The organism is Sphaerisporangium sp. NPDC088356, from assembly GCF_040685555.1.
GTDB lineage: Bacteria > Actinomycetota > Actinomycetes > Streptosporangiales > Streptosporangiaceae > Sphaerisporangium.
Genome location: NZ_JBFBIK010000048.1, coordinates 1 through 52196, shown reverse-complemented (window position 1 = coordinate 52196; position 52196 = coordinate 1). Strand labels below are relative to the sequence as shown.

Below are 52196 nucleotides of genomic sequence, written 5' to 3'. Positions count from 1 at the left end.
CGCCAAGTGACAGGGGGCCCGCGTCCGGGGACGGGCGCGGGCCCCTTCCACGGGGGTACGCAGGGCGGCGGGCACGACCCGCCGGTTCCATCTCAGATGCCACGGCGTGACGAACCGGGGCGTCTACCGCCTCACGAGGAGCCTTCCCATGACTTCCCTGAATTTCCGCCCCGGCAGCAAACAGGATCCGAGCTACGCCCACGAGGACGGCACCCACTCCCTGATCATCACCGACATCATCCAGCGCGGTACGGCCAGCCAGATCTACCGGGCGTTCACCGACCCCGCGTCCCTGTCGGCGTGGACCGGATCGCCCGCGGTCGAGACCCCGGGCGGAGTGCGCTGGAGCGTCGGCGAGTTCGGGCTGGAGGCCACCTCCGTCGAGCTCGTCCTCGGAGAGCGCATCGCCGTGGAGCTGGAGTGCCAGGGATGGCCGACCAAGCGCAGCAGGGCGGAGATCAGGCTCTGGCCGACCCCCCGCGCGACCATGGCCATCGTCACCCATCGCGGCCTCGCCGAGGCGGACCTGGAGCACGCCAGGGAGCTGTGGGCGCCGAAGGTGCTCGACCGGATGCGGTGGTACATCCACGCCGTCGGACCGCAGAGCAGCCCGGTGGGCGTCACGGACCGGGGCAGCGTCTGATGGCAGGCGTGCAGACGGCGGTCTCGCCGCCCCGGGTGGCCGCCGCCCCGCACAGCGTCACGCTGTGGGGAGCCTACGCGGTCACCTTCCTGCTGCGCTGCTCGCAGATGGGGACCATCGCCATCATCGTCCCCTACCTGCTCGACCGCGGCGTGCCCGTGGCCATGCTCGGGACGATCATGATCTGCTCGGCCTTCGGCAGCGCGCTGTCCAACCTGGTCACCGGCCGGCTGGTCGACCGGTTCGGCGCCTGGCGGTCGCTGGTGGGGGGCTGCTTCATCGCGTTCCTCGGCGCGGTGATCTTCCTCGTGGTCTCGTGGCTCCCGGCGATGGCGGCCTCGTACCTCATCACCACCGGCGGCATGGCGGCGGCGGGCAACGCGCTGCGCACCACCATCGGCCTCGGCACGCCCGCCGCCGAGCACGAGAGGACCTTCGGCAGGTTCAACAGCATCGGCACGGCCGGGGCGCTGGTCGGACCGCTGATGGTCGGGTTGATCGTGATCGACGGAACCGCCGCCGCCCCCTGGTTCGCCGTGGCCGCCCTCGGCAGCGCGTCGGTCCTCGGCCTGCTGAGCCGCAAGCCCGCGATCCCCTCGGAACTGCGCAAGACCGTCGAGGGGAAAGAAGAAGAGGACGCGCCGGCGAAGGTCTCGCTGCTGGACGTGCTGCGCGCCGTCGGCCCGGTGATCGCCCTGGTCTCGGCCACCGCGACCATGTACGGCGTGTACGCCGTGCTCTGGGGGCCGTTCCTGCGCGAGCTCGGCGCCGCCGACCCGATCATCCCGTGGTCGTTCACCGCCACGATGCTGCCGGTCGTACTGCTGTCGCCGCACGCGAACAAGGTGCTCCCCAGAACCCCCCGATGGCTGGTCGTCGGCGTCGTCACCGCGATGCTCGGCGCCCTGGCGTTCGTCTACTCCATGACCACCAGCATCTGGATGGCGATCGTCATCTCCGTGGTCGAGGGCGTGCTGATGGCGATCTCGGTGCCCCTCACCTACGCGTTGATCACCAAACTGGCACCCCCCGCCGCGCTCGGCCGCGCGTTCGGCGTGGCGAGCGCCTCCGACTCCATCTCCTCGGGCATCGGCACCTCGATCGCCGGAGTGCTGATCGCGGCCGGCGGCGTCTCGTTCGTCTTCGAGCTCGCCGGTGCCTACTGCGTCGCGGGAACCGCGCTCGCCCTCGTTTGGTGGTGGCGCAAGAGCATCAAGCGGTAAACCCCCTCCGCCAATCCGGAACGGAACGCGAGAACACCGTTCCGGATTCAGTGCTGCCCAAATGAACCAAAAATCGAGAAACCTGGTTCATTAGATATCTACAAAGCACCTCTATCTTGTTGTGGCCTCTTTCCGAAGACAGTCGAAATTGCGCCCTCAAGCTGCCGTTGACTCGGTCCATGACGCACCTGAGCACCGGTAACGGCACATTGACGGTTCACTGACTGAATGTTCAATGTGGTTTAGGCCGTTGGATCTAGATATAGGTAACGGGATATCGATGCCGCGTGTGAAATCCTTGTCTCAAGCCCTTCCTGACATCTCTCTTCCCCGACACTCCTGGCCGTGGCGCCTCCTGATTCAAAAGCCAGAGACGGCCGACCCGGTCGCCAGGGGCTTCACAGGACCGGACGCGCCCGCCACCGCCGCACTCAGGGCGGCGGCCGGTTCGTTCATCGAAGGGTTCAACCTCGCCATCGACGCCGCCGGCGTGGCCCACCTGCACTCGGCGCTCGCCGCCGTCACCCCCGACCTCCGCGGTTTCGCCTACGAGGGCGCCGGCATGGCGACCGCCATCCTCGACCTGCTCGGCCCGCCGGGGTCGCAACGGGGCAGGACGGCCGCCCTGCTCGCCGGCCCCGGGGACGCCTACACCCACCTCATCCACGTCGGCGTCGGCTGGGGTTACTGCCGCCTCCACCTGCGCCCGGGGCACAACCTGCCGGGCACCCACCCCCTGTACCGCTGGCTGGCCTACGACGGCTGGGGCTTCCACCGGGGATTCTTCACCACCGGCAGGACCGTCAGGCGGCGTCACGCCGAGCCCAACCTCGGCCCGCGCCTGGCCGTACGCGACCAGGGACTGGGGAGGTCCCTGTGGTTCTGCGACGGCGCGGTCCCCGAGGCGATCGCCGGCACCATCGGCGCCTTCCCCGAGGCCCGGCGGTCCGACCTGTGGAGCGGTGTCGGCCTGGCGGCCGGCTACGCGGGCGGCGTACCCGACGAGAAGCTGCTCGAACTGGCGAAGCTCGCCGCGCCCTACGAGGCCCATCTGGCCCAGGGAGTGGCCTTCGCGTGCGGCGCCAGGGTCCGCGCCGCGCACGTACCGGAGCACACCGAACGGGCCGCGCGCGTCCTCGCCGGCGTGGACGCCACCACGGCGGCCGGGTGGACCGACACGGCCCAGGAGGGTCTCGGCGGCACCCTCGGCGACTACCAGTCCTGGCGTGCCGGGATCCGCGAACTGTGGCAGGAGGCAACCCGATGATCCGGCTGTTCCGCGCCGGGCTGATGCCCGTGCTCGCCCTGGTGGCCTGCCTGGTCGCCTGGCAGCTCACCCGCCTGCCCGACACCTCCGACACCGTGCGCCGGGCCCCGGAGCGGTTCGCCTTCCAGCGCACCGCGATCAACGAGCCCGGCCCGGGCAGAGGCCTGCGGGAGGTCGCCCCGGCCTACGAGAAGATCAGGTCCTGGGTCTCCTCGGTGGGGGCCGCCGTGGCGCTCTTCGACGCCGAGGGGCAGGGCCGCGCCGACGATCTGTGCCTGGTGGACCCGAGGACCGACGCGGTCACCGTACGTCCCGCGCCGGGCGGTGCCGGAGGGTACGCCCCGTTCGCGCTGAGCCACACGGCCATCGCCTACACCGCCGCGATGGCGCCCATGGGATGCATGCCCGCCGACCTGGACGAGGACGGCCGCCAGGACCTGCTGGTCTACTACTGGGGCCGTTCCCCGGTGAGCTACATCAGGACCGGCGGCCTGGACGCGGCAGGGTTCACCCCGCGCGAGCTGGTGAGCCCGTACCAGGTCTGGAACACCGACGCGGTCGCCCTCGCCGACGTGGACGGCGACGGGCACGGAGACCTGGTCGTCGGCAACTACTTCGCCGACGGCGCCCAGGTCCTCGACACCACCAGCCAGGCCTCGCTGCACATGCAGGACTCGATGTCCAACGCGGTCAACGGGGGCAGCACCCGGGTACTGCTCCACTCCGGCGGCGGTGCCTTCACCGAGGCCCGCGACGCGATCCCCGGAGATCTCGGCCACGGCTGGACCCTCGCCCTCGGCGCCCAGGACCTGAACGGGGACGGCCTGCCCGAGATCTACATCGGCAACGACTTCGGCCCCGACCGGCTGCTGGTCAACTCCTCGACCCCGGGGAAGGTCAGGCTGGAGGAGGCCACCGGCCCGAGGGGACCGCTCACCCCCAAGTCCAAGGTGCTCGGCAACGACTCCTTCAAGGGCATGGGAGTGGCGTTCACCGACTTCAACGGCGACACGGTGCCCGACATGGCGGTCAGCAACATCACCGAGCCGTACGCCCTGGAGGAGAGCAACTTCGCCTGGGTGAGCACGGGTGAGCCGTTCTCCCCCGGCTACGCGCCCTACCAGGACGACAGCGAACGGCTCGGCACCTCCCGGGGCGGCTGGGCCTGGGACGTCAAGGCCGCCGACTTCGACGCCGACGGCACCGACGAGATCGTGCAGGCGATGGGCTTCGTACGCGGCGAGGTGAACCGCTGGCCCGAGCTGCAGGAGCTGGCCATGTCCAACGACACGCTGCTGCACCTGCCCGGACTGTGGTTCCAGGCGGCACCGGGCGACGACATCTCCGGCCACGACTACGACGTGATGTTCGCCAAGGGCGCCGACGGCCGCTACGCCGACGTGGCCCAGGCGGTCGGGCTCGGCGACGACGCGGTCACCCGGGGACTCGCCGTCGGCGACGTCAACGGCGACGGACGGCTCGACCTGGCCCTGGCCAACCAGTGGGACCAGAGCCAGTTCTACCTCAACACCTCGAAGGCGCCGGCCAACAGCCTGTCGCTGCGGCTCAGCGTCCCGGCCGGCGCGAACGCGTGCGGCTCGGGCACCGGGGCCACCACCGCGACCCGGCCGGCCCTCGGTGCGGCCGTCACCGTGAAAACGGGCGGCGGGGCCGACCGCCACGCCCAGCTGTACTACACCAACGGGCACGGCGGCGTGAGCGCCCCCGACCTGTACTTCGGCCTCGGCCAGGCGGCCTCAGGCCCGCTGCCCGTCACCGTCAAGTGGATCGACCCGTGTGGCGCCGCCCACACCGCCACCGCCGACCTCGCCCCCGGCCAGCACGCTCTGCTGCTGACCAACGCGGGCGCCATCAAGGAGGGATGAGCGTGACCACACCCCCCGACAAGCGAATCAAGGCCCTGCGCCGGTTCGCCCTCTCGATCACCGCGCTGAACATCGTGGGTCACCTCGTCCTCGGGTTCGAGCAGGCGTACCTGACCCCGATCGTCGCCATCATCACCGCCTACACGTTCGAGTTGGGCTTCGAGGCGATCGAGGCGAGGCTCCAGAAGCGCGCCCCCCGCTTCGTGGGCACCCCGCCGTTCAGGCATCTGGTCGACTTCCTGCTCCCGGCCCACATCACCGCTCTGGCCTGCGCCATGCTGCTGTACGGCAACGACCGGCTGATGCCCACCATCTTCGCCGTCGTCGTGGCGGTGACCAGCAAGTACGTCTTCCGGGTGAAGATCGGCAAGGGCTGGCGGCACGTGCTCAACCCGTCGAACTTCGGCATCGCCACCACGCTTGTGCTGTTCGAGTGGGTCAGCATCGCTCCGCCCTACCACTTCACCGAGTGGACCGGCGGGGTCGTCGACTGGGCCATCCCGCTGGCGATCCTGACGCTCGGCACGATGCTCAACGCCAAGCTCACCGGCAAGTGGCCGCTGATCCTCGGCTGGGTGGGCGGGTTCGCGCTCCAGGCGCTGATCCGCACCACGATCCTCGACACCTCCCTCATCGGCGCGCTGCTGCCGATGACCGGCGTGGCGTTCATCCTCTACACCAACTACATGATCACCGACCCGGGCACGACACCGGTCAAGCCCGCGAGGCAGGTGGCGTTCGGTATGGCCACCGCCGCCGTCTACGGGCTGCTCGTGTCCTTCCACATCGTGTTCGGGCTGTTCTTCGCCCTGGTCATCGTGTGCGCGATCCGGGGTTCCGCCCTGGCGCTGCTCGCGGTCACCGCGTCCGCCCGGGAACGCCGGCCCGTACCCCGGGCCGAGCCCGTCGCCGTGCCCGAGGGCGCGAGGTGAGCGGCGCCCCCCGTATCGCCGTCGTCGGGATGGCGTGCCGCTATCCCGACGCGGTGAGCCCCGGCGAGCTGTGGCAGAACGTCCTCGGGAAGCGGGTGGCCTTCCGCAGAGTGCCCCCCGAACGGCTGCCCGGCGAGTATCGCGGGGACGCTCCCGACCTCACCTACCTCACGCACGCGGCGGTGCTGCGCGACTGGGAGTTCGACCGGGGCCGCTTCGGGGTACCGGGGGCGCTCTACCGCGCGGCCGACCTCACCCACTGGCTGGCCCTGGAAACCGCCGCGGACGCGCTCGCCGACGCGGGCCATCCCGGCGGGCAGGGCCTTGATCGCGACCGGGCGGGGGTCATCCTCGGGAACTCCCTCACCGGGGAGTTCTCCAGGGCGGCCACGCTCCGCCTGCGCTGGCCCTTCCTGCGCAGGGCCGCCGCCTCGGCCCTGTCCGCGCAGGGCGTCGCGCGGCAGGACGCGGCGGACGTGCTCGCCCGGATGGAGGAGCTGGTCAAGCGGCCGTTCCCCGAACCCGGCGACGAGACGCTCGCCGGGGCGCTCAGCAACACGATCGCCGGACGGGTCTGCAACCACTTCGACCTGCACGGCACCGGATACACCGTGGACGCCGCCTGTTCCTCCAGCCTGCTGGCCGTCATGACCGCGAGCAGAATGCTGATGACCGGCGAGCTGTCGTTCGCGCTGGCCGGCGGGGTGGACCTCAGCCTGGACCCGTTCGAGATGGTCGGCTTCTCCCGGCTGGGGGCGCTCGCCCGCGACGAGATGCGCGTCTTCGACGCCCGGCCCACCGGCTTCCTGCCCGGCGAGGGATGCGGTGTGATCGCGCTGACCAGGGCCGAGGACGCGCACGCGCTCGGCCTGCGCGTCTACGCCTACCTCACCGGCTGGGGCACCTCCTCCGACGGCGCGGGCGGGCTCACCAGGCCGGAGAGCTCGGGGCAGGCCATGGCGCTGCGCCGGGCCTACGAGCTGGCCCAGGCCGATCCCGGTACCACCGGGCTGGTCGAGGGGCACGGCACGGGCACCGCGGTCGGCGACGAGACCGAGCTGCGGGCGCTGAGCACGGTCCTCGCCACCTCCGCCCGCGAGCGTCCGGCCGCGCTCGGCAGCGTCAAGGCGAACATCGGCCACACCAAGGCCGCGGCCGGCGTCGCGGGGCTGATCAAGGCGGTGCTCGCCGCCCACCACCGGACGCTCCCCCCGGCGACGGGCACCGCCGAGCCGCACCCTCTGCTGGCCGGCGCGCCCGTACGGCTCCCCGCGGAGGCGGAGCCCTGGGACGCGGAGCTGCCCCGCGCGGGGGTCTCCTCCATGGGGTTCGGCGGCATCAACACCCACATCGTGGTGGAGGGCCACCCGCGCCGCCGCACGCCGAGCCGGCTGACCGGGGCCGACCGCCGCTGGGCTCGGGGCACGCCCGCGCACGCGGTCCTGCTGCTGGAGGCGCAGGACCGCGCGGGCCTGGCGTCCGAGCTGGAGCGGCTGGTCACACTGTCCTCCCGGCTCAGCCACGCCGAGCTGCACGACCTCGCCGCCACCCTCGGCCACCAGGCCAGGGGTGACGCGCCCGTACGCGCCGCCTTCGCGGCCGGGACGCCCGCCGAGCTCGCGGCCGGAGCCACCGCGCTGCTCGGCGCGCTGGCCTCCTGGGACGGCACCCCGCTGCTCGACGAGAGGGCCGGGTACGCGCTGGCCTCCGGCCCTGCCGCCCGCTTGGGCCTGCTCCTCCCCGGCCAGGCCGCGCCGGTACGCACCGCCCTGCCGGACTGGGCCGGAGACCTGGCCGGGACCCACTTCCTCCCTGAGGAGGGGACGTACCCGCCGGGGACGGCGGGCGAGGGTGAGGGGACCGAGGCCGCGCAGCCCGCCATCGTCAGGCAGACGCTGGCCGGTCTGGCCTGGCTGGAGGCGCTCGGGTGCGCCCCGGTCGCCGCCGTGGGCCACAGCCTCGGCGAGATCCCGGCCCTGGCCTGGGCGGGCGCGATCACTCCCTCCGCCGCGCTCACGCTGGCCACCGAGCGGGGAAGGATCATGGCGCGGTACGGCCTGCCTGGCACGACCATGGCGGGCATCGGCGCGCCCCCCGAGCGGGTGACCGAGCTGCTCGGCGACGGAGCCGCGGTCATCGCCGCGCGCAACTCCCCCGACCAGACGGTGATCTCCGGGCCGGAAGCGGACATCGCCCAGGTCATGGCACGGGCGTCCGCCGCGGGGCTCCCGGTCTCGCGGCTGCGGGTCTCCCACGGGTTCCACAGCCCCGCGATGCTCCCGGCCGTCGCGCCCCTGCGCGAGGTGCTGGACGGGATCGCCCTGTCGGCCCCCTCGGCGAGCGTGATCTCCACTGTGACCGGCGAGGAGCTCGGCGACTCCTCCGACCTGGTGGAGCTGCTCACCGCCCAGCTCGAACGCCCCGTGCTGTTCACCGACGCCCTCCGCGAGCTGGGCACCCGGTGCGACCTGCTCGTCGAGGCCGGGCCCGGCTCACTGCTCGCCGACCTGGCCGGACGGGGCCCGCTCCCGGCCATCAGCCTGGACTGCGGGGGCGCTCCCCGCGCGCACGCCTTCGCCACAGCGGTCCTGGTGGCGTGCGCGGGCGGGGACCCCGCACTCTGGTACGCGGAACGGCCCCATCGGACGATGACCCTGGACACCGAGCTCCGCTTCCTGACCGGCCCGTGCGAGTGGGACGCGCCGGAGCCCACGCCTCTCCTGGACGCACCGGCCCACGCCCTGCCGCCCGTACACATGGACGAGACGGCCCCGCCGCCCGTACACGAGGAAACTCCCTGGCAGACCCGGTTCGACGACGTCCCCCCTGAGCCGGACGGCGAGGCGGAGCCCTTCGAGTTCCTGCGGCGGCTGCTCGCCGACGAGCTGGAACTCCCGATCGACGGCATCCACGCCGGCAGCTCGTTCCTGCGCGACCTGCACATGAACTCCCTGCGCGTGGTGAACCTGATCTCGCAGGCGACCCGCCGGCTCGGCCTCAGCGCGCCCGCCACCCCCCTGTCCCCCGCCGACGCGACGGTGGGCGAGGCCGCGGAGCTGCTGGCCGGGCTGCCCCCGGCGGACTCCTCGGCGGGCGACGGCCCCGACCTCGCCGACGGAGTGCGCTCCTGGGTGAGGCCGTTCGCCCACCACTGGGTCCCCTACGAGGACGGCCTCGCGGACGGCCCGGAGCCGTACACGGTGACCCTCGAAGGGGACGCGGACGACGCACGGCTCGCCACCGTGATCCGGCGGCTCGCCGAGGACTCGCCCGACCGGCTGGTACTCCTCCACGACGGGCATCCGGCGGCGGCGGCGATCGCCCGCAGCTTCGCGGTCGAGCGCGAACGGCCGCCCCGCGCCGTCACGGTCGTACGGCTGGCCGACCTCGCGCGGCCGCTGCCGCCGTCGCGGCTCGCCTCGGACGGGTACCGCGAGCTGCGGCAGGAGGCCGGCGGCTCGCTGTCCAGGCTCGTCACCGTCCCGTACGCGGCCTCCGGCGACGCCGCCGACGCCGCCGACCACGGCGTCGGGGCCGGGACGGTCTGCCTGGTCACCGGGGGCGCGGAGGGCATAACCGCGTACGCGGCGGCCGACCTCGCCCGCCGCACCGGATGCACCCTGGTCGTGCTGGGCCGTACCAGCGCGGACGAGCCCCGGGTCGTCGCCGCCATGGAAAGACTCGGCGTCCCCGCGCACTATCTGAGCTGCGACGTCACCGATCCCGACGACGTGACGCGCGCCATGGCGGGCGCCGCCGGGTTCGGCCCGGTACGCGGGCTGATCCACGGGGCCGGGGTCAACCGGCCGTCCCGGATGGCCGGGGTCACCGCCGGAACGCTGCGCGACCACCTCGCGCCCAAGGTCGACGGCCTTGCCCACCTGCTCGGCGCGGTCGGGGAGGACCTGCGGCTGCTGGTGGCGTTCGGCTCGATCATCGGGCGGCGGGGGCTCACCGGCCAGGCGGAGTACTGCGTGGCCAACGACTGGATGCGCGCGTCGGTCGAGGACTGGGCGGCGGCCCACCCCGCGTGCCGTACGCACCTGCTGGAGTGGTCGCTCTGGTCGGGGATCGGCATGGGGGTGCGGCTCGACACCGTCGACAGCCTGGCCAGGCAGGGGGTCGCGGCCATCGGCCCTGAGAGCGGCCTCGCCCTGTTCCGTGCGGTCCTGGACGACCCGGGCGCCCCGGTCACGCTGCTGCTCACCGGCAGGTTCCCCGCGGGGCCGACCCTCCGCGTCGAGGGTGCGGACCCGCCGCCGCTCCGGTTCGCCGAGTACGTCCGCACGCGCACCCCGGGCGTGGAGGCCGTGCTCGACGCCGAGCTGGGCGTCGGCTCCGATCCTTACCTGGGCGACCACCGGATCGGCGGGATTCCCGTGCTGCCGGCGGTGCTCGGCCTGGAGGCGATGGCCCAGGCGACCGCGGTGGCGGGACGGGGCGAGGGCCCCTGGTCGTTCACCGACCTGCGGCTGAACGCGCCGATCACCGTGGCCGAGACGGAGAGCACCATGCTCCGTGTCGCGGCGCTCGACGCCGGGGACGGCGTCCACCTGGCCGTGCGGGACGGCTCGGACGCCTTCGCGACCGACCGGTTCACCGCCCGCGCCGTCCCCGCGATCCCGGTCCCCCCGGCGGGCACGTGGGAGGAACTGGAATGGGGGCGGGAGCCAGAACGGGAAGGGACGCACCCGTTCTACGGGCCGGTCTTCTTCCACACCGGCCGGTTCGAGCGGGTGCGCGACTACTCGCTGCTGACCGCCTTCCGGGTGCGCGCCCGGCTGGGCGAGTCGTCCGCCAAGTGGTTCTCTTCCTTCCATCCGGGCGAGCTGGTCCTCGGCGATCCCGGCATTCACGACGCCGCGATCCACGCCCTGCTGGCGTGCGTACCCCACCGGCAGGCCCTCCCGGTCGGGGCCGAACGCGTCACCGTGTGGCGCCGCCCAACCGGACGTTGCCTGCTGGAGGCGTCGGAGCGCGAGCACCACGGGCTGGAGTACGTCTTCGACGTCGACGTGCGCGACGCGGAGGGGCCGGTGGCCCGCTGGGAAGGGCTGCGGCTGCGCGCCGTCGGACCGCGGGCGTGGCCGGGACCGCTGCCGGTCGCGCTGGTCGGGCCGCTGCTGTCGCGGCTCCTCTCGGAACAGGATGTCGCCTCGGCGGTGGAGTTCTGCGCCGCCCCCGGCGGACGGGGCTCGGCGACGGGCCTGCTGGAATCGCTCGGCGCGGGACCGGTCACCCACGACCCGCGCGGCGCCCTGATCACCGGCCATGGATCGGCCTCCGCCGCCTACGCGGCGGGACACGTCCTCGTGGCCTCGGCCGATCACCCCGTCGGCCTCGACTGGGAACAGACCGGCGCGCTCGACACCCCGGAACGGGCCTCGCTGCTCGGCGAGCGGGACGAGGACCTGGCCCAGATCCTGACGGAGAAGACGGGCGAGGACATCGTGGCCTCCTCAGCACGCCTCTGGACCGCCCATGAAGCCCTGGTTAAAGCGGGCTCCGCCGAACCGCTTCTCGTGGAACAGCTCGGAGACCACGGCCTGGTGACCTTCAGCGCCGGGGAGTTCCGCGTGGCCACGATCCCCATCCACTGCGAACCGGGAGACCTCACCGTAGCCGTCGCCGTACCGAGAAGAAGATGATCATGCGCACTTACCTGTACCGGCACATCGTCACCCTGGATGAGACCAACCTCGTGGGAAACGTGTACTTCGCCCACTACCTGCACTGGCAGGGGCACTGTCGCGAGTACTTCCTCGCCGAACACGCCCCGGCCACGCTCAAGGAACTGCGCTCGGGCGACCTCGCGCTGGTCACCGTCAACTGCCAGATGAACTACTACGAGGAGTGCTTCGCCCTGGAGGAGATCGAGGTCCTCATGTCACTCGGCTCCTCCCAGGGCAGCCGGGTCACGATGAACTTCGACTTCAGGCGCGACGGGGCCCTGGTGGCGCGGGGCGGACAGACCATCGCCTGCCTCCGCAGAACTCCCGACGGCATGGCCCCCACCCCCATCCCCGAAGAACTGGCCACCGCCCTACTCGCCTTCTCCTGACCCCTCCCAAATGGCGACTCATCACACCGCCGGCACTGGGGGCGAGCGCCCTCGCCCGACGGCCGAGTGATCATCCGATGTCCGGCATGGCCCGCAGAGCGCCGAGGGCTGGTACCCTAAAGGCGGTCGTGGGGATCCTACGACCATGCCGCCTTAGCTCAGTCGGCCAGAGCACTTCACTCGTAATGAAGGGGTCAAGGGTTCGATTCCCTTAGGCGGCTCCAGATCAGAGGCCCCCACCGATCATCGGTGGGGGCCTTTTGCTAACACCCTTGCTAACAGGGTTTGCCGTCCCACGCTGAGCCTCATGGGTGGTTTAGGTCCTACTTCTGGCATTAACCACTTCTGGCACGATGTGCGTCCTATCGTGAACTTATGGATCTTCGGGAAGAGATGGACGCCGCGTTGCGGCGGGCGTTGCTCCCGTTCGACGAGGCGGGGGATTCATGGCGGTGATCGGGTTCAGGACGAGCGACCTGCCGGTGGCCGATCGGTTCACGGCCTGGTGCGACATGGCGAACGACGCGCTGGTTCCCAACGGCATCCGCAGCGAGCACGCGGCGGACTTCCAGGCAGAGCTGCGCCTGCAGGATCTCGGGATGGTGCGGCTCAACACGCTGAGCTACCTGCCGTTGGAGACGTACCGGCCCGCCAAGCTGATCCGGCGGTCCGATCCCGAGGAGCTCCAGCTCCTCATCACCCGGCGGGGAAGCCACAGAATCGTCCAGGGTGGCCGGGACGCGACGGCTTCCCCGGGTGAAGTGCTGCTTTACGATACCTCGCGCCCTTGGCACGGTTGGACAAGCACCAGCACGGTCCGGGGCATCATGGTGCAGTTTCCCCGGGCTGTCCTGCCGCTTCCGGAGAGTGAAATCCGGAAGCTCATTGTCCGGCCCTTGTCGGGGCGCAAGGGCATCGGCGCCCTCCTGACCGGTTGCCTCAGCCGGATGGCCGCCCACGCCGACTCCTACGCGGCGGCGGACGGCCCGCGGCTGGCCTCGATCGTCATCGACCTCGTCACCGCGCTGTGCGCCCACCACCTCGAACGCGACCGCACGGTGCCGTCGGAGACACACCATCGAACTCTCCAGCTGAAAGTCCGCGCCTACATCGAGCGACAGCTCGGCGACCCCCACCTGTCGCCGCAGAGCATCTCTATCGCCTGCCAGATCTCCGTCCGCCACCTGCATCGGCTCTTCGAAGGCGAGGAGCTGACGGTGTCCGCCTGGATACGCCGGCGTCGCCTCGAGCGCTGCCGGCGCGATCTCGGCGACCCCGCTCTCCTCCATCGCCCCATCCACGCGCTCGCCGCACACTGGGGGCTCACGGACCCCGCCCAATTCAGCCGCATCTTCCGCGCCGCCTACGGCATCTCTCCCAGCGAGTACCGCCAACAGGCCCTCCACATCCGCCAGGCCTCACCGGGAAGGGGAGGGGCGGCCTTCTAGAGGCAATGCCGCTAAGTTAGCGATCTTGTGCAGGTCGGGCTGGGTGTCCTGCGCTGGATGGCCGTGGCCGGTAGGTTGCGGCGGTGGCTGAAGCGCAGGAGTCGCCGGTGGGCGGCCGTTTGACTGATCACATTTCGCTGGGTGTGCTGGCTGCGGCGTTCTCACGGGATCTGATCGAGGAGGTTGTTGATGCGACCGGGGCGCGGGAGAAGCGGTCGCGGTTGTTGCCTGCGCATGTGATGGTCCGGTACGTGATCGGCTTGGGGTTGTTGTTCGGTCAGGCGTATGAGGAGGTCATGCGGCAGATGACCGGGACGCTGCGGCACCTGGGCTCCTGGGAGCGGGACTGGCGGGTGCCGTCGACCTCGGCGATCACCCAGGCGCGGCAGCGGCTGGGATCGGCGCCGCTGGAGGAGTTGTTCCACCGGGCGGCGGTACCGGTCGCGGACTTGGGCACCCAGGGCGCGTGGCTGCGCCGGCGCAGGCTGATGGCCATCGACGGGACGAGTTTCGATGTGCCCGACACCGAGGCGAATGTGGCGGCGTTCGGCAGGATGGGCAGCGGCCCCAAACAGTCGGCGTTCCCGAAGTTGCGGGTGGTGTCGCTGTCGGAGTGCGGGACCCACGCCGTCGTCGCGGCCGCGATGGGCTCGTGCCGCACGGGTGAACGTGAGCTGGCCACTGAGCTGATCGGTCATCTGGACGGTGACATGCTGGTCACCGCGGACTCGGGCTTCTACTCCTGGCAGCTATGGGACCTGTACACCGGCAGTGGTGCCGCGCTGTGCTGGCGGGTCGGCGCGGCGGTGGCGTTACCGCTGGTGCGGCGGCTGCCGGATGGCTCCTACCTGGCGCTGATCTTCGCGCCGGACACTCCGGCCAAGCGCAAGGCCGCGCTGCTGGCGGCGGCACGGGCCGGGGAACAGGTCGATCAGGACCGGGCCCGCGTGGTGCGGGCGGTGGAGTACACCGTGCCCGGCCGTGGCGGCCCGGACGGCGAGTTGATCTGCGTGATCACCACGATCCTGGACCCGGCCGAGCTGAGCGCACCGGAGGTCGCGTTCGCCTACCACCAAAGGTGGGAACACGAATCCGGGCTGGATGAGATCAAGACCCACCTGCGCGGCGGCGGCGGGATCCTCCGCTCCCGAAGCCCCGACCTGGTCGAACAGGAGATGTGGGGCATCTTGCTCGCCCACTACGCCATTCGGGAGCTGATGTGCCGGGCCGCCGATGAGGCCGAACTCGACCCTGACCGGGTCAGCTTCATCCGAACCGTCCGGGTCGTCCGCCGCCAGATCGATGATCCGGCGGCCTTTTCCCCCTGACCACCTATACGTGATCTTTGCGAGGGTCTTCGCTGAGATGCTGGACAGACTCAACCCCGAACGCCGGATGCGGACCTGCCCCCGCGTCGTCAAACGCGCCCGCCACAACTCCTACCGGGTCAAACGCGCCGCCGACGTCAGCGTCACCCACGCCAGCCCGCCGACCATCCAACTCGAAGGACTCCCAGCAGCGGCTTAACTTAGCGGCATTGCTTCTAGAGGCGGTTCCTTGCGGCCGCATCGGACGCCAGGCGCGCATTGCCAATTAGTTGGCATGCAGTATCAATGTGAGACACGTTCACGTGTGCCACCCTCTCATGAGGGGCCTGTGAGTTCCGATCAAAAGCGGACGAACAAGAAAGGGAAGAGCCCATGAATAAAAGGGCGAAACTGTCCGGCGCGCTCGTGACCCTGGGCATGGCCGCTGGATTGCTTTCCGTTCCGGCCACGGCGTCGGCGGATACCCAGGCAGTGTTCTCCAGCCCGGTGGTCCTCAGATTCGAAGACGGCACCGCCCTCTACCGGGACACCGCGGGAACTACGACTTTCGCCCCCCCGAGGAGGGCGACCACACTTACGTCCGGAAGCTGGACGGGGTATGTCCAGTTCAGCGACGGCGGCAAGACCTACTTCTGCGAGATGCAGACCCGTGACGTCAGCAGCAAGCTAACCGCGACATTGTTCGTATCGCGCCTAAAGGCGTCATGGTGCCTGTAACGGTAAGCCATTTCATCCTGACAGCGCTGGTCGGGATGGGTGTGAGAAGGCAGGGGTTGGGGCGAGGCGGGGCTCCCGGTAAGACAGCAGTCGACCAAGATTCGATACCCAACCAGGAGCCTCGGTAGCTGCCTTGCAGTGAGGCACGTGCCAGCGGCAAGCAGCCAGGCGCTCAAGTGCCTCTACACGGCGATCACGAGCCTGGACCCGACCGGGAGTTGAAACGCCGAGAAAGATCGAGGCTGGAAAGACAGCCAAAAATCGGCCCCTGACCAGCACGGACGCCAGTCAGGGGCTCCTTCGGGTATGCGGTGATGTAAGGCTAGAACCGGACGTTTACGGTTGAGCGAGCCAAATACGTGCGTAGCTTCGCCCTGATCGCAGAGGGTCACGCTTTTGGGGTCAGGGCGCAAACCGATCACCGCCTCGGCCTGGTCACCCTTGGACGGGTGTCTTAGGGGATGGTCACGTAAGGGCCGTAGAAGTTCTTGCCGTTGGTGATGTCCTGCAATACCGACTGGCAGTTCCCCTTGTTGCCGACCGAGAAGACGAAACTTTTTCTCTGACCTGCTGAGATGCTGAAGGCGCCGTTATCGGCTGCTTTGAAACCACCCTCGCACTGCAGGCGGAACCGCACGGTCAAAGTGGCACCCGCTCTCTTGTTGTAGGCCACGTCGTAACCCGCGGGAGAGCCGGAAATGCCGGTGGTGCATAGGTCGCCGTTCCCGAGATTGGTACACTTCGTCGGGCCAAAACCGGCTTTGCTGCTCGTGTCGGCCTGAGCCGCGGACGCGGAGAAGGAGGTCAGCGGCACAGCGGCACACACTACTGCGAGCGCAAGAGTGCCGATTCGACGACGTATGATCATTCGTTTACCCTTCCTTGGATTTATATCGCGTCGCGTGTTCCGGTTAGTGGTTCGCGAGCGCTGATTCCAGAATCAGGGAGTTCGGGGGGAATGTCATTGATTGTGCGTGCCACGTGCTTGGCAACCCGTGCCAACTACACGGGCTACGTTCTGGACCTACTCCGAAAGCGCGGGAGGCCGGGCAGGTCGGCGGGTTAACTGCCCAGGCTTCGGCGGAGACCTCAGGGGTTGCTTCCAGTACGGCAGTTGCGGTTTCCTATCCGTCTCGTTCGCGCCGCTCATAAGTTTTGTAGTGGCATCGACTTGATAGCGCCTGATATCGCCTTCGCCAGGCTGGCCAGTGTCTGATGTGGTGATCGCCATGATGCGGGTTGAGGACGGTCTTGCTCATAATCCGACGGATTTCGTTGCAGATCAGGGAAATCCGGGTGGATTTGTCCGGGCTTCCCGTGTGCCGTGCTTCGCGACTGGGAAACGCGCAGGTTAAGGTGCGTGATTCCCTCCCGCCTGAGCATACGGTTGGATGATCTTGCTAACGGGGATGCTAATGACAGGTCCGGACACCCCTGGACGACGATGGACTGAGAGACCCCGCAGAGCCCGCCCGAGCAGGCCCGGAAGACAGCTGTGGATGGTCCTGGACGATCGTGTCTTCACTCGTAATGAAGGGGTCAAGGGTTCGATTCCCTTAGGCGGCTCCACGTCAGAAGGCCCCCGCGAAGATCGCGGGAGCCTTCTGAGTGTCCAACTGCGTGACTACGGCTTTGGATCATGCCCAAAGATGCGGCCCATCTATCCGTATGTGGGGTGCTGGGGCCAGCCGGGCGGGGAGTCTTCCCAGTCTTCCTGGCGGCCGTATGGGGTGAGGTCGAGGATGCTGTTGGCGAAGACGAGCCGGTCCACGCCGCGGGAGGTGGTGTTGTACGTCCGGTAGACGTCGTCGCCGTCGCGCAGGAACACGCTCAGCATGAAGCCGCCACCGGCGCCGCAGTCGAGCGCGAACGACGTGCCGTGTGACGACACGAAGGGCACTGTCCAGCCCATACGCGCCTTGTACGCCTCGATCTGGGCGAGCGCCATGTTCGACACGGTCACCCACGTGACCCCGCGCTCGGCGAGCCCGGCCGGCCCGCCCACGGGGACGTTGTTCGTGAACCAGGTGCAGCCCGGGCAGTAGTGGTCGGGCCCGTTGTCCATGAATTGGTAGACGACCAGCTGTCCCCGGCCCTCGAACAGGTCGAGCAAGGTCTTCGTGCCGGTCGGCGTGTCGAACGCGTACCCGTTGGCGAACTTGACCATCGGGAGGCGGCGACGCCGCGCGGCGAGCGCGTCCTGAGCGCGGGTGGCTTCCTTCTCGGCCTTGAGCAGCTCGTCGCGGGCCTGCTGCCACTCCCCGGCTGAAACGATCTCCGGTTTCTCCATCCGCCGATTGTGCCCCGCGGCACCGACAGAATCCTTCCAGGTGGCCTCAGTAAGGGAGGAAGATCTGGCGCTGGGTCGCGCTGTCGTCGAAGGCTTCGAGTTGGGTCTGACCTTCGGTGGCGAGGGAGTCGAGCATGGTGTGCAGCAGTGCGGTGCACAGGACCGTGGGGCCGGCGTGGGAGTCGAAGGCGAAATCGGAGCTCACCGGCGCGAGCAGGACCTCGTCCGCGAGGTCGATGAGCCGGCCCACCGGTTGGTCGGTGATGAGAGCGATCTTCAGCCCGACGCGCCGCGCCCAGATGAGCCCCTGGGCGAGCTCGCGCGGGTAGCGCGGCAGCCCGATGGCCAGCACCCATTCGGCTCCCGATTGGGCTCCGCGGCTCAGCCGGTCCTCCAAGGTCGAACCCGCGACGTCCAGCACCCGTACGTCCGGGAGCACCTTTTCTGCGAGGTAGCCGAACAGGTGCGCCAGCGGCGCCGAGATCCGCAGTCCCATGACCAGAAGGGGACGCGACCTGGCCAGTTGGCCGGCCACCTGGCGAAGCTGGCTTGGATCCCGTAGACCGTCCCGCAGCCGCTCGAGGTCGCGGATCTCGGAGTTGACCAGTTTCTGGATCTCGTTGAGGTCCTCGGCGGGCAGCGCCGGCTGCGGGCCGCCGAACACCGATGAGCGCAGCGTGTCCCGGAACTCCGGGAACCCTCTGAACCCGAGCGCGGCGGCGAAGCGGGTGACCGATGGCTGGCTGACGCCGACGCGCTCGGCGATGTCGGCGCTGGTGAAGAAGGCGGCCTCCTGCGCGTGGTCGAGCAGGTAGCGCGCGATGCGGCGCTGCGAAGGAGAAAGCCGGTGGCCGTCGAAGAGTTCGCGCAGGTTCGCGGCGACCCGCGACGCGTCCGGCACGGCGAGCGACTGGCCGGTCTCCCTGGCACGCCCCATCGTCGGGCACCTTCCCTTCTCCATGGAGTGACAGACCCGGCGATGCCTCTCACCGCCCGGCAGGGCAGGGCCATCGGTCGGCCGCGTTACTTCATGAGTCGCGATGTTCCTGTGGGCTCAAAGCGAGCGCCGGGCGGCCCTGGTGGGGACCGCCCGGCTCGTTCAGTGCGCGACGACGACCGTCAGTTCTTCGGGCCGTTGCCGTTGAAGCGGGTCTTGCACTCTTGCAGCCTCACGTCGACCTGCTCGCCCCTGTCGACGGTGACGTGCACCGTCTCCAGGACCTCGCCGCTCGGGCGGGCACAGGTGAGCGTCCAGCTCTCCTTGAGGAACTTGCCTGGGCCGGTGGCCACGACGCCGTTCTCAGTGTAGGCGGGGGCGGGCCGCACCGAGGGGTTAACGTGCCAGGCGAACTTGCCGTTGGTCGGGGCGACCAGCGTGGACTCCAGGTGGGTGGGCACCGCCTTGGGCGGGTCCAGGACACCGCCCGTCTGCACGATCGGCGCGGTCCACAGGTTGAAGTCCTTCGTGATCGTCAGGACCGCGCCCTTCGGCGCCTTGCCCGTGATCACGGAGTGTCCGGCGGGGTCCGCCGCGTACTTCAATGCCACCATGAACGCCTCGCGGTTCGACTTGCCCGCGTAGCGGCCGGTGCCGAGGTAGTCCTCGATCACCTCGGGGTAGGTGTTGTTGGTCGACTGGGTCTTCATGATCTCGAACGTGAACCCGAGGCCGCGGGTGGCGTAGTACGACCAGTCCGGGGTCTCGCCGGTCGTCTCGTAGTCGAAGCCCGACTTCATGCCGGTGTAGCCGTTCTTGGCCGCCATCGCGTCGGTCAGGGCGGCGTAGACCGCCTCGTCCGGAGCGTCGCCCGCGCGCTTCTCCAGCGGCGGACGGAGAACGGTGTGACCGGAGGTGTGGTTGGTGATCAGGACGGTGACCTGGTTGGACGAGGTCAGGTCCATGATGTTCTGGATCTCGGGCTCGCTGCCGGGCCCAGGGCCGCGGTTGGTCGCGTTGGAACCCGCGTTGCTACCCCAGCCGAAGGGGTAGTTGCGGTTGATGTCGACCCCGGCGTTGCTCGCGCACGTCGGCGAGACGCCGCAGCTCGTACGCCGGTTGATGGTGAAGCCGTCCACGTTGACGACGGGGACGAAGATGACCCGTGCCTGGTCGAGCAGGCGCGTGATCTCCGGGTCCTTGCCGTCGTTCTTGATCAGGTCGTAGGCGAACTCCATCGTGTGCTCGCCGGAGGGCCACTCGTTGCCGTGGTGCACGCCCATCATGAACAGGACCGGCTTGCCGTCTGCGGTGTTGACGTGGCGGGTCACCTCGATGCCGTACACCTCGCGGCCCTGGCGGGTCCTGTGCGGCAGCGTGACGTGCTTGACGAGGTCGGGGTACCGCTTGCTCAGCGCGAGCATCTCGTCGTTGTAGTCGGTGATGGTCCGGTAGGTGGTCCGGCCGCTGGGCAGAGTCGTCGCCTGCTCCGCCGCCTGGACGGCCGCTTTTGTGCCGGCCGACTCGGCGAAGCTGGTCGCGGCCGCCGGAATGCCGAGACTTCCCAGCAGTCCGACACTCAGCGCGAGCGTTAGAACACGTTTCTTGCCACTCCAGGTCGCGGGGGGCTGCGAGCCTCTTGAAGACATGCTGGACCCTTTCTAGCTGCGGACGAATTGGAACCAGAAAGGCGCCCTTTTCCCCGAGCTGTTCTTGCGGGCATGCTTTTGAAAGCCCAACGACGGGCCATTGATTGGAAAGTTGTAGGTAGTCTTGGCTATGAAAGTTTGCCTGTCAACCCTCTTGGCCAGGAGCCCTTTTCCGCACAGACACGGGATGCCGGGGGTGTTTTTCCGCACACACGCGCAACGCCGAGGGTGAGGGGTGTCCTGCTTGGGCGGTGGCGGCGGTTGCCCGGGTTGGGAAGGCCCTCGCGGATGGATCCGCGAGGGCCTTCTTCAGGGGCGTTCGGCTAACGGGTCACCAGCCGACGGCGACCAGTAGCCACTGGGGGTTTCCGTGGGAGACGAACGAGGACTGCCCGGCGTAGTCGTCGTACGGGAAGCCGTAGGCCAGGTGGTTGATGGCGTGGTCGTGCCAGAACTTGGCGTAGTAGTTCGCCGGAGCCGCCAGGTAGTAGTTGGCCAGGGGGGCCGGCCTCCCTCGTTGGATCATGGAACGCGATGGGGGGGACATCAGTGGCATAGCAGCTCCTGACGTGGACGGGATCAGCGCACGACGCAAGACGCGCCGGCCCAGGGACGCAGGGCCGAGCTGGTGCGCGACGGATCGGCAACACGCAAGAGAGCGCTCTCTCGTTAGCAGCTTTATGGACGTTTGTCGAATCGTCAAGATGAACTGTTTGGAACATTCAGATCACGGCAAATGTCGCGCCGGCACCCACGTGAGTGGTGAGCCAGTGGTTCCCACCCAGACCGGTGACGTCCAACGGGCGATGGCGAGGTCTGGTGTCACGTCTAGTCAGGCGCGTACGGTGTTCGACGCTACGGCGAATTCGGGTGTGAGCGGGGTTGCGTGATGAGTGCGGATGCGCGAGTTGAACGGGCCAGATTGCTGTATGAGCGTGCGGTCTTCGGCGGCGATGCCAGCGTGCTACCGACAGCCGACCGGGAACTGGACGGGGTGGAGGCGGATCTCGCCCTGGCGCGCGGCCGCGTCGTGCATGCGCGTTTCCTTGAGGACGGAAAGGAGGACCCGCAGGAGTTGGCGCTGTTCGAGCGTGCGGCGGAGCTCTATCGGAAGCTCGGCGACCTGCGCGGCGAGGGGGAGTCGCTGCTCTGGGTCGGCATCTTCCACCAGTTCGTCCGTCACGACAACGTTGCCGCGGTTCCAGCGCTTGAACGCTCGCAAGCGCTTGCGGCGCAGGTCGGTGACAAGCTGACCTTGTCCTACGCGCTTCGGCACATGGGCATCGCGGAGCATATGGCCGGACGGTTGGATGCGGCGCGGGAGCGCTTGGAGGAGTCTGTGCGGCTTCGCCGGGAACTCGGTTTCCTCCCCGGTGTAGCCGCGAACCTGGTCGGGCTGGCCTACATCGCCGCTGCGCAGAGTCGCCGTGCGGAGGCGCTTGCGTTGGTCGCAGAGGCAGCCGCGATCGCCGAAGCCAGCGGCGCGAAGGGCATCATGCGCCAGATCGACGAGGCCCGCACGCACCTATAGAAAGCCCTCGAACGTCGGACCAGGCGGTGGTCGACCCTTCGAACCCCGGTCGCTCCACCTGGACCCACGGCCGCCGGTCCTGGACCGGCTGCCCCCCAAAAAATTATGTTGCCGACCCTGTTACGTCACCTTCGGGCAGAGGGTGCCGTTGGCCGGGGGGGTCAGGGACAGCAGGTAGCGGTCTACGGCTTCGTCTACGCAGGTGGAGCCGGTGCGGTAGGCGGTGTGGCCGTCGCCGTCGTAGCTGAGGAGGACGCCCGACGTCAGTTCCGAGGCCAGGGACTTGGCCCACTCGTACGGTGTGGCCGGGTCGCGCTGGGTGCCGACGACCACGATCGGGGGCGAGCCGACGGCCTTGAGGGGCTTGTTGGTGCCCGTCGGCTTGACCGGCCAGTACTCGCAGGGCAGTGAGCCCCACATGACGTACGCCCCGAAGTGCGGGGACTCCTTCTGCGCCGCCCGCGCGGCGTCCTCGTACGCGGAGATCTTGTGCGGGTACGGATGGTCGAGGCAGTTGATGGCCATGTTGGCCTCGGTCTGGTTGGAGTACGTGCCGTCCTGGTGGCGGTCGACCAGGATGTCGGCGAGCTTCAGCAGCGTCGTGCCGTCCCCGCGGAACGCCTGGCCCAGGGCGGCACGAAGGACCGGCCACGAGCGCTTGTCGTAGAGCGCGGTGACGATGCCCAGCGTCGTCCAGGACTCGTCGATCTTGCGGCTGTCGCCCGTGTTGTTACGCAGCGGGTGCTGGTCGGTGGCCTGCAGCAGGTTCGAGAGCTGCGTCAGCGCCATGTCGGTGTTCCTGGAGGAGAACGGGCACGAGGACTCCTTGAAGCAGTCCTCCAGGAACGAGCGGAACGCCACCTCGAAACCGCGCGCCTGGGCGGCGTTGATGTCCGGCACGGGCGGGAGGACGGGGTCGATGGCCCCGTCCAGGACCATGGCACGGATCTTCTTCGGGAACAGGTCCGCGTATACCGCGCCCAGGTACGTGCCGTACGACTTGCCCAGATACGTCATGCCCTTGTCGCCCAGCACCGCCCGCAGGACGTCCATGTCGCGAGCGGCGTCGGCCGTGCCGACGTGCGGCAGGAGCTTGGCCGACTTGGCCTCGCACCCCTCCGCGAACTCCTTGGCCCCCTTCGCCAGCGCGGCGACCTCGGCGGGGTTGTCGGGCGTCCCGTCCAGCCCGATGAACTTGTCCAGCTGGGCACCGGTGAGGCAGTGGACGGGCGAAGACTCGCCCACGCCTCGCGGGTCGAACCCCACGGTGTCGAACCGGGACAGGATGGCCGGGCTCAGCACCGTCTTGGCGGCCCGGGCGTACTCGATGCCGGACCCCCCGGGTCCTCCGGGGTTGAGCAGGATCGAGCCGACCCGGTCGCTCCCTGTGGCCGGGAGCCGCACCACGCTGATCTTGATTCGCTCGCCGCCGGGGTCGGCGTAGTCGAGCGGGACATCCATCCGGCCGCACTGGAAGTTGTCCTTGCAGGGAGTCCAAGCGATCTTCTGCGTGTAGAAGGGCGCGAGCGCCTCCGAAGGCGCCAGGGTGGCGGCCGCGCCGGCCGGGGGGTCGACCGGAGACGACCCGTCCGCGGGATGGTCCGCGTCCCCCTTGGCGGAGCACCCGGAGACGATCAGCATCGCCGCGACAAGAGCGGTAGCCGTACGGCTAGCGCCTGAAAAGCGCATCATGCGCCGACCACCTATCCCCCGTTGTGGAAACGCCGCCAGTTGATCAACCGCGCGGCGCTTAGGTTGTACCCCGCCCACCTGGGCTTTCACTCCTCGGCGGAATCCTGTCCGCCGTACTTCGCGTCGTGCTGCCGGCGCGGCGCGCACACGCTCGCCCGCGAGCAGGCGCATCTGCGTCCTCCGTCGTTCAACCGCACGACGACCGAGTCGGAAGGCACGTTGTGCCCGACGACGGTTCCCGCGCCCTCGGGCGTGTCCACCGCGAGCCCCACGCGCGGCGCCGATGCCCGGAACTCCTGATACAGCGGGTGCTCGTACTTCAGGCAGCACATCAGGCGCCCGCACGCTCCGGCGATGCGCAGCGGGTTGACCGGAAGATCCTGGTCCTTGGCCATGCGGACCGACACCGGCTCGAAGTCCTTGAGGAAGGTCGCGCAGCACAGGTCGCGGCCGCACGGGCCGATGCCGCCTTGCAGCCGCGCCTCGTCACGCGGCCCGATCTGCCGTAACTCGACCCGCGCCCGCAGGTTGCGTGCGAGGTCGCGGACGAGCGCGCGGAAGTCGACCCGGTGCGGAGCCGAGAAGTACACCGTGTAGACGTTGTCGGCGTCGAGGTAGTCGACGCCGACGATCTTCATGGGCAGCTCGTGCCTCTTGATCAGGCGCTTGGACACGCTGCGGGCCTCGGCGCGCCGGCGACGGTTCCCCTCGTCACGCCCCAGGTGCTCGTCGTTCGCGATGCCCTCGCAGACCGGCAGGCCGTCGATGTCCTCGCTGACCCACTGCGGCGCCCACACGCACTCGGCGACCTCGGGACCGGCGTCCGTCGGGACCAGCACCTTGTCGCCGACCTTGGGACTGTGGCCGCCCGGATCGAGGTAGTACAGCCTCCCGTAGCGAGCAAAGCTCACGGCCATGATCATGCCCATGGGACGCCTCGGCCTCCTCGCCGGTACAGCTCGCGCACAGGCGCGAGCGCACGCTCGCGCACAAGCACACACACGCGAACCGATGCGCGCTTGGGCCCCACATTACGCGCACATAGGTTCCGGGAGGCAATACCCCACCCGGCGTGGCTAGCACTTGGCGCTGTCGCCCATGCAGGCGGAGTCGACGATGTTGGAGACGCCCGGCAGGGGCTCGACGGCCTCCCGTACGGCCCGCCGGTCACCTCCCGGCCGGAGCTCTCCTGCCGGCCCATGCGGAGGAAATTACGAGCGGGGCCGCCACAGGGAGATGGTCATCGCCTCGACGGCGATCTGGGGGTTCACGTTGGCGGCCAGCCGCTCGCGGCAGAGCATGATCGCGTCGATCCGCCGCAACGTGTCCTCCGGCGAGTTCGATCGCGCCAGCGCGGCGAGGTCGGCGCCGCGATCTTCGGTGGACAGCTCCACCTGGGCCCCGAACTGCACGGCCAGCACGTCACGGTAGAAGGCGACCAGGTCGAGCAGCGCCACGTCGAGCGAGTCGCGCTTGATGCGCGTCGCCCGCGACTTCTGCTTGTCCTCCAGATCCTTCATCGCCCCCGCGCCACCGCGGACGAGGCCCCTGTTGAGACCCTTTCCCGTGGAGCCCTCGCCGTAGATCTTGCGCAGCTCGGTCGTCTCGGACTCGTTGAGGTGGCTGGTCGCCTCCTCGGCGTCCTCCGACGAGGTCTTGACCAGGCGCTCAGCGGCGTCGACGCACTCGCCGACGCCCGTCAGCGAACGCGGCAGCGACAGGACGGCCTCGCGGCGGTGGCGCACCTCCTCGTCCAGGGCGAGCCGTCGCGCCCGTCCGACGTGCCCCTGGGTGGCACGCGCGGCGAACCGCGCCATCTCCGGCGGCACGTTGTCGCGCGTGGCCAGCACGTGGGCGACCGCCGCCGTCGACGGCGTGCGCAGCGTGACGACCCGGCACCGGGACCGGATGGTGATCACCATGTCGTCCGGGGACGGCGAGCACAGGAGCCACACCGTGCGCGGCGGCGGCTCCTCGATGGCCTTGAGCAGGGCGTTCGCGGCGGCCTCCGTGGCACGGTCGGCGTCCTCGAACAGCATGACCCGCCACCGCCCGAGCGTGGGGGCTCCCGAGGCGCGCAGCACCAGCTCGCGGGTCTGCTTGACGCTGTACGACAGCCCCTGCGGACGTACCACCTCGACGTCGGGGTGGGAGCCGACGCTCACCTGGTGGCACATGTCGCAGTGGCCGCAGCCCCCGTCGGGGCAGAGGAGGGCGGCGGCGAAGGCCTGGGCGGCCTCGGAGCGCCCCGACCCGGGCGGGCCGGTGAACAGCCACGCGTGGGTCATGCCCGCGCCGCGCCCTCCCGCGAGGGCCTCGGCACCGGCCGCCGCAGCGCGCTGCAGCACGGCCGCCGCCTGCTCCTGGCCCACCAGGTCGTCGAAGACTGTCACGCAGGCCAGGTTAGTCGCGGATGGCGGGCATCGTGCCGGTGATGGCCTCGGTCTCCTGCGGGACGGGATCGGGAAGGATCTCGCGGACACGGTCCTGAATCAGCCGGGAGATCTCCTCCTGCGTCTGGAGGCCGTCCACGACGAGGTAGCGGTCGGGGTCGGCGGCGGCCAGCGCCCGGAACTCGCGGCGGACCCGCTCGTGGAACTGCAGGGGCTCGGACTCGATGCGGTCGGCGGGCGACCCGAGCCTGGAGAGCCCGACCGACGGCGGCACGTCGATCAGCACGGTGAGATCGGGCACCAGCCCGCCCGTGGCCCAGGAGTTGACCTTGGCGACGTCCTGCGGCTCCAGCTCGCGCCCGGCTCCCTGGTAGGCCAGCGACGAGTCGACGTAGCGATCGCAGGTGACCATCGCCCCCCGGTACAGCGCGGGCCGGATGACCTTCTCGACGTGCTCGGCGCGGTCGGCGGCGTACAGCAGCGTCTCGGCGCGGGCGGAGAGCCCCTGATGGGCGGCGTCCAGCAGGATCGCCCTGAGTCGCATGCCGACCTTGGTGGAACCGGGCTCCCGGGTCTGGACGACGTCGAAGCCCTGGTCACGCAGCCAGATGGCGACGAGCCGCGACTGGGTCGTCTTGCCCGACCCCTCGCCGCCCTCGAAGGCGATGAACAGGCCGCGCGACTGGTCGGCGGTCTCGGGGACGAACCGCTCGCCTCGCAGGGCGGCCATCAGGTCGGCCCCGATGGGCACCTCGCGCCGGTCGTCCATCTGCCGCAGGGCGAGCGCGCCGACGACGACCGCCACGATGGCCCCGATCAGCATGACGAGGTTGGGGCCGTCGAAGTTGTAGACCACCCCGGCGCCGATCGAGAACCTGTGCTTGCCGAAAAGTCCGGCGAGGGCGGGGGCGACGGCGACCACGAGGAGGAGGGTGACCCGGGCGAGGGACTGCAGGAAGGAGAACGTGCGGCCGCGCATGCTGTCTTCGACTTCCAGGCCGATCAGCGTGTACCCGATGATCCACGCGATGCCGGCGCACGCGCCGAGCACGACGACCAGCATGACCACGATCACCAGGTTGTGGATCAGCGCGGTCGCGGCGAGCACGATGCCGGCCGTGACGATCGCCAGCCCGAACAGGCGCCGCCGCGACAGCTCGCTCAGCAGTCGCGGGCCGAAGAAGATGCCGAGGGCCATGCCGATGAAGACCGCGGCGAAGACCATGCCGTACGCGGCGTCCCCGCCGCCGAGCGTGACGACGTACACCTTGGCGATGCCGATGACCGCGCCGCCCGCCGCGAACGCGCCGAGCATGCCGATGACCAGGCCGCGCACCATGCGGTTGGCTCCGACGAACCGCCAGCCCTCGACGATCTGCTTGAGCATCGACGGCGTGGAGACCCGGGTGACGTGCCCCTTGGGGATGCTCTTGAGTGTGAAGATCAGGAACGCGGAGACCAGGTAGGCGAGGGCGTTGATGACCAGCGCCGGATGCGCGGGCTCCCACGCCAGGCTTGGGACGGCCTTGCCGAGCACCTCGACGACCACGGAGATCACCGCGAACAGCGCCGCGGCGACCGGCGCCGTGCCGTACGTCACCAGAAGGTTGAGCTGGTTGGCCTCTTCCAGCCGCTCCTTGGGGACGAGGTTGGGCACGGTCGCGTCCTTGGCGGGCACCCAGAAGAGGTTCACGCACTCCACGAGGAACGTGGCGACGATGATCCACTGGTAGCTGTTGACCAGCGGGATCGACAGCACGAGCGCGAACCGCAGCAGGTCGCTGAAGAACATCGTGAGCCGCCGGTCGAACCGGTCGGCGAACGCGCCCGCGAGCGGTCCGAGCAGGACGGCGGGCAGCATCTTGACGACGAAGACGCCGCCGATGGCGAGGCTCTGCGCCTGGTAGCCGGAGTCGCGGGTGAGGTACGCCGCGAAGGCCGTGATCGCGATGATGTTCAGCCAGTCGCCCAGGCTGCAGACCGCCATGGCCGTCCAGAGCCGGCGAAATGGTGCGTTCGCCAGCACGTGCGGGGGTTTACGACGCGTAGCGGACCGGCCGGAGGTGGTCATGATGTCAGCGTATCCAGGTGCTCGCTGGGCTGGGGCGGATCGGAGGCAGGACTGAATCGCCCGCCTGCTCCTCTACCGAGCGTATTACCTACCCGGCGTCCCTCGCAGGCGACATGCAGGAAAGGTCGGAATGATCCCGCATTGAACGGGTACCCGAAGCGTCCAGCCCTCACCGGAAGGCAACAGCCCCTTCACCGGCGACAGCGAAAGAGTCACCGGGACGCGGCCCGCGTCCGAGAAAGGTGGAGTCCCCTACAGGTCACCCTCTTGCCAAGGATAAGGTAATGCTGTCCTAATTTAGGCAAGGCTAAGGCAAGCGCCAAGGAGACCACAGTGTTCGCGAGCTACCTCATCGGTCTGAGAGAGGGTCTCGAGGCAACCCTTGTGGTGTCCATCCTTGTCGCCTTCCTGGTCAAGAGCGACCGCCGCGACAGGCTGCCGCTCGTCTGGGGCGGGGTCGCCGCGGCCGTGGCCCTGTCGGTCGCGTTCGGCGCGCTGCTCACCTTCACCGCCGCCCAGCTCGACTCGCGCCAGCACGAGCTCTTCGACGCGATCGCGTCGCTCGCCGCCACCGTGTTCGTCACCTTCATGATCTTCTGGATGCGCACGGCCGCCCGGCGCCTGTCCGGCGACCTGCGGGCCAAGCTCAGCGACGCGCTCAACCTCGGCGCCGGGGCCGTCGTGGTCATGGCCTTCCTCGCGGTGGCGCGCGAGGGCCTGGAGACCGCGCTGCTCTTCTTCGCCGCCGCACAGGGCTCGACCACCAGCGCCACCCCGCTCATCGGCATCAGCCTCGGCCTCGCCACCTCGGTCGCGCTCGGCTGGGCCCTGTACAAGAGCGCGCTGCGCATCAACCTCGGCAAGTTCTTCACCTGGACCGGCCTGCTGCTGATCGTGGTCGCCGCGGGCATCTTCAAGTACGGCGTGCACGACCTCATCGAGGCCGGCGTGGTCCACGTGCTGGACGCTCCCGCCTTCGACCTGACGGGCGCCCTGCCCCCCGACGCCTGGTACACGACCCTGCTCAGCGGGATCTTCAACTTCACCCCGCAGCCCAGCATCCTCGAGACCATCGCCTGGCTGGCCTACCTCGTGCCGGTGCTGGTGCTGTTCATCGTGCCGCCTCGCAAGGGGCCGGGCGCCTCCCCCGCGCCGTCCGCGACCGCCGCGTCCACCTCCTCCTGATCCCTTCCTTCCTCATGACCTCGGTCCACCCGAACTGGAGAACCATGCGTACCCCCCTTGCCCTCACCGCCGGCGCGCTGGCCCTGGCAGGGCTCACCGCCTGCTCGTCGACGAGCGGCGGGGGCGACACGTCCGCTCAGTCCTCCGGCAAGCCCGGCAAGATCACCGTCGCGGCCTCGGACACCGACTGCAAGGTCTCCACGGCCGCCCTGCCCGCCGGGACCTCGACGTTCTCGATCACCAACGGGGGCAGCAAGGTCACCGAGTTCTACGTGTACGCCGCCGGCGACCGCGTGATGGGCGAGGTGGAGAACATCGTCCCCGGGCTCACCCGTGAGGTCATCGTCGAGCTGCCCGCGGGGACGTACGAGGCGACCTGTAAGCCGGGCATGATCGGCAAGGGCATCCGCAACCCGCTGAAGGTGAGCGGCGCGGCCGTACCGCTCTCCGACGACGCCAAGCTCGCCCAGGCGGCCACGGACTACGAGCGGTACGTCAAGAGCCAGACCGACACGCTGCTCGTCAAGGCCCAGGAGTTCGTGGACGCCGTCAAGGCGGGCGACATCGACAAGGCCAAGGCCCTGTACCCGGTCTCCCGGACGTACTGGGAGCGCATCGAGCCGGTCGCGGAGAGCTTCGGCGACCTTGACCCGGCGATCGACGCCCGCGAGGACGCGGTGGAGCCCGGCGCCGAGTGGACGGGCTTCCACAAGATCGAGAAGGATCTGTGGGTCGCCAAGGACATCAGCAAGGACGGCCCGCTCGCCGACAAGCTGATGACGGACATCAAGAAGATCGTCGAGAAGGCCACGACCGAGAAGATCCAGCCTCTCAAGCTCGCCACCGGCGCCAAGGCGCTCCTGGACGAGGTCGCCACCAAGAAGATCACCGGCGAGGAGGACCGCTACTCGCACACCGACCTGTGGGACTTCGCCGCCAACCTCGAGGGGTCCAAGGGCGCGATCGCCGCCCTGCGCCCGGTCCTCACCGAGCGCGCCCCCGACCTGATCAAGACGCTCGACGAGAAGTTCCCGGCCGCCGAGGACGCCCTGGGCAAGCACCGGTCAGGCGACGGCTGGAAGCTCCACACCGAGCTGTCCAAGGCCGACCTGAAGGAACTGTCCGACGCCATCAACGCTCTCGCGGAGCCCATCAGCAAGGTCGCCGCGGTGGTGGCCCAGTGAGCCGGCCAGGCCCCGCGGCGCGACCGCTGACGGGCAGGCCGGCAGGCGAGGAGGCGAAGTGACGCAGATCAACCGCCGCAGGCTGTTCGGCATCGGGGCGGCGGGCGTGGCCGCCGTCGGGGCCGGGGCCTTCGCGACCCACGCCGTCCTGGAGGGCCCCGCGCCCGCCGCCGCGGCCTCGGCCTCCGACCCGGTGCCGTTCTACGGCGAGCACCAGGCCGGCATCGTCACCCCCGCCCAGGACCGCCTGCACTTCGTCAGCTTCGACGTCATCACCAAGAAGCGCGCCGAACTGGTCGACATGCTCCAGGAGTGGACCGCGGCGGCCGCACGGATGACCCAGGGCAAGGACGCCGGGACGTTCGGAGCCGTCGGCGGCGCGGTCGAGGCCCCGCCGGACGACACCGGCGAGGCGCTGGGCCTGCCCGCGTCGGGGCTGACCATCACCATCGGCTTCGGGGCGTCGCTGTTCGACGACCGTTTCGGGCTCGCGGGCAAGAAGCCCGCCGCCCTGGCCGACCTGCCGAAATTCCCAGGCGAGGACATCCTCGCGGAGATCTCCGGCGGCGACATCTGCATCCAGGCCTGCGCCCACGACCCGCAGGTCGCGGTGCACGCTGTACGCAACCTCGCGAGGATCGGGTTCGGCAAGGTGTCGGTCCGCTGGTCCCAGCTCGGCTTCGGCCGCACGTCCTCGACCTCGCGCTCCCAGGCCACCCCGCGCAACCTGCTGGGCTTCAAGGACGGCACCAACAACCTCAAGCTCGAAGACGCCACCCTGCTCAGGCAGCAGCTGTGGGTCGCACCCGGGGACGGGGCCGCGTGGATGACCGGCGGCAGCTACATGGTCACGCGCAAGATCCGCATGAACATCGAGACCTGGGACAGGACCTCCCTGTCCGAGCAGCAGCAGATCTTCGGCCGCGACAAGGGCGAGGGCGCGCCGCTCGGCAAGAAACAGGAGTTCGACCAGCTCGACTTCGCCGCCAAGAACACCGACGGCACCCCGGTCATCGCGATGGACTCCCACGTACGGCTCGCGCACCCCTCGACGCACGGGAACGCCCACCTGCTCCGGCGGGGCTACAACTACGTGGACGGCTCCGACGGGCTGGGACGGCTCGACGCCGGGCTGTTCTTCATCGCCTACCAGCGGGACCCGCACAAGCAGTTCGTCCCCATCCAGATGGAGCTGGCCCGCAAGGACTCGCTGAACGAGTACATCAAACACATCTCCAGCGGCCTGTTCGCCTGCCCGCCCGGGCTCCGCGACGCCGGCGACTACTGGGGCCGAACCCTGTTCGCCTGACGCTCTGCCAGGGACTGCTCGGACTGAACGCGTAAGGACGCCTCACGGCGAGCGTGAGGCGTCCTCAGAGGGGCGTCAGGACTTGGCGCCGGCCTTCGCGCGCGGGCGCTTGGGAGCCGGGCCACGGGCGCGACGCTCCGCAAGAAGCTCGGCGGCACGCTCGATGGTGATCTCCTCCACGGAGTCTTCCTTGCGCAGCGACGCGTTGGTCTCGCCGTCGGTCGCGTACGGCCCGAAACGGCCCTCCTTGACTACGACCGGCTTCTTGGAGACCGGGTCCACGCCGAGCTCCCGCAGCGGCGGAGCGGCGGCCGCACGGCCGCGTCCCCGCTGCTTGGGCTGGGCGAACAGCTCCTTGGCCTGCTCGATCGTGACCGTGAAGAGCTCCTCTTCCGAGCCCAGCGAGCGCGAGTCGGTGCCCTTCTTGATGTAGGGCCCGAACTTGCCGTTCTGCGCCGTGACCTCCTCGCCGTCGATCTCACCGAGCACGCGGGGCAGGGACAGCAGCTTGAGCGCGTCCTCCAGCGTCACGGTGTCCAGCGACATCGACTTGAGCAGGGAGCTCGTACGCGGCTTGGCGGCGACCTTCTTGGTCTTCTTCTTGCCGTCGGCGGGCGGCTCCTCCTCGGGCAGCAGCTCGGTGACGTATGGCCCGAAACGCCCAGTCTTGGCCACGATCATGTGCCCGGAGGCCGGATCGACCCCCAGCTCGCGCTCGCCGCTCGGCTGGCTGAACAGCTCCTCGGCCTTCTCGGCCGTGAGCTCGTCGGGCGCGAGATCCTCGGGAACGTTGACCCGGGCCCCGTCGCGGTCGAGGTACGGGCCGTACCGCCCGACGCGGATGACGATGTCGGTGCCCTTGATCGGGAACGAGCTGATCTCCCGGGCGTCGATGTCGCCGAGGTCGCTGACCAGCTCCTTCAACCCGTCATCGCCCTGCTCGCCGTAGTAGAACCTGCGCAGCTCGGGCACCCGCTCGGCCCTGGCGTTGGCGATGTCGTCGAGGACCTTCTCCATCTCGGCGGTGAAGTCGTAGTCGACGAGGTTGCCGAAGTGCTGTTCGAGCAGGTTGACCACGGCGAACGCCAGGAAGGACGGCACCAGCGCCGTGCCCTTCTTGAAGACGTAACCCCGGTCGAGGATCGTGCCAATGATCGACGCGTACGTCGACGGGCGGCCGATCTCGCGGTCCTCCATCTCCTTGACCAGCGACGCCTCGGTGAAGCGGGAGGGCGGCCTGGTCGAGTGACCCTCTGCCGCCAGCTCCAGGGCCGTCAGCGCCTCGCCCTGGCTGAGGTTCGGGAGCCTGCTGACCGAGTCGTCACGCGCGGACGAGGGGTCGTCCGCGCCCTCCACGTACGCCTTCAGGAAGCCGTAGAACGTGATCGTGCGGCCGGAGGCGCTGAACTCGACGTTCTCACCGGTGCTGGAGGTGCCCGCGATGCGCACGCTGACCGACTCGCCGACGGCGTCCTTCATCTGGGAGGCGACTGTGCGCTGCCAGATCAGCTCGTACAGCCGGAACAGGTCCTGGGTGAGCCCGGTCTCCCCGGGCGTGCGGAACTCGTCCCCAGAGGGCCTGATGGCCTCGTGAGCCTCCTGGGCGTTCTTGACCTTGCTCGCGTACACCCTAGGCTTGTCCGGGACGTACTCGGGGCCGTACAGCCTCACGGCCTGGTTCCTGGCGGCGGTCAGAGCGGTCTCGGACAGCGTCGTGCTGTCGGTACGCATGTAGGTGATGAAGCCGTTCTCGTACAGCTTCTGCGCGACCTGCATCGTGTACTTGGCGGAGAAGCCGAGCTTCCGGCTCGCCTCCTGCTGCAGCGTGGTGGTACGAAAGGGCGCGTACGGCTTCCGGGTGTACGGCTTGCTCTCGACCGACGTGACCGAATAGGGCGAGCTCTCCAGGCGCTGCGCCAGGGCGCGTGCGGCCTGCTCGTCCAGGTGGAGGGTGTCCGGGCTCTTGATCGTGCCGGTGCTGGCGAAATCGCGGCCCTGGGCGACCCTGCGGCCGTCCACGCCGGTCAGCGTGGCGTTGAAGGTCCTCGGGTCCTCGTCGCGGCCGGTGTCGAAGAGCGCCTGCAGGTCCCAGTAGTCGGCCGAGGTGAACGCGATGCGCTCGCGCTCGCGCTCCACGACCAGCCTCGTGGCGACCGACTGCACGCGGCCGGCCGACAGGCGGGGCTTGACCTTCTTCCACAGGACCGGGCTGACCTCGTAGCCGTAGAGCCGGTCGAGGATGCGGCGCGTCTCCTGCGCGTCGACCAGGCGGAGGTTCAGGGCGCGCGGGTTGGACACCGCGTCGCGGATCGCCTGGGGCGTGATCTCGTGGAACACCATGCGGTGCACGGGAACCTTGGGCTTCAGCACCTCCTGGAGGTGCCAGGCGATCGCCTCGCCCTCGCGGTCCTCGTCAGTGGCGAGGTAGAGCTCGTCGGCGTCCTTGAGCAGCTGCTTGAGCTTGGACACCTGCGACTTTTTGTCCGGGTTGACAACGTAGAGAGGCTCGAACTCGTGGTCCACGTTGACCCCGAGGCGGGCCCATGCCTCGCCCTTGTACTTCTCGGGGATGTCGTCGGCCTTTTCGGGCAAATCCCGAATATGACCGATGCTGGACTCCACGATGTAGCCGCGCCCGAGGTACCCAGCGATCGTCTTCGCCTTCGCGGGCGACTCGACGATCACCAGGCGGGTTCCGCCGGCGTTGCCGTTGTTGGCTGGCACGCTGCTTCCTACCTCGCTGTTCGCTGTCGTTCTCCTGCCGATCATTCACGGAGCGCCTAGGGCGACGCTCCGATTGATCCGTCACAGGCATGAAGGTAACCCGTCGGACTACCCGGTCGCTTGCCGGTGTTCCACCTACCTGGACCCGATACCCACGAGGACGCAGAATAGAGCCCAGAGAGTGCCAGCGTCCCCTTGCACACCCTTCGGAGACTAACTGCTGTGCTCGAGTACTCCTATTTGGACCTGTATCTCCCGCGCGGGACCTCGCGGGAAACCGCCCGCAGAGTTCTTACTGAACATGCCGAATACGGACATTGGGAGCTGGACCTCCAGCGGCTGTATCCCGATGGCCGTCGGTACGTACGGCTGCGCCGCAAGATCCTACGAGTGGCCAGCACACTGTAATCCCCGTCGGCCCCACTGTAACCCCCCGGACATGGCTTTGCCCGCTCCGGGCCGCGCCCCCGGAACGGGCAAAGCATCTGTGCTCCGCCGCGCGAGTCCAGCTCAGCGGCCCAGTACTGCGGCCGTCCTCGCAACGGCGAAGCGTCTATGACTCCGCCGCTCTCACGGCGAAGGGCTCACTACCTCACCGCACTGAACGGCGAAGGACTTACTCCCTCACCGGACTCTGGCGGCGAAGGGCCTGCGGCTCCACCGCACCATCACGGCGAAGGGTTCATGGCTCCACCGCACCATCACGGCGAAGGGTTCATGGCTCCACCGATCTCACGGTGGAAGCTCTGCGATCGGCCGCCGGATCACGGCGAAATGATCTGGAGCCACAGCCTGGTCACCTCCGGCGGAGGCGGAGGCGACGGGTGCCTGCGAACAGGGTGGCCGAGGCGGTGAGCAGACCCCCCACGAGAAGGGCCACCAGCGAGCCGGCGTTCATGCCCGTGACGCCCAGTGGCTGCTCGGCGCTCATCAGGCCCGTGGTGACCGGCAGGTCGCGAGCCGGCGTGCTGTTGACGATGCCCGTGGCCGGGGTGCCGGACAGGACCTTCCCGACCGGCCCGAGCGGGCTGTCGGCCGTGGGCACCGGCGGCTTCTGGACGCCATCGGCGCGGCCGGGCGTCTCGGGGAGCTCGGGGAGGCCGAGCGACTTCGCCAGCCCGCCGGCCGGGGCCGCCTCGCTGGACTGGCGGGTCAGCTCGCCCGCCCCCTTCTCGCCGTGGAGGGCCGAGACGAGGGGCATCTCGGAGAGCAGGCCGTAGCCCGCCGGCCTGGTGCCGGAGACCCGGCCCGAGCTGCGCGCCCAGTGGCCGTACCCGCCTGGACCGCCGGGGTTGCCGGGTCCGCCCACGTGCGCGCCGCCCAGGCAGCCCGCCGCGGCGTCGCCGAGGACGGCCACCGCGTTGCCGCAGACGTTGATCGGGGCGGTGATCGGCGCGACGATCTGGTTGCCGCCGAGGATGCTGTGCCGCCCGTCGGTGAGGTTGCCGCCCGCGCCACGACCCCCGCCGCCCTTCACCGAAGCACCGCCGCGGCAGCCCGCGAAGGCCTGGCCGAGCACAGCCACGGAGTTGCCGCAGACGTTGATCGGAGCGGTGATCGGGGCGACGATCTGGTTGCCGCCCAGCACGGAGGAGTGCCCGGACGTACGGTTGCCGCCCGCGCCGCCGCCACGACCGGCGGGCGGGACGCTGACGCCGCCCTCGCAGCCCGCGCTGCCGTTGCCGACTGCGTTGCCGCAGACGTTGATGGGAGCGGTGATCGGCGCGACGATCTGGTTGCCGCCGAGGATGCTGTGCCGCCCGTCGGTGAGGTTGCCCCCGGCGCCTGGGCCGCGTCCCGGCCCGTTCCCGTTGTAGCCGTTGCCGCCGCCGCCCTTGACGTGCGCGCCACCCTGGCAGCCGGAGAAGGCCTCGCCGATGACGGCCACGGAGTTGCCACAGATGTTGATCGGAGCGGTGATGGGCGCGACGATCTGGTTACCGCCGAGGACGGAGGAGTGCCCGGACGTGCGGTTGCCGCCCGCGCCACGCCCGCCGCCGCCGTTCCTGACCGACGAGCCGCCCCGGCATCCCGCCGTCGCCTCGCCGAAGACCGCGACCGCGTTGCCGCAGGCGTTGATCGGCGCGTTGATCGGCGCGTTCACCTGGTTGCCGCCCAGCACGCTGCCGTGCCCGGAGGTGCTGCCCTGGATGCCGCCCGCGCCTCCGCCGCCCTGGACGGACGAGCCGCCGCGGGAGGAGGCCGACGACTCACCCGCCACGGCGACGGCGTTGCCGCTGATGTCGATGGGGATGTTGATCGGCAGGTTGAGCTGGTTGCCGCCGCCCACCGAGCCGCTGCCGGAGGTGTCGGCCAGAGCCGTACCACTGCTGAGAGCCATGACGCCTACCGCAAGAAGAGCTGCGGGAGCGGAGCCCTTCGCCCACGTTCGCATAACAGATCGCTCCTTGGTGATTTCTTGGGGGGAGTTCCTGACAGACCGCGAAGAGCACACAGGGATGCCACGTGAGAGGCCGCACAGCCGCACGGTGGAGCCCGAGGTCGTCGCGAGACTGGAAATGACGCGTCACCCGCGCGGAGACGGCACAGGTCACTCCCGGGGGGGAAGAGATCAGCGGCGCGCTCCGCTACCGGCCGGACAGCTCAGGTCAGGGCCGGTACAGAGGCGGGATCAGTCGGGAGAGAAAGAAGGGTCATCCGCTGCAGTGCGGACGACAGGGGCGGGCGCACTCGCCACAAGGGCGGGAGCGACCATGAGCCGCGGGTCGAAAACGGACCTCGCGACATCGCCGAGACCCGGCCCGTACGAGCCGGAGCCACCACTACGGGGCACGAAACCATTGTCCCCGGCCGAGTGGTCGGCGGTGGATGGTGCGGGAAGAGCGGGCTTCGACTGACTTGTGAGCCCGTCGACGGTCCGCCCGGCCATCGCCCCGGCATCTGCCAGGGCGCTGTCGCTGGCCGTGGGGAAACCGTCGGCCAAAGCCGACCCGGCAGCGACATGTAGAGGTGTGGAGACGGACTGACCCGCCGCTCGGGCCTCGGAGACCTTCGCGGCGTCGGCCTGGCCGGCCCTGATCGTTTTAGAGGCTTCGCCGGCCGGCGCGCGACCTGCGGGGATGTGGGCATCCGCAGCCGCAGGAGCGGCGCCTAGACAGGCGAAGAGAACGCTCAGAAACCAACCGGCGGCGATGAGGCCGCCAACGGCCAGCAGACGACCGAACCGGGGGCCGGCCACGAACCGTGCCATCCGGCTTGCCCGCGTCACGATCGCCTGAGCCTGACCGTCTGAAGCGGTCACGGGCACGCACAGAGTGACGGCGGGCGACTCAGCCCTCCGCCGCCCTTTCGGCATGCGTGCCACGTGACCTCCCCGAACTCCTCGACCAACCCATTCGCAGGGCAGATCATCGGACCAACCCCTCAACGGAAAGTTACCGTAGCAGCACCACGAGTAATGGCAACGGTTTTTCGAGGAACACGTCAGCAGCCGTCGATGAAACGGTCAAGAACCCGCACCCCGAACTGGAGTGAATCCACCGGAACCCGCTCATCGATGCCGTGGAACATCCCCGAGAAGTCCAGGTCGGCGGGAAGCTTCAGCGGGGCGAACCCGAACCCCCGGATGCCCAGGCGGCTGAAGGCCTTGAGGTCCGTGCCCCCCGACAGCGTGTACGGCACCGCCCGCGCGCCCGGGTCCTCCGCGTGCAGCGCGTCGGCCATCGCACGCACGAGGGGGCCTTCGAAGGCCGTCTCGACCGCGACATCGTGGTAGACGAACTCCCTGGTCACGTTGGGCCCCAGCAGCTCGTCCAGGGTTGTGAAGAACTCCTCCTCGTACCCCGGCAGGAATCGGCCGTCCACATGCGCGGTCGCCGTCTGCGGGATCACGTTCGCCTTGTACCCGGCGGCGAGCATGGTCGGGTTCGCCGTGTTCCGCAGCGTCGCGCCGATCATGCGGGCCAGCGGGCCCAGCTTCGCGACCGTGGCTTCGGCGTCGCCTGCCTCCAGCTCGATGTCGAAGGCCTCGCGGAAGAAGGCCTGCACCGTCGGCGTCAGCCGTACCGGCCACTCGTAGCGCCCGATGCGGGCGACGGCCTCGGCCAGCTCGGTGACGGCGTTCTCGCTGTTCAGCATCGACCCGTGCCCCGCGCGCCCTGCGGCGGTGAGCCTCATCCAGGCGATGCCCTTCTCGGCGGCCTCGATGAGGTAGAGCCGCCTGGCCTCGTCGACGGAGACGCTGAACCCGCCCACCTCGCCGATCGCCTCGGTGCACCCCTCGAACAGGTCTTTGTGGTCGGTGGACAGCCACTGCGCCCCGTAGTGGCCGCCGGCCTCCTCGTCCGCCGTGAACGCGAGCACGATGTCGCGCGGCGGCCTGCGCCCCTCGCTCAGGCGCTGCCGGACGACCGCGAGGATCATGGCGTCCATGTTCTTCATGTCCACCGCGCCGCGACCCCAGACGCAGCCGTCGGCGATCTCCCCGCTCAGCGGGTGATGGGTCCAGTCGCCGGCGTTGAAGGGAACGACATCAAGGTGCCCATGGAGCAGCAAAGCCTCACGGCTCGAGTCCGCCCCCTCGATGCGGGCGATCACGTTGGCCCGCTTGCTGTCGCTCTCCAGGACCCGCGGCTCCAGACCGACCTCGGCCAGCTTGCCCGCGACGTACTCGGCGGCGACCCGTTCCCCCGGCCCCGCGTTGTCCCCGGCGTTCGTCGTATCTATGCGGATCAGGTCGCGGCACAGCTCGACGACCTCGTCCTCGGCGTTGAACGCGGTCATATGTGCTCCTTCTGCTCGGTACGCGCTAACGCCCACCATCCTGCCCGTCCAGGCAGACCTACCGGCGTCCCGGCAGGGCCCTTCCCGGCGTCCCGGCACGGCCCTCCGTACCCGCCTCCGAATCCCGGTATGAAGCAGTGCCCGGAGTTTGCTAACCTGGTGCAGCCGACGCGGGGAGACGTTCTCACGTGCAGGCACCACTGTCCGGGTGGCGGAATAGGCAGACGCGCTAGCTTGAGGTGCTAGTGCCCTTTACGGGGCATGGGGGTTCAAGTCCCCCCTCGGACACGTACCTTTCGCACATGTGGAGGTCCGGTTGCAACTGGGCCTCCACTAGCTGTCTCTCAGGGTTAAGTCAGCCGCAGACGATCTCCGCGTAGACCTGGGCCTTGTCGTTCGGATCCGCCTGCGCCAGAACCTGAACGTGGTCTTCGATCGCGGTCACCATGGCATCGATCTCCTCTCGTGTCATACGACGCCCGCCACTCGCCTGGCGGAGTTGCGCCTGAGCGGCCACTTGCTGAGCTTGCGTCTCAGCCACCACTGAGCGATCAGCGCCGGGTCCGCACCTGCCTCCAGAGCTGCCCGGTGCTGGGTGAGCTTGTGATCACACTCGGCTATGCGTCGCCGAGCCGACTCGGCCGCGGGGTCTACATCTGGCTGGCCGTACTCGGTGAGCAACCGCACGGTCTCGCGGCGCCGGGATCCGGTGAACTCTCTGGCCAGCCACCTGTCCAAGTCGGGGAGGATCTCCGCCTCCCGTAGGTAGACGGTTTTGGGATGGTCGACCTTGTTGGCCAAGGCGTACTCCGCCGGGTACCGGCAGCGGTAGTAGGCCTGGTCGTTGTTCCAGTTGCCCTGCATGCGGCGGTGGCAGTATCCGCAGAAGAGCACACCGCGAAAGGCGTAGGGCCTGCGGGTGGGATGTGGCTTGTGCACAGCCGGCCCTCGCCCGCGGCCCGCGAGGATGTCCTGAGCCCGCTGGAAATCCTCTGTGGACACCAGGTCGGTCCTGGGTTACTCGGTCGGACCAGACCTTGAACCGCTGCTGCATCGTGGTGAGCTTGCCATGCGGATCATCCCCGCAGGCGCGGGGGCGAGTAACGCGCATGCACGAAAGGCCGGACGCGGACGAGGAGCATCCCCGCGTGCGCACGCGGGGATGCTCCCTCCTGGATGGCCCGGACGTTCACCTCTCCTACCTCGCCCCCGCGCACGCGGGGATGCTCCCATGTCGGCGCGGACGGTCATCTCCTCTTCACCCTCGCCCCCGCGCACGCGGGTACGCTCCGCCGTGCGACCCGCCACCGACCAGGTAGCGCTCCTCGCCCCCGCGCACGCGGAAATGCTCCCCCGGAGTAGTTCGTCATCGGCCCGCAGCTCGGCTCGCCCCCGCGCATGCGGGGATGCTCCGCAGGTAAACATGTCACTCTGTCTCATCGTGGTCTCGCCCCCGCGCACGCGGGGAGCTCCCCATGTCAAGCTCCGATCTCGCCCCCGCGCACGCGGGGATGCTCCTTCGCCGGCGGACTGCCTGTGGCCGCCGCCGTCCTCGCCCCCGCGCACGCGGGGATGCTCCGCCCTTCAGCTCGTACAGCTTGGTGTTGATGTCCTCGCCCCCGCGCACGCGGGGATGCTCCAGCTGCGTGACTCACTGACCGGGATCAACCCGGCTCGCCCCCGGCACGCGAGGATGCTCCGAGCAGGCCAGGCCCATCGCTGACCCCCTGCACCTCGCTCCCCGCTCACGCGGGGGTGCTCCTCCTCTCGGGCGTCCTCACGGCCTGCGTTCGACCTCGCCCCCCCGCGCACGTGGGGATGCCCCGGTGTAGCCGCCCCGTTTGTCGATGTGTGTCACCTCGCCCCCTCTCGCGGGTATGCTCCTGGTTTCGTCGCGATCCTCGTAGACGCAGTGGTCTCGCCCCCGCGCACGCGGGGATGCTCCCCGCTTCCGGAACGCCTGGAGATGCGCCTTAGTACCGCGCCTGGAGCGCCATCCGCATCGGTGTCGGTTGGTTACTATGTTCGCGTGTTACACCGCAGAACGTGAGCGATCTACGGTTCCTGGAGTCAGACGAGCAGGAGCTCCTCGTCGCTATGGTCGACGTCCTGCTGGGGTGCGGCAGACGGCGCAGGAGCGTACCACCGTCTCAGTCCGCCAGGGCGCAGAGTGGCTTACCGAGCACTACGGCCCAATTGCTCGGCGGTGGTTTTACCCGTATTCGCCTGCCACACCTTCACGTTTGACGAGACGGCCCCAACGAGGTGATCGGGAGAACTGGACGGCGATCACCTTGCCCGAGGGAAGGGCTCCATCGGGGGACCGGTTGGCCTGAGCCCATTGCCAAGCGATTCGCTGGAGCTGGCTTGCTCCCTCCCTGGACTTCGAGTGTCGATCACCCGCCTGCTCCGTGGCTGAGTCCACTTCCTGCGGAGGCTCTGAGCGGTCGGATTGCTCCCTCGTCGTCGACTCATCCTCAGTCGCAATCGAACTGCTGCAACCCTGCCTGATCTGCGACATGAAGAGCTCGTAGGCACCGATAAGGGCGAAACTCGGCCAGGCGGCTACGATCCGGCCGATGACGGTCGGCTCGGCGACTGCAACGTTGGCGCCGAGGCTGGCAAGGCTAGCGATCACGAGCAGCGTCCATGGCAGCAAGCCGCCGCTTGAGCCGCGTCTGCTGGCAAGCAGCAGCGACATGGAAGCGGCAATGATCATGCCGTCCACTGACAAGGGAATCAGCGCCGCACTCCAGGCGCTCTCGCCGTGACGGAGTACCAGCTGGTACATGTGCTTGTACGACACCACGGCTGCGATCGCGGCCAGCAGGACGACGCTGGCGGTCGTGGTGTGCCGAATCCATCGATCGACCATCGAGATTCCCATCTGCGCTCACCCTTGTCCCAGCAGGAACTTGGCAGTGAGAACGAAGGGATGTGCAATTGGTGCGGCTCCCCCCTCGGACACGTACCTTTCGCACATGTGGAGGTCCGGTTGCAACTGGGCCTCCACTAGCTGTCTCTCAGGGTTAAGTCAGCCGCAGACGATCTCCGCGTAGACCTGGGCCTTGTCGTTCGGGTCCGCCTGCGCCAGAACCTGAACATGGTCTTCGATCGCGGTCACCATGGCATCGATCTCCTCTCGTGTCATACGACGCCCGCCACTCGCCTGGCGGAGTTGCGCCTGAGCGGCCACTTGCTGAGCTTGCGTCTCAGCCACCACTGAGCGATCAGCGCCGGGTCCGCACCTGCCTCCAGAGCTGCCCGGTGCTGGGTGAGCTTGTGATCGCACTCGGCTATGCGTCGCCGAGCCGACTCGGCGGCGGGGTCTACATCTGGCTGGCCGTACTCGGTCAGCAACCGCACGGTCTCGCGGCGCCGGGATCCGGTGAACTCTCTGGCCAGCCACCTGTCCAAGTCGGGGAGGATCTCCGCCTCCCGCAGGTGAACGGTTTTGGGATGGTCGACCTTGTTCGCCAGGGCGTACTCCGCCGGGTACCGGCAGCGGTAGTAGGCCTGGTCGTTGTTCCAGTTGCCCTGCATGCGGCGGTGGCAGTATCCACAGAAGAGCACACCGCGAAAGGCGTAGGGCCTGCGGGTGGGATGTGGCTTGTGCACAGCCGGCCCTCGCCCGCGGCCCGCGAGAATGTCCTGAGCCCGCTGGAAGTCTTCTGTGGACGCCAGGGGCTCATGGGTTACGCGGTCGGACCAGACCCATGCGTCGGCGCCGTTCCAGCGCTGCTTGGTCATGTGGCCCAGAGCGACGTCGTGCACGTCGATGAGGACCTCGTCCTTACGCTGCTTGTTCCATACCTGGTGGCCGGTGTACCGGGGGTTGGTGACGATGACCTTGACAGCGCTCTTGGACCAGGCGATGCCTTCCCGGTGACGGTTCCTGGCGCGGTCATACGCCGAGGGTGAGGGATGCCGGATGGCAGCACACCGTCGGGGGACCTATTGGCCTGAGCCCATCGCCAGGCGAGCTGCTGGAGCCGACCAGCCTCATTTCCGCGCTTGGAGTGCCGGTGATTCAGCCGCTCTGTGGGGAAGTCGTCGTCCTGCGAGGTAGCGTGGTCGCCGGCTTCTTCGTTCACGGGTATCTCATCATCCAATGGAACAGGTCTGCGGCAGCATTGCCTGATTTGTGCCATAAACAGTTCGTATGCGCCGATCAGGGCAAAGCTGGGCCAGGCAGCGATGATGCGACCGATCAGCGTCGGTTCGGCAACCGCGACGTTGGCGCCCAGGCTCGCCAGGCTGGAGATCACCAATAGGATCCACGGCAGCACACCGCCCCGTGAGCCTCGGTGGCTGAACAACAAGAGCGACATGGACGCTGCGACGATCATGCCGTCTACCGACAGGCTCTTCGCGGTGGCCATGACGCTCATGAGCGCGGTCCGTCTGGTGGAACGACCGGAGGCCTCCGCCAGGCTGCAGAGTGCGATCGACGAGCCCGACGGCACCATCCGGCAGATCCGCTCCACCATCTTCGCCCTCCAGCCCCCCAGCCAGCCGGGCGCGCCGAGCCTGCGCGCCCAGATCGTGGACGTGGTGGAGGCCGCGCGTGGCCACCTGGGGTTCATGCCGGGGCTCAGCATGGAAGGCCAGCTGGACAACGGCGTGCCGCCGGAGATCGCCGAACAGGTGCCGGCCGTGCTGCGCGAGGCGTTGTCCAACGTGGTCCGCCACGCCAAGGCCTCCCGAGCCGATGTGACGACCCGTACCCACCAGGGACGGCTCACTGTGATCGTGGAGGACAACGGGGTCGGAGTTCCGGCGGAGGGGAGACGTAGCGGCCTGCGCAACCTCGAAGAACGCGCGGGCCGGCGGAGGGGAGACGTAGCGGCCTGCGCAACCTCGAAGAACGCGCGGACCGGCTCGGAGGGTCGTTCGACGTCACCTCGCCCGCATCCGGAGGCACCCGCCTGGAGTGGCGGGTCCCGCTCGCCTGACGCGGGAGGGGCGAGTGGGTCGCTAGCGGCGTCCCTCGTCGGCGGATCCGGTGCCGCGCACCCTGGCCGCGACTCCGTCGAGCACGCACGCGAGGCCGAAGTCGAAGCGCTCGTCTGGGTCGGCGTCTGCGTCGACGACCGGGCGGGCGAACTGCGGGTAGGCGCCGGGAAACCATGTCCGACCACCCGGCCGACGACCTCGGGCGGGCGATCACCCGAGTGCTCGCCGGGGCATAGGTCTCCCGGCTCATCCCTGGGCCGTCTGAGCTTCCTTCTCCTGAACCGGTGCGGTCTGTACGGGATTCTTCCTCCGGTGCAGGAGCATCATGAGGCCTCCTGCGGCGAGTCCCCAGAACGCGGCGCCCACCCCGAGGAGCGTCAACCCCGACGCGGTGACCACGAAGGTCACCACCGCCGCCTCCCGGCCCTCGGGCTCGGCCACGGCCGTGGTGACCGCCGAGGCGAGCGCGCCGATCAGTGCAAGGCCGGCGACGGCTTCGATGAGCACCGGCGGGGAAAGGACGACGAGCGCGGTGGCCAGGCCCGCGCCGACGCCCAGGACGATCATCGAGCCGCCGGCCGCGACCGACGCGATCCACCGGCGGCTCGGGTCGGGCTCGGCGTCCGGTCCGGCGGCCAGCGCGGCGGTGATGGCCGCCAGGTTCACCGCGTGCCCGCCGAAGGGCGCGCCGAGGACACTGGCCAGGCCGGTGCCGGCGAGGATCCCGCGCAGCGGTGGACGGTAACCGTAACCGGCCAGGACCGCCATGCCCGGGACGTTCTGCGAGGCCACGGTGACCAGGAACAGAGGAAGCGCGATGCTGACCATCGCCGAGGCGCTCCACGCCGGGACGGTCAGCTCGACGACCGGCCGTACGTCCACCGTGCCCAGCCCCGGCCTCGCCAGCGTGATCGCCGCGATCGCGACGAGCAGGGCCCCGGGGATCGCCCACTTGCGAGCGAAGCGGCTGAGCAGCGCCCAGGTGAGCACGACGGGACCGGCCATCCAGGGGATCTCGCCGAGCGCCCGCGCCGGAGCCACGCACAGGTCGAGGAGGACTCCGGCGAGCATCGCGCTGGCGATCGGGGCGGGGATGGCCGCGATACAACGGCCCAGCGCGGGGAACAGGCCCGCGGCGGTGATGAGCAGCCCGGACACCACGAACGCGCCCACCGCGACGGGGAACCCGCCCTCCACGGCACCGGTGGACACCAGGAGTGCCGCGCCCGGGGTGGACCAGGCGATGGTGATCGGCAGGCGCTGCCGCACGCTGAGCAGGATGGCGACCACGCCGTTGGCCAAGCAGAGCGCGAGCAGCCCTGATGCCGCCTGCGCCTGGTCGGCTCCCACGGCCCGCAGCCCGGCCAGGACCACGGCGAAGGAACTGGCGAAGCCGACGAGGGCGGTCACCACACCCGCCAGCACAGGTTGCAACAGGCGCGTCATGCCATGATCCCCTCAGAGTGTTCCGTATACGGAACGCCGTCATGCTGGCACCATAGCCTCATGGAATGCGCCCCCGAAAGCCCTTTTCATCGTGAACGCTGACGCGTCCGACGTTGGGCGGCGAATCCGCACGTTGCGCCAGGAACGCGGCATATCGCTATCTGAACTGGCCCGGCGTGCCGGGGTCGGCAAGGCCACGCTGTCCGGGCTGGAGAACGGCACCCGGAACCCGACGCTGGAGACCCTCTGGGCGGTCACGGCCCAGCTCGGCGTCCCGCTGGCGGTCGCACTCGGCCCGAATCCCCTCGTTCACGGCGCCGCCGTCGATGGCGTGCTGCTCCAGGTCTTCCAGGACGAGGCCGTGACCTACGAGCTCTACCGGCTGGTGATCCAGACGGGGGTCACGCAGATCTCCCCCGCCCACCACCAGGGCGTCACCGAGCACATCACCGTCTTCTCCGGAACACTTCAGGCGGGGCCCGTGGACTCACCCTTGCTCGCCGGACCCGGCGAGCACATCACCTGGTCGTCGGACGTCCCGCACAGCTACGCCGCGATCGGCGGCCAGCACGTCCACGCCAGCCTCCTCATGCGCTACCCGCACCGCTGACAGCACTCACCGCCTTTGGCCACGCCGTCGCCACGCGCGGCTCAGGCGAGGCAGCGCAGAGCGCTACGGATGCGCGGGTCGAGCGGGTGGCTCTCGGGTAGCCGCCCGACCGTCGCCTCGACGAACTCCGCCGCGGACAGCTCCGCCGTCAGGCCGTTCACGCGCACCCGGATCCGGTCACCGTCGCGCTCGACCTGGGCGTTCGACCCCTGTTCAGCGAGAGCGAAAAGGCCGAATCGAACCCGCCACTCCAGGCGAAAGCCCGCCTCCTCAGCCGAGACCGGTGCCCCCACGTCATCGGCGTGCGTGGCGTACTCCGAGTCGTAGTGGAAGGTCTGCAGTCCCGCCGGATAGGGCCCGGCGGCGGTCTGGATCAGCGTGTCGCGGCCGAGTTCCCGCATTCGCCTGCGCGTCTCCCCGTTCTTCTCCCGCCACTCCTGAAGCACCTGTTCGACCGGCAGGCCCCGGCGCTGCCTTACGCACCAGTCGTTGAACTGGTCGACCCACCCGATCGAGTCGTCGACGCTGATGCCCTCGCGCTCGAGCATCCTGAAGAACCCCTCGATGTCCCCGGCGAGACACGCGTGGTTGTAGAGCTCCTCCCCTGCGAGGTGAGCGAGGACGTCGCGGACCGACCACCCCGCGCACCGGGACGGGCGATTCCAGCCTTCATCGTCGAGGGACGAGAAGAAGCGATCGAGCCGCTCCGCCTCGGTGTCGAATATGTCGAACGGGACGAGATCTTTCAGCAGGTCCGTTTCGGAACTCATACCCAGAGCCTTCCCCGGCCACGGCCGGTTCCACCGAGCGCGGTCTCCGTACCGGCCAGGCCCTGGCCTGCCACCGCGTCACATCGGCAGAGTTCCCTGGTCACTGGAAGCGGTGACCAGGACTTTTCGTAGTGCGGGCTTATAGATCAGCCGCAGGCCCAGCCCGGCGTAGACCTTCGCCTTCCGGACCGGGTCCGCCCGGCCCAGGACGGCGACCATATCCCCCAGTTGGTGAAGCGCCGCGGCAAGCTGGTCGCGATCGAGCCACCGGCCCCAGCCGCCGGCGGGCACACGACGCAGCCGGTGCTCGATCGCCGTCTTGCGGGCCTGCTCCTCCTGGATCCATCCGGCGACCACGGCCGGGTCGGCGCTGGCCTCCAAGGCAGCCCGGTGCCGGGATAGCTTCCGGTGCACTCGGCCAGCTGGCGGCGCAGCATCGTCGTCTCGTGCTGCTCAGCCGGCACGCTGCCCTGCGCCTCGATCAGGACACCGAGGGTCTGGTCGATGTTGTGCGGCGCGAACAGCCAGCCGAGCCACCGGGTCGAGCTTGGGGACGATGTCGACTTCGCGGAGGTAGACGTTGCGCGGGTGGGTCACGCGGTTCGCCCGGGCGTACTCCTCCGGATAGCGACACCGGTAGTAAGCCGCCTCATTCGACCAGTGCCCCTGCATCCGCCGATCGCAGATCCCGCAAGTTGACACGGGTTACGAGCCCGCCGGACCGTCTTGTCCGTCTGCCGGCCGCCGCGTCTGTGGAGCGTCTCCTGCGCCGCGGTGAAGTCCTCCCGGCTCACGATCGGCGGGTAGGCGATCTCGTCGGACCACACCCACTGCTCTTCCGAGTTCCAACGGAGCTTGGTGGTGTGGGCACGAGCGAGCCGGTCGACCTGCCGAGCCGACAGCGGCCAGTCGGGGCCGAGTTCGGCGATGAAGACCTCGATCAGGTTGGCGCAGGTCTCCTGCGGGCTGCCCAGCGCTGGATCTCCCGTGTCAGCCTCGCCACCGCCGCCGCCTTCGGGCCAACTCAGCAGCCGGGTGCTGGATCCATCGGACCGGGCAGGCATCCGACCGGGAGCGCTTGGACCTCGCTTGGCCGTCCGTCGCTCACGCGGGGGCGGTGGTGGTTCTGGTGGTTCTTTGGTGGATTGGGTGACAGGCGTGTCACCCCTCCCCTGTCACCCGTGTCACCCCTCGCGGCCACCGGTGTCACCCCGGACAACTTGTCGGGGGTGACAGGTTGTCCGGGGGCAGCGGAGTTATCCACAGTTTCCACAGACTCGTACACAGGTTCGAATGCGATCTCCACAGGCGCTCATCCACCTGCAGCGCGGCCGGTGGAGCGCCGTCGTCGCCTGACAGACTCCCGCCTGCCGTGTCGCCCCCGTGCGCGGTAGGCGGGCCGCCCCGTCTCGGCTGATGGAAGCGGTCGAGTACGCCATCCGCCCGGCCGGGGCACACCGGCCGATGAAAGTTGCAGCCCGGCGCTGGGACCACGCGATGCGCGGACCTCCTGATGAGGCCCTGTGAGACCGCCATGGCCGGTGGCCGCGCCGCCAGGCGGAACGGGCCGCCTGTTGACGGGAGCGCGCCGCCTCGTGTTTGCTCCGCTGCACCACCACCTCCACGCAGCCGACGGAGAGGAGCGCTCATCTCGACCGCGGATTGTTAACGCTAACAATCTGCGATCCGGCGGAGCAAGAGCGGCGTGCGGCAGTGCCGTGCCGCACGCCCCTGTCGTGGAGACGAGTCGGCCACACCCGCCTGCGAGGAGACCACGTTGAAACGTAGCTTCACCCGATTTCTGGCGCTCTGCGGCACCGTCTTCGCGCTCGCCGCCCTCCTCCCCGCCGGCCCGGCCACCGCCGCCGCCGCGACGGTGACGCCCGGCACCCTCTGGTACGACACGGCCGGCAACCGGTTGCAGGCGCACGGCGCCGGCGTGTTCAAGGTCGGCTCGACCTACTACATGGTCGGCGAGGACAAGAGCGCCGGTGCGACGTTCACCGCGGTCGCCTGCTACTCCTCGACGGACCTGGCCACCTGGACCCGGATGGGCGACGCCCTGAGCCGGCAGGGCAGCGGAGACCTCGCGGCCGGGCGCGTCGTGGAGCGGCCGAAGGTCGTGTACAACTCCCTGACCGGCCAGTACGTGATGTGGATGCACATTGACAACGGCTCCTACAGCGACGCGCGCGCGGGGGTGGCCACCAGCCCGACGCCCTGCGGCCCGTACACCTATCGGGGATCCTCCCGGCCACTGGGGTACGAGAGCCGCGACATCGGCCTGTTCAAGGACGACGACGGCACCGCCTACCTCCTCACCGAGGACCGGCGCAACGGTCTGCGCGTCGACCGGCTCTCCGCCGACTACACCAGCGTCGTCAGCGCGACCGCCGTGCTCGCCGACCTGGAGTCTCCGGCGATGGTGAAGGTGAACGGCCGCTACTTCCTGTTCGCCTCGCACCTGACGGGCTGGTCGACAAATGACAACGCCTACGCCACGGCCGCCTCGCCGTCGGGCCCGTGGAGCGGCTTCACCACGTTCGCGCCGTCGGGCAGTCGCACGTTCAACTCGCAGACCTCCTTCGTCCTGCCGGTCTCGGGGTCGTCGGGCACCACCTATGTCTACATCGGCGACCGGTGGAACCCCAACGACCTCAACAGCTCCCAGCCCGTCTGGCTGCCGCTCACGATCAACGGCGGTACCGCGTCGATGAACCGGTTCTACGAGTCGTGGAGCATCGACACGGCCACCGGCTCCTGGGCTCCGCTGAGCTTCACGATGGTGGGCACGCAGTCGGGGCGCTGCCTGGAGGCCGCCGGCAACTCCTCGGCCAACGGCACGAACGTCCAGATCTACGACTGCAACGGCGGCGAGAACCAGCAGTGGTACCTCACCTCCGCCGGGGAACTGCGGGCGTTCGGCCGCGCCAAGTGCCTGGACGCACTCGATGGCAGGACCACGGCCGGCTCCCCGGTGGGTATCTGGGACTGCAACGGCGGCGCCAACCAGAAGTGGACCGTCGGCTCCGACGGCACGGTCGTCGGCGTCCAGTCCCGCCTGTGCCTGGACGCGTCCGGCAACCAGACGGCCAACGGTGTCAAGGTGCAGCTCTGGACCTGCAACAACGGCGCCAACCAGAAGTGGACCCGGCGCGCCTGAGCCGCCGGCCCCAGCGGGCACCGTCCTCGCGGTACCGACCCGGACGTACGAGCGGTACCGACCCGGACGTACGAGCGGGACCGGCCCGGACGTACGAACACCGGCCTCGCGGTGCGGACCGCGAGGCCGGTGACCGGTTCTCTCTGTCAGCTACGGGACCACTTCTGGTTGGTTCCGCCGTTGCAGGTGCCAAGGACGATAAGGGTCCCGTTGGCGGTGCCGCCGTTGGCGGCTGTCAGGCACAGACCGGACTGGACGCCGGTGACGGTGCCGTCGGTGTTGAGGTTCCACTGCTGGTTGGGCTGCCCGTTGCAGTCCCAGATGATGATCCGGGTGCCCGGGGTGGTGCCGGCGGTCTCGGCGTCCAGGCACTTGCTGCCGTACACCTGGAGCTGCTTGCCGCTGGTGAGCGTGAACTGCTGGTTGACGCCGCTGTTGCAGTCCCACAGCGCCACCTGGGTGCCGTTGGTCTGGGACTGGCTGGGCACGTCGACGCAGCGGCCGGAGCCCTGCCCGCGCAGCACGCCACTGGTGCCGCCGTTGCCGCCGCCCTGGCCGGGGGTGATGGTCAGGTTGTCGAACTGGGCGGTCTCGGTGGTCGCGGTGCCGATGCCGATCTGCCCGGCGCCGTAGGAGTTGTCGGTGGCCGAGCCGACCTGGGCGCCGTCGATGGTGGCGGTGATGGTGCTGCCGGAGAAGCCCAGCGCCAGGGTGTGCCAGCGGCCGGTACCGAAGGAGGCGACGGTCCCGCTGCGTAGCGTGGTCAGCGCGTTGTCGACGTTGTTGCGCAGGATCTGCCAGGCGCCGTTGTCGCTGACGCGCAGGTAGTACGCGTTCAACCCCTCGGGACCGAAGGCATGCTGGGAGCCGGCCCGGCCGATCACCTCGGCGTAACCGCTCTGCTCCAGCAGCACGTCGGTGGAGACGGTGTAGTTGGACCAGTTGAGGTCGCCCAGCAGGGCGTAGGGGTGCGAACCGCCGGTCCACAGGATCGGCTGGCGGGGGGCCATCTGACGCACGCACTGCCCGGTGCGCCCGCCGCCGCAGCCGACGACCTCGAAGGAGCCCTGCATGTCCGCCAGGTACTTGGCCTCGCGGCCGGTGGCGTAGGAGTCGAAGGTGTCGGAGTAGGGCAGGGCGAGCGAGCCGCGCGCGGGGCTGGTGGCGGTGCCCTTGCCCTGGCCGGTCGTGGTGGTGATCGAGTACACGTAGCCCGGCTGGACGGTCAGCGAGAACGCTCCGCCGGAGGGCGTGATGTCGGTGGTGTGGACGAAGTGGTCGGCGGCGTTGCCGGAGTTGAGGTTGGTCGCCCACACGTGCACTTGGCCGGTGGACAGGCCTCCGGTGACGTTGAAGTTCAGCGTCTGGGCGGCGGTGGCGTCCATGGTCTCGACGATCGTGCTGTAGTCGGAGTTGTTGGTCGACTTCAGCGAGACGTAACTGCCGTTGTTGCGGTTGCCGCCGATGTAGCCGGTGGAGGAGTCCAGGTACTTCCATCCCGGCGCGGTGAACTGCGTGGTCTGCGCCATCACCCAGGCGTTCTTGCCGATGGCGTAGTAGCCGGACCACGGCTGGGGCGCCACCGCCACGCCCATGGTGGCGAAGGGCAGGTTCGGCGTGATCGCGGCGATGACCGGCCAGTTGATGTAGGCGGTCATCTTCCCGTCGATGTAGTCCCGGTTGATGCCCCGCGCCAGCGCCTTGGCGCCGTCGTTGTAGTCGTCGGAGCCGTTCTCACTTGCCCACAGCACCTTGCCGGAGTTGATCGCGGTGGTGGAGCTGGGGCAGCTCGACTGGGCGCCGCGGTACGCCCGGTCTCAGCCGACGCGGCGTCCGCACACCGGGTGACGGCTCAAGACGGTCGAGCCGAGATGTGAAGGTGGCGTAGGGATCTCTTCGTGCGTCAGCCGCGGGTCCAGCGCTGGTTGCTGCCGCCGTTGCACGACCAGATGGCGAGTTTGGTGCCGTTGGCGGTGGCGTTGCTGGGCACGTCCAGGCACTTGTTCGCGCCGACGGCGGTGATGGTGCCGTCGGAGTT

General features: G+C 69.3%; 39 protein-coding genes, 2 tRNA genes and 2 pseudogenes. 21 read left to right on the top strand and 22 right to left on the bottom strand.

Annotation, left to right across the window (positions count from 1 at the left end; genetic code table 11):
* The first annotated feature begins 148 nt into the window (after positions 1–148).
* From AB0O34_RS19385 to AB0O34_RS19330, 12 genes are all read left to right on the top strand, one after another.
* Positions 149–643, top strand: a complete 495-nt coding sequence (locus AB0O34_RS19385; RefSeq protein WP_363917046.1) for an SRPBCC domain-containing protein — start codon at positions 149–151, stop codon at positions 641–643.
* Positions 643–1866 carry an MFS transporter gene (locus AB0O34_RS19380; protein ID WP_363917044.1) on the top strand — a complete coding sequence of 408 codons (1224 nt, stop codon included), beginning with the start codon at positions 643–645 and terminating at the stop codon, positions 1864–1866. Before AB0O34_RS19385 ends, AB0O34_RS19380 begins: the two co-directional genes overlap by 1 nt.
* Before the next feature lie 289 nt (positions 1867–2155).
* Entirely contained in the window at positions 2156–3133 is a 978-nt protein-coding gene (locus AB0O34_RS19375) for a DUF1702 family protein (RefSeq protein WP_363917042.1), read from the top strand.
* On the top strand, positions 3130–5019 hold the full coding sequence (locus AB0O34_RS19370) for a VCBS repeat-containing protein (protein WP_363917040.1): 1890 nt from the start codon (positions 3130–3132) through the stop codon (positions 5017–5019). Before AB0O34_RS19375 ends, AB0O34_RS19370 begins: the two co-directional genes overlap by 4 nt.
* 2 nt (positions 5020–5021) lie before the next feature.
* On the top strand, positions 5022–5951 hold the full coding sequence (locus AB0O34_RS19365) for an enediyne biosynthesis protein UnbU (RefSeq protein ID WP_363917038.1): 930 nt from the start codon (positions 5022–5024) through the stop codon (positions 5949–5951).
* Positions 5948–11599 carry an SDR family NAD(P)-dependent oxidoreductase gene (locus tag AB0O34_RS19360; RefSeq protein ID WP_363917036.1) on the top strand — a complete coding sequence of 1884 codons (5652 nt, stop codon included), beginning with the start codon at positions 5948–5950 and terminating at the stop codon, positions 11597–11599. The genes AB0O34_RS19365 and AB0O34_RS19360 overlap by 4 nt, the downstream gene beginning before the upstream one ends.
* Positions 11600–11601: 2 nt before the next feature.
* Entirely contained in the window at positions 11602–12012 is a 411-nt protein-coding gene (locus AB0O34_RS19355; RefSeq protein WP_363917034.1) for an acyl-CoA thioesterase, read from the top strand.
* 147 nt (positions 12013–12159) lie between these two features.
* Positions 12160–12236 (top strand) — tRNA-Thr (locus tag AB0O34_RS19350).
* A gap of 222 nt (positions 12237–12458) precedes the next feature.
* Entirely contained in the window at positions 12459–13460 is a 1002-nt protein-coding gene (locus tag AB0O34_RS19345) for a helix-turn-helix domain-containing protein (RefSeq protein ID WP_363917032.1), read from the top strand.
* A gap of 83 nt (positions 13461–13543) precedes the next feature.
* A complete protein-coding gene (locus AB0O34_RS19340; protein ID WP_363917030.1) occupies positions 13544–14788 on the top strand; it encodes an IS4 family transposase in 1245 nt (414 codons plus the stop codon).
* Between the two features lie 37 nt (positions 14789–14825).
* Complete coding sequence (locus tag AB0O34_RS19335) at positions 14826–14987, top strand: hypothetical protein (RefSeq protein ID WP_363917028.1); 162 nt, start codon at positions 14826–14828, stop codon at positions 14985–14987.
* A gap of 173 nt (positions 14988–15160) precedes the next feature.
* Complete coding sequence (locus AB0O34_RS19330) at positions 15161–15505, top strand: hypothetical protein (protein ID WP_363917027.1); 345 nt, start codon at positions 15161–15163, stop codon at positions 15503–15505.
* Positions 15506–15959: 454 nt separating this feature from the next.
* Here the strand turns inward: AB0O34_RS19330 and AB0O34_RS19325 are convergent, their stop codons facing one another.
* The 5 genes from AB0O34_RS19325 to AB0O34_RS19305 form a co-directional block, all read right to left on the bottom strand.
* On the bottom strand, positions 15960–16373 hold the full coding sequence (locus AB0O34_RS19325) for a hypothetical protein (RefSeq protein WP_363917025.1): 414 nt from the start codon (positions 16371–16373) through the stop codon (positions 15960–15962).
* A 792-nt stretch (positions 16374–17165) separates the two neighbouring features.
* Complete coding sequence (locus AB0O34_RS19320; protein WP_363917023.1) at positions 17166–17795, bottom strand: DUF899 family protein; 630 nt, start codon at positions 17793–17795, stop codon at positions 17166–17168.
* Positions 17796–17841: 46 nt separating this feature from the next.
* The gene (locus tag AB0O34_RS19315; RefSeq protein ID WP_363917021.1) at positions 17842–18732 is read right to left on the bottom strand and encodes a MurR/RpiR family transcriptional regulator; all 891 of its coding nucleotides are present in this window, start codon (positions 18730–18732) and stop codon (positions 17842–17844) included.
* Positions 18733–18914: 182 nt separating this feature from the next.
* Complete coding sequence (locus AB0O34_RS19310; protein WP_363917019.1) at positions 18915–20381, bottom strand: M14 family zinc carboxypeptidase; 1467 nt, start codon at positions 20379–20381, stop codon at positions 18915–18917.
* Between the two features lie 331 nt (positions 20382–20712).
* A complete protein-coding gene (locus AB0O34_RS19305) occupies positions 20713–20937 on the bottom strand; it encodes a beta-1,3-glucanase family protein (protein ID WP_363917017.1) in 225 nt (74 codons plus the stop codon).
* 333 nt (positions 20938–21270) lie between these two features.
* On the opposite strand from AB0O34_RS19305, the gene AB0O34_RS19300 reads away from it, so the two are divergent.
* Complete coding sequence (locus AB0O34_RS19300) at positions 21271–21912, top strand: tetratricopeptide repeat protein (RefSeq protein ID WP_363917015.1); 642 nt, start codon at positions 21271–21273, stop codon at positions 21910–21912.
* Between the two features lie 120 nt (positions 21913–22032).
* Here the strand turns inward: AB0O34_RS19300 and AB0O34_RS19295 are convergent, their stop codons facing one another.
* The 4 genes from AB0O34_RS19295 to tmk all read right to left on the bottom strand — a co-directional run bounded on the left by AB0O34_RS19295 (position 22033) and on the right by tmk (position 28068).
* Complete coding sequence (locus tag AB0O34_RS19295; RefSeq protein WP_363917013.1) at positions 22033–23604, bottom strand: alpha/beta hydrolase; 1572 nt, start codon at positions 23602–23604, stop codon at positions 22033–22035.
* Between the two features lie 86 nt (positions 23605–23690).
* Complete coding sequence (gene ricT / locus AB0O34_RS19290; RefSeq protein WP_363917054.1) at positions 23691–24527, bottom strand: regulatory iron-sulfur-containing complex subunit RicT; 837 nt, start codon at positions 24525–24527, stop codon at positions 23691–23693.
* Between the two features lie 288 nt (positions 24528–24815).
* On the bottom strand, positions 24816–25997 hold the full coding sequence (locus tag AB0O34_RS19285; protein WP_363917011.1) for a DNA polymerase III subunit delta': 1182 nt from the start codon (positions 25995–25997) through the stop codon (positions 24816–24818).
* A gap of 10 nt (positions 25998–26007) precedes the next feature.
* Positions 26008–28068, bottom strand: coding sequence for a dTMP kinase (gene tmk, locus AB0O34_RS19280; protein ID WP_363917009.1), 2061 nt, complete (start codon positions 28066–28068; stop codon positions 26008–26010).
* 333 nt (positions 28069–28401) lie between these two features.
* Between tmk and efeU the strand changes: the two genes are divergently transcribed.
* The 3 genes from efeU to efeB are packed head-to-tail and all read left to right on the top strand — an operon-like array spanning position 28402 to position 31746.
* The gene (gene efeU, locus AB0O34_RS19275) at positions 28402–29253 is read left to right on the top strand and encodes an iron uptake transporter permease EfeU (protein ID WP_363917007.1); all 852 of its coding nucleotides are present in this window, start codon (positions 28402–28404) and stop codon (positions 29251–29253) included.
* Positions 29254–29297: 44 nt separating this feature from the next.
* Entirely contained in the window at positions 29298–30437 is a 1140-nt protein-coding gene (efeO, locus tag AB0O34_RS19270) for an iron uptake system protein EfeO (protein ID WP_363917005.1), read from the top strand.
* Positions 30438–30495: 58 nt separating this feature from the next.
* Positions 30496–31746, top strand: a complete 1251-nt coding sequence (efeB, locus tag AB0O34_RS19265; RefSeq protein WP_363917003.1) for an iron uptake transporter deferrochelatase/peroxidase subunit — start codon at positions 30496–30498, stop codon at positions 31744–31746.
* Positions 31747–31821: 75 nt separating this feature from the next.
* On the opposite strand, the gene topA is transcribed toward efeB, so the two are convergent.
* Positions 31822–34470, bottom strand: coding sequence for a type I DNA topoisomerase (gene topA, locus AB0O34_RS19260; RefSeq protein ID WP_363917001.1), 2649 nt, complete (start codon positions 34468–34470; stop codon positions 31822–31824).
* A 222-nt stretch (positions 34471–34692) separates the two neighbouring features.
* Here topA and AB0O34_RS19255 point away from each other — a divergent pair, with 222 nt between their 5' ends.
* Positions 34693–34878: a DUF5703 family protein gene (locus AB0O34_RS19255; RefSeq protein ID WP_363916999.1), complete on the top strand. Its 186-nt coding sequence runs from the start codon at positions 34693–34695 to the stop codon at positions 34876–34878.
* Positions 34879–35266: 388 nt separating this feature from the next.
* Here AB0O34_RS19255 and AB0O34_RS19250 read toward each other — a convergent pair whose 3' ends face one another.
* Both AB0O34_RS19250 and AB0O34_RS19245 read right to left on the bottom strand, forming a co-directional pair.
* The gene (locus AB0O34_RS19250) at positions 35267–36811 is read right to left on the bottom strand and encodes a chaplin family protein (RefSeq protein WP_363916997.1); all 1545 of its coding nucleotides are present in this window, start codon (positions 36809–36811) and stop codon (positions 35267–35269) included.
* A 1103-nt stretch (positions 36812–37914) separates the two neighbouring features.
* Positions 37915–39213, bottom strand: a complete 1299-nt coding sequence (locus AB0O34_RS19245) for a M20/M25/M40 family metallo-hydrolase (RefSeq protein WP_363916995.1) — start codon at positions 39211–39213, stop codon at positions 37915–37917.
* 202 nt (positions 39214–39415) lie between these two features.
* On the opposite strand from AB0O34_RS19245, the gene AB0O34_RS19240 reads away from it, so the two are divergent.
* A tRNA-Leu gene (locus AB0O34_RS19240) sits at positions 39416–39501 on the top strand.
* A gap of 180 nt (positions 39502–39681) precedes the next feature.
* On the opposite strand, the gene AB0O34_RS19235 is transcribed toward AB0O34_RS19240, so the two are convergent.
* From AB0O34_RS19235 to AB0O34_RS19225, 3 genes are all read right to left on the bottom strand, one after another.
* Positions 39682–40215: a zinc ribbon domain-containing protein gene (locus tag AB0O34_RS19235; protein WP_363916993.1), complete on the bottom strand. Its 534-nt coding sequence runs from the start codon at positions 40213–40215 to the stop codon at positions 39682–39684.
* A 1210-nt stretch (positions 40216–41425) separates the two neighbouring features.
* Positions 41426–42100, bottom strand: a complete 675-nt coding sequence (locus AB0O34_RS19230) for a DUF2637 domain-containing protein (protein ID WP_363916991.1) — start codon at positions 42098–42100, stop codon at positions 41426–41428.
* 260 nt (positions 42101–42360) lie between these two features.
* On the bottom strand, positions 42361–43089 hold the full coding sequence (locus AB0O34_RS19225) for a recombinase family protein (protein WP_363917052.1): 729 nt from the start codon (positions 43087–43089) through the stop codon (positions 42361–42363).
* A 321-nt stretch (positions 43090–43410) separates the two neighbouring features.
* On the opposite strand from AB0O34_RS19225, the pseudogene AB0O34_RS19220 reads away from it, so the two are divergent.
* Positions 43411–43947: pseudogene (locus AB0O34_RS19220) on the top strand (hypothetical protein); the annotation flags it as partial.
* A 468-nt stretch (positions 43948–44415) separates the two neighbouring features.
* On the opposite strand, the gene AB0O34_RS19215 reads toward AB0O34_RS19220, so the two are convergent.
* Positions 44416–45615 (bottom strand): benzoate/H(+) symporter BenE family transporter, encoded by a 1200-nt coding sequence (locus AB0O34_RS19215; RefSeq protein ID WP_363916989.1) that lies wholly within the window; start codon positions 45613–45615, stop codon positions 44416–44418.
* Between the two features lie 91 nt (positions 45616–45706).
* Between AB0O34_RS19215 and AB0O34_RS19210 the strand changes: the two genes are divergently transcribed.
* Positions 45707–46225, top strand: a complete 519-nt coding sequence (locus tag AB0O34_RS19210) for an XRE family transcriptional regulator (RefSeq protein ID WP_363916987.1) — start codon at positions 45707–45709, stop codon at positions 46223–46225.
* Between the two features lie 41 nt (positions 46226–46266).
* On the opposite strand, the gene AB0O34_RS19205 is transcribed toward AB0O34_RS19210, so the two are convergent.
* The 3 genes from AB0O34_RS19205 to AB0O34_RS19195 all read right to left on the bottom strand — a co-directional run bounded on the left by AB0O34_RS19205 (position 46267) and on the right by AB0O34_RS19195 (position 47697).
* Entirely contained in the window at positions 46267–46995 is a 729-nt protein-coding gene (locus AB0O34_RS19205; RefSeq protein ID WP_363916985.1) for a maleylpyruvate isomerase family mycothiol-dependent enzyme, read from the bottom strand.
* A 78-nt stretch (positions 46996–47073) separates the two neighbouring features.
* Positions 47074–47376 carry a hypothetical protein gene (locus AB0O34_RS19200; protein ID WP_363916983.1) on the bottom strand — a complete coding sequence of 101 codons (303 nt, stop codon included), beginning with the start codon at positions 47374–47376 and terminating at the stop codon, positions 47074–47076.
* Between the two features lie 72 nt (positions 47377–47448).
* A complete protein-coding gene (locus tag AB0O34_RS19195; RefSeq protein ID WP_363916981.1) occupies positions 47449–47697 on the bottom strand; it encodes a recombinase zinc beta ribbon domain-containing protein in 249 nt (82 codons plus the stop codon).
* Positions 47698–48772: 1075 nt separating this feature from the next.
* Here AB0O34_RS19195 and AB0O34_RS19190 point away from each other — a divergent pair.
* The gene (locus AB0O34_RS19190; RefSeq protein WP_363916979.1) at positions 48773–50158 is read left to right on the top strand and encodes a ricin-type beta-trefoil lectin domain protein; all 1386 of its coding nucleotides are present in this window, start codon (positions 48773–48775) and stop codon (positions 50156–50158) included.
* Between the two features lie 146 nt (positions 50159–50304).
* Here the strand turns inward: AB0O34_RS19190 and AB0O34_RS19185 are convergent, their stop codons facing one another.
* The 3 genes and pseudogenes from AB0O34_RS19185 to AB0O34_RS19175 form a co-directional block, all read right to left on the bottom strand.
* Positions 50305–51543, bottom strand: a complete 1239-nt coding sequence (locus AB0O34_RS19185) for a ricin-type beta-trefoil lectin domain protein (RefSeq protein WP_363917050.1) — start codon at positions 51541–51543, stop codon at positions 50305–50307.
* 138 nt (positions 51544–51681) lie between these two features.
* Positions 51682–51927, bottom strand: a pseudogene (locus AB0O34_RS19180) (hypothetical protein); the annotation flags it as partial.
* Positions 51928–52061: 134 nt separating this feature from the next.
* Positions 52062–52181, bottom strand: a complete 120-nt coding sequence (locus tag AB0O34_RS19175) for an RICIN domain-containing protein (protein ID WP_363917048.1) — start codon at positions 52179–52181, stop codon at positions 52062–52064.
* Between the last annotated feature and the right edge of the window lie 15 nt (positions 52182–52196).

What these genes read in the sequence shown, in the direction of transcription:
- AB0O34_RS19385 (WP_363917046.1), top strand. Translation starts at nt 149, where the DNA reads ATGACTTCCCTGAATTTCCGCCCCGGCAGCAAACAGGATCCGAGCTAC.
- AB0O34_RS19380 (WP_363917044.1), top strand. Translation starts at nt 643, where the DNA reads ATGGCAGGCGTGCAGACGGCGGTCTCGCCGCCCCGGGTGGCCGCCGCC.
- AB0O34_RS19370 (WP_363917040.1), top strand. Translation starts at nt 3,130, where the DNA reads ATGATCCGGCTGTTCCGCGCCGGGCTGATGCCCGTGCTCGCCCTGGTG.
- AB0O34_RS19355 (WP_363917034.1), top strand. Translation starts at nt 11,602, where the DNA reads ATGCGCACTTACCTGTACCGGCACATCGTCACCCTGGATGAGACCAAC.
- AB0O34_RS19345 (WP_363917032.1), top strand. Translation starts at nt 12,459, where the DNA reads ATGGCGGTGATCGGGTTCAGGACGAGCGACCTGCCGGTGGCCGATCGG.
- AB0O34_RS19335 (WP_363917028.1), top strand. Translation starts at nt 14,826, where the DNA reads ATGCTGGACAGACTCAACCCCGAACGCCGGATGCGGACCTGCCCCCGC.
- AB0O34_RS19330 (WP_363917027.1), top strand. Translation starts at nt 15,161, where the DNA reads ATGAATAAAAGGGCGAAACTGTCCGGCGCGCTCGTGACCCTGGGCATG.
- AB0O34_RS19325 (WP_363917025.1), bottom strand. Translation starts at nt 16,373, where the DNA reads ATGATCATACGTCGTCGAATCGGCACTCTTGCGCTCGCAGTAGTGTGT.
- AB0O34_RS19320 (WP_363917023.1), bottom strand. Translation starts at nt 17,795, where the DNA reads ATGGAGAAACCGGAGATCGTTTCAGCCGGGGAGTGGCAGCAGGCCCGC.
- AB0O34_RS19315 (WP_363917021.1), bottom strand. Translation starts at nt 18,732, where the DNA reads ATGGGGCGTGCCAGGGAGACCGGCCAGTCGCTCGCCGTGCCGGACGCG.
- AB0O34_RS19310 (WP_363917019.1), bottom strand. Translation starts at nt 20,381, where the DNA reads ATGTCTTCAAGAGGCTCGCAGCCCCCCGCGACCTGGAGTGGCAAGAAA.
- AB0O34_RS19305 (WP_363917017.1), bottom strand. Translation starts at nt 20,937, where the DNA reads ATGCCACTGATGTCCCCCCCATCGCGTTCCATGATCCAACGAGGGAGG.
- AB0O34_RS19300 (WP_363917015.1), top strand. Translation starts at nt 21,271, where the DNA reads ATGAGTGCGGATGCGCGAGTTGAACGGGCCAGATTGCTGTATGAGCGT.
- AB0O34_RS19295 (WP_363917013.1), bottom strand. Translation starts at nt 23,604, where the DNA reads ATGATGCGCTTTTCAGGCGCTAGCCGTACGGCTACCGCTCTTGTCGCG.
- ricT (WP_363917054.1), bottom strand. Translation starts at nt 24,527, where the DNA reads ATGATCATGGCCGTGAGCTTTGCTCGCTACGGGAGGCTGTACTACCTC.
- tmk (WP_363917009.1), bottom strand. Translation starts at nt 28,068, where the DNA reads ATGACCACCTCCGGCCGGTCCGCTACGCGTCGTAAACCCCCGCACGTG.
- efeO (WP_363917005.1), top strand. Translation starts at nt 29,298, where the DNA reads ATGCGTACCCCCCTTGCCCTCACCGCCGGCGCGCTGGCCCTGGCAGGG.
- AB0O34_RS19250 (WP_363916997.1), bottom strand. Translation starts at nt 36,811, where the DNA reads ATGGCTCTCAGCAGTGGTACGGCTCTGGCCGACACCTCCGGCAGCGGC.
- AB0O34_RS19245 (WP_363916995.1), bottom strand. Translation starts at nt 39,213, where the DNA reads ATGACCGCGTTCAACGCCGAGGACGAGGTCGTCGAGCTGTGCCGCGAC.
- AB0O34_RS19230 (WP_363916991.1), bottom strand. Translation starts at nt 42,100, where the DNA reads ATGGGAATCTCGATGGTCGATCGATGGATTCGGCACACCACGACCGCC.
- AB0O34_RS19215 (WP_363916989.1), bottom strand. Translation starts at nt 45,615, where the DNA reads ATGACGCGCCTGTTGCAACCTGTGCTGGCGGGTGTGGTGACCGCCCTC.
- AB0O34_RS19205 (WP_363916985.1), bottom strand. Translation starts at nt 46,995, where the DNA reads ATGAGTTCCGAAACGGACCTGCTGAAAGATCTCGTCCCGTTCGACATA.
- AB0O34_RS19185 (WP_363917050.1), bottom strand. Translation starts at nt 51,543, where the DNA reads ATGGACGCCACCGCCGCCCAGACGCTGAACTTCAACGTCACCGGAGGC.